The 57671-nt window shown below is 57.0% G+C and carries 49 protein-coding genes (1 of these 49 running past the window's edge); 28 read left to right on the top strand and 21 right to left on the bottom strand.

Translation table 11 applies throughout. The features are described 5' to 3' along the window. From WH299_RS09725 to WH299_RS09705, 5 genes are all read left to right on the top strand, one after another. Nucleotides 1–1483, top strand: partial view of a type I restriction-modification system subunit M gene (locus tag WH299_RS09725; RefSeq protein WP_339550164.1) — the 3' portion only. Its footprint begins 128 nt before the window's first position; the window shows 1483 of its 1611 coding nt (coding positions 129–1611); its start codon lies beyond the left edge, outside the window; it ends in the stop codon at nt 1481–1483. 65 nt (nt 1484–1548) lie between these two features. Continuing rightward, nucleotides 1549–2811, top strand: a complete 1263-nt coding sequence (locus tag WH299_RS09720) for a restriction endonuclease subunit S (protein WP_339550163.1) — start codon at nt 1549–1551, stop codon at nt 2809–2811. A 437-nt stretch (nt 2812–3248) separates the two neighbouring features. Further along, nucleotides 3249–6533, top strand: coding sequence for a type I restriction endonuclease subunit R (locus tag WH299_RS09715; RefSeq protein ID WP_339550162.1), 3285 nt, complete (start codon nt 3249–3251; stop codon nt 6531–6533). 13 nt (nt 6534–6546) lie between these two features. Continuing rightward, nucleotides 6547–7257 carry a YgjP family zinc-dependent metalloprotease gene (locus WH299_RS09710; RefSeq protein WP_339550161.1) on the top strand — a complete coding sequence of 237 codons (711 nt, stop codon included), beginning with the start codon at nt 6547–6549 and terminating at the stop codon, nt 7255–7257. Nucleotides 7258–7317: 60 nt separating this feature from the next. Beyond that, on the top strand, nt 7318–9369 hold the full coding sequence (locus WH299_RS09705; protein ID WP_339550160.1) for a DUF262 domain-containing protein: 2052 nt from the start codon (nt 7318–7320) through the stop codon (nt 9367–9369). Between the two features lie 165 nt (nt 9370–9534). On the opposite strand, the gene WH299_RS09700 is transcribed toward WH299_RS09705, so the two are convergent. Next, complete coding sequence (locus tag WH299_RS09700) at nt 9535–10320, bottom strand: hypothetical protein (protein ID WP_339550158.1); 786 nt, start codon at nt 10318–10320, stop codon at nt 9535–9537. Nucleotides 10321–10513: 193 nt separating this feature from the next. Here WH299_RS09700 and WH299_RS09695 point away from each other — a divergent pair, with 193 nt between their 5' ends. Next, nucleotides 10514–10702 carry a hypothetical protein gene (locus WH299_RS09695; RefSeq protein ID WP_339550157.1) on the top strand — a complete coding sequence of 63 codons (189 nt, stop codon included), beginning with the start codon at nt 10514–10516 and terminating at the stop codon, nt 10700–10702. A 106-nt stretch (nt 10703–10808) separates the two neighbouring features. On the opposite strand, the gene WH299_RS09690 is transcribed toward WH299_RS09695, so the two are convergent. From WH299_RS09690 to WH299_RS09680, 3 genes are all read right to left on the bottom strand, one after another. Further along, complete coding sequence (locus WH299_RS09690) at nt 10809–11723, bottom strand: DUF4868 domain-containing protein (protein ID WP_339550156.1); 915 nt, start codon at nt 11721–11723, stop codon at nt 10809–10811. A 2-nt stretch (nt 11724–11725) separates the two neighbouring features. Further along, complete coding sequence (locus tag WH299_RS09685; protein WP_312405053.1) at nt 11726–12307, bottom strand: hypothetical protein; 582 nt, start codon at nt 12305–12307, stop codon at nt 11726–11728. Between the two features lie 252 nt (nt 12308–12559). Further along, nucleotides 12560–13489 carry a hypothetical protein gene (locus WH299_RS09680; protein ID WP_339550154.1) on the bottom strand — a complete coding sequence of 310 codons (930 nt, stop codon included), beginning with the start codon at nt 13487–13489 and terminating at the stop codon, nt 12560–12562. A gap of 108 nt (nt 13490–13597) precedes the next feature. On the opposite strand from WH299_RS09680, the gene WH299_RS09675 reads away from it, so the two are divergent. From WH299_RS09675 to WH299_RS09645, 7 genes are all read left to right on the top strand, one after another. Then, the gene (locus WH299_RS09675; protein ID WP_339550152.1) at nt 13598–14314 is read left to right on the top strand and encodes a hypothetical protein; all 717 of its coding nucleotides are present in this window, start codon (nt 13598–13600) and stop codon (nt 14312–14314) included. Continuing rightward, nucleotides 14304–16235 (top strand): Mu transposase C-terminal domain-containing protein, encoded by a 1932-nt coding sequence (locus WH299_RS09670; protein WP_339550150.1) that lies wholly within the window; start codon nt 14304–14306, stop codon nt 16233–16235. Before WH299_RS09675 ends, WH299_RS09670 begins: the two co-directional genes overlap by 11 nt. Continuing rightward, nucleotides 16232–17140: a TniB family NTP-binding protein gene (locus WH299_RS09665; protein ID WP_339550149.1), complete on the top strand. Its 909-nt coding sequence runs from the start codon at nt 16232–16234 to the stop codon at nt 17138–17140. The genes WH299_RS09670 and WH299_RS09665 overlap by 4 nt, the downstream gene beginning before the upstream one ends. 12 nt (nt 17141–17152) lie before the next feature. Next, nucleotides 17153–19075, top strand: a complete 1923-nt coding sequence (locus WH299_RS09660; RefSeq protein ID WP_339550147.1) for a TniQ family protein — start codon at nt 17153–17155, stop codon at nt 19073–19075. A gap of 85 nt (nt 19076–19160) precedes the next feature. Continuing rightward, nucleotides 19161–19559, top strand: a complete 399-nt coding sequence (locus WH299_RS09655) for a DUF6957 family protein (RefSeq protein ID WP_339550146.1) — start codon at nt 19161–19163, stop codon at nt 19557–19559. Between the two features lie 46 nt (nt 19560–19605). After that, a complete protein-coding gene (locus tag WH299_RS09650; protein ID WP_198864756.1) occupies nt 19606–19959 on the top strand; it encodes a hypothetical protein in 354 nt (117 codons plus the stop codon). 430 nt (nt 19960–20389) lie between these two features. Continuing rightward, nucleotides 20390–22765, top strand: coding sequence for a TOTE conflict system archaeo-eukaryotic primase domain-containing protein (locus WH299_RS09645; RefSeq protein ID WP_339550187.1), 2376 nt, complete (start codon nt 20390–20392; stop codon nt 22763–22765). 76 nt (nt 22766–22841) lie between these two features. Here the strand turns inward: WH299_RS09645 and WH299_RS09640 are convergent, their stop codons facing one another. The 4 genes from WH299_RS09640 to WH299_RS09625 all read right to left on the bottom strand — a co-directional run bounded on the left by WH299_RS09640 (nt 22842) and on the right by WH299_RS09625 (nt 27591). Next, nucleotides 22842–23816 carry a plasmid partitioning protein RepB C-terminal domain-containing protein gene (locus tag WH299_RS09640; protein WP_198864755.1) on the bottom strand — a complete coding sequence of 325 codons (975 nt, stop codon included), beginning with the start codon at nt 23814–23816 and terminating at the stop codon, nt 22842–22844. Continuing rightward, the gene (locus WH299_RS09635; RefSeq protein ID WP_145317768.1) at nt 23816–24721 is read right to left on the bottom strand and encodes a plasmid partitioning protein RepB C-terminal domain-containing protein; all 906 of its coding nucleotides are present in this window, start codon (nt 24719–24721) and stop codon (nt 23816–23818) included. Before WH299_RS09635 ends, WH299_RS09640 begins: the two co-directional genes overlap by 1 nt. After that, the gene (locus WH299_RS09630; protein WP_269835488.1) at nt 24718–26289 is read right to left on the bottom strand and encodes a recombinase family protein; all 1572 of its coding nucleotides are present in this window, start codon (nt 26287–26289) and stop codon (nt 24718–24720) included. Before WH299_RS09630 ends, WH299_RS09635 begins: the two co-directional genes overlap by 4 nt. A 579-nt stretch (nt 26290–26868) precedes the next feature. Next, nucleotides 26869–27591 carry a response regulator transcription factor gene (locus tag WH299_RS09625; protein WP_028618590.1) on the bottom strand — a complete coding sequence of 241 codons (723 nt, stop codon included), beginning with the start codon at nt 27589–27591 and terminating at the stop codon, nt 26869–26871. Nucleotides 27592–27897: 306 nt separating this feature from the next. On the opposite strand from WH299_RS09625, the gene WH299_RS09620 reads away from it, so the two are divergent. Both WH299_RS09620 and WH299_RS09615 read left to right on the top strand, forming a co-directional pair. Continuing rightward, entirely contained in the window at nt 27898–28755 is an 858-nt protein-coding gene (locus tag WH299_RS09620) for a FecR family protein (RefSeq protein ID WP_240037380.1), read from the top strand. Nucleotides 28756–28758: 3 nt separating this feature from the next. Then, on the top strand, nt 28759–31038 hold the full coding sequence (locus WH299_RS09615) for a CHASE2 domain-containing protein (protein ID WP_122730042.1): 2280 nt from the start codon (nt 28759–28761) through the stop codon (nt 31036–31038). Between the two features lie 182 nt (nt 31039–31220). Here WH299_RS09615 and WH299_RS09610 read toward each other — a convergent pair whose 3' ends face one another. The 4 genes from WH299_RS09610 to glyQ form a co-directional block, all read right to left on the bottom strand. After that, complete coding sequence (locus WH299_RS09610) at nt 31221–31991, bottom strand: lysophospholipid acyltransferase family protein (RefSeq protein ID WP_122730044.1); 771 nt, start codon at nt 31989–31991, stop codon at nt 31221–31223. An 82-nt stretch (nt 31992–32073) separates the two neighbouring features. Continuing rightward, nucleotides 32074–32610: a D-glycero-beta-D-manno-heptose 1,7-bisphosphate 7-phosphatase gene (gene gmhB / locus WH299_RS09605; RefSeq protein ID WP_163002115.1), complete on the bottom strand. Its 537-nt coding sequence runs from the start codon at nt 32608–32610 to the stop codon at nt 32074–32076. Nucleotides 32611–32612: 2 nt separating this feature from the next. Beyond that, nucleotides 32613–34667: a glycine--tRNA ligase subunit beta gene (gene glyS, locus WH299_RS09600; RefSeq protein ID WP_068937314.1), complete on the bottom strand. Its 2055-nt coding sequence runs from the start codon at nt 34665–34667 to the stop codon at nt 32613–32615. Beyond that, complete coding sequence (gene glyQ / locus WH299_RS09595; RefSeq protein ID WP_003187265.1) at nt 34664–35617, bottom strand: glycine--tRNA ligase subunit alpha; 954 nt, start codon at nt 35615–35617, stop codon at nt 34664–34666. Before glyQ ends, glyS begins: the two co-directional genes overlap by 4 nt. Nucleotides 35618–35698: 81 nt before the next feature. Here glyQ and WH299_RS09590 point away from each other — a divergent pair, with 81 nt between their 5' ends. Then, nucleotides 35699–36256: a DNA-3-methyladenine glycosylase I gene (locus tag WH299_RS09590; RefSeq protein ID WP_068937315.1), complete on the top strand. Its 558-nt coding sequence runs from the start codon at nt 35699–35701 to the stop codon at nt 36254–36256. 40 nt (nt 36257–36296) lie between these two features. Next, nucleotides 36297–37184: a lysophospholipid acyltransferase gene (locus tag WH299_RS09585; RefSeq protein WP_028618597.1), complete on the top strand. Its 888-nt coding sequence runs from the start codon at nt 36297–36299 to the stop codon at nt 37182–37184. A 130-nt stretch (nt 37185–37314) separates the two neighbouring features. Here the strand turns inward: WH299_RS09585 and WH299_RS09580 are convergent, their stop codons facing one another. The 5 genes from WH299_RS09580 to def all read right to left on the bottom strand — a co-directional run bounded on the left by WH299_RS09580 (nt 37315) and on the right by def (nt 41897). Then, nucleotides 37315–37626: a tetratricopeptide repeat protein gene (locus tag WH299_RS09580; RefSeq protein WP_122730048.1), complete on the bottom strand. Its 312-nt coding sequence runs from the start codon at nt 37624–37626 to the stop codon at nt 37315–37317. Between the two features lie 42 nt (nt 37627–37668). Then, the gene (gene trkA, locus WH299_RS09575) at nt 37669–39042 is read right to left on the bottom strand and encodes a Trk system potassium transporter TrkA (RefSeq protein ID WP_065875588.1); all 1374 of its coding nucleotides are present in this window, start codon (nt 39040–39042) and stop codon (nt 37669–37671) included. Between the two features lie 22 nt (nt 39043–39064). Then, nucleotides 39065–40375, bottom strand: a complete 1311-nt coding sequence (gene rsmB / locus WH299_RS09570) for a 16S rRNA (cytosine(967)-C(5))-methyltransferase RsmB (protein WP_339498119.1) — start codon at nt 40373–40375, stop codon at nt 39065–39067. Next, nucleotides 40372–41322: a methionyl-tRNA formyltransferase gene (fmt, locus tag WH299_RS09565; RefSeq protein ID WP_122730052.1), complete on the bottom strand. Its 951-nt coding sequence runs from the start codon at nt 41320–41322 to the stop codon at nt 40372–40374. The genes rsmB and fmt overlap by 4 nt, the downstream gene beginning before the upstream one ends. A 68-nt stretch (nt 41323–41390) precedes the next feature. Beyond that, nucleotides 41391–41897 (bottom strand): peptide deformylase, encoded by a 507-nt coding sequence (gene def / locus WH299_RS09560; protein ID WP_053127413.1) that lies wholly within the window; start codon nt 41895–41897, stop codon nt 41391–41393. 135 nt (nt 41898–42032) lie between these two features. On the opposite strand from def, the gene WH299_RS09555 reads away from it, so the two are divergent. From WH299_RS09555 to WH299_RS09545, 3 genes are all read left to right on the top strand, one after another. Beyond that, on the top strand, nt 42033–42809 hold the full coding sequence (locus WH299_RS09555) for a peptidoglycan-binding protein (RefSeq protein WP_123478392.1): 777 nt from the start codon (nt 42033–42035) through the stop codon (nt 42807–42809). A gap of 63 nt (nt 42810–42872) precedes the next feature. Continuing rightward, on the top strand, nt 42873–43967 hold the full coding sequence (dprA, locus tag WH299_RS09550) for a DNA-processing protein DprA (protein ID WP_126569403.1): 1095 nt from the start codon (nt 42873–42875) through the stop codon (nt 43965–43967). A 54-nt stretch (nt 43968–44021) separates the two neighbouring features. Then, the gene (locus WH299_RS09545; protein ID WP_003170728.1) at nt 44022–44579 is read left to right on the top strand and encodes an L-threonylcarbamoyladenylate synthase; all 558 of its coding nucleotides are present in this window, start codon (nt 44022–44024) and stop codon (nt 44577–44579) included. A 130-nt stretch (nt 44580–44709) separates the two neighbouring features. On the opposite strand, the gene WH299_RS09540 is transcribed toward WH299_RS09545, so the two are convergent. Next, nucleotides 44710–45687: a quinone oxidoreductase family protein gene (locus tag WH299_RS09540; protein WP_122686978.1), complete on the bottom strand. Its 978-nt coding sequence runs from the start codon at nt 45685–45687 to the stop codon at nt 44710–44712. 159 nt (nt 45688–45846) lie between these two features. Here WH299_RS09540 and hemF point away from each other — a divergent pair, with 159 nt between their 5' ends. Together hemF and aroE are read left to right on the top strand one after the other, a co-directional pair. After that, on the top strand, nt 45847–46779 hold the full coding sequence (gene hemF / locus WH299_RS09535) for an oxygen-dependent coproporphyrinogen oxidase (RefSeq protein WP_122730054.1): 933 nt from the start codon (nt 45847–45849) through the stop codon (nt 46777–46779). Beyond that, nucleotides 46779–47597, top strand: a complete 819-nt coding sequence (aroE, locus tag WH299_RS09530) for a shikimate dehydrogenase (RefSeq protein ID WP_122730056.1) — start codon at nt 46779–46781, stop codon at nt 47595–47597. The genes hemF and aroE overlap by 1 nt, the downstream gene beginning before the upstream one ends. A 120-nt stretch (nt 47598–47717) precedes the next feature. On the opposite strand, the gene WH299_RS09525 is transcribed toward aroE, so the two are convergent. The 3 genes from WH299_RS09525 to betC all read right to left on the bottom strand — a co-directional run bounded on the left by WH299_RS09525 (nt 47718) and on the right by betC (nt 51903). Continuing rightward, nucleotides 47718–49286: a SulP family inorganic anion transporter gene (locus WH299_RS09525; RefSeq protein ID WP_126569400.1), complete on the bottom strand. Its 1569-nt coding sequence runs from the start codon at nt 49284–49286 to the stop codon at nt 47718–47720. Nucleotides 49287–49458: 172 nt separating this feature from the next. Next, nucleotides 49459–50373, bottom strand: coding sequence for a choline ABC transporter substrate-binding protein (gene choX, locus WH299_RS09520; RefSeq protein ID WP_122730058.1), 915 nt, complete (start codon nt 50371–50373; stop codon nt 49459–49461). A 15-nt stretch (nt 50374–50388) separates the two neighbouring features. Further along, a complete protein-coding gene (gene betC, locus WH299_RS09515) occupies nt 50389–51903 on the bottom strand; it encodes a choline-sulfatase (protein ID WP_123478388.1) in 1515 nt (504 codons plus the stop codon). A gap of 103 nt (nt 51904–52006) precedes the next feature. Between betC and WH299_RS09510 the strand changes: the two genes are divergently transcribed. The 6 genes from WH299_RS09510 to WH299_RS09485 all read left to right on the top strand — a co-directional run. Further along, nucleotides 52007–52957, top strand: a complete 951-nt coding sequence (locus WH299_RS09510; protein ID WP_122730062.1) for a choline sulfate utilization transcriptional regulator — start codon at nt 52007–52009, stop codon at nt 52955–52957. A 31-nt stretch (nt 52958–52988) separates the two neighbouring features. Beyond that, the gene (locus tag WH299_RS09505; protein WP_028618611.1) at nt 52989–53318 is read left to right on the top strand and encodes a DOPA 4,5-dioxygenase family protein; all 330 of its coding nucleotides are present in this window, start codon (nt 52989–52991) and stop codon (nt 53316–53318) included. Nucleotides 53319–53414: 96 nt separating this feature from the next. Further along, nucleotides 53415–54374: a 2-dehydro-3-deoxygalactonokinase gene (locus WH299_RS09500; protein ID WP_339550139.1), complete on the top strand. Its 960-nt coding sequence runs from the start codon at nt 53415–53417 to the stop codon at nt 54372–54374. Nucleotide 54375: 1 nt separating this feature from the next. Then, complete coding sequence (locus tag WH299_RS09495; protein ID WP_339550138.1) at nt 54376–54996, top strand: 2-dehydro-3-deoxy-6-phosphogalactonate aldolase; 621 nt, start codon at nt 54376–54378, stop codon at nt 54994–54996. A gap of 47 nt (nt 54997–55043) precedes the next feature. Beyond that, entirely contained in the window at nt 55044–56192 is a 1149-nt protein-coding gene (gene dgoD, locus WH299_RS09490; protein ID WP_003170741.1) for a galactonate dehydratase, read from the top strand. A gap of 177 nt (nt 56193–56369) precedes the next feature. Further along, nucleotides 56370–57671, top strand: a 1302-nt coding sequence (locus tag WH299_RS09485) for an MFS transporter (protein WP_339550137.1), incomplete at its 3' end; no start/stop codon positions are given.

The following is a 57671-nucleotide window of genomic DNA, read 5'->3' as shown; positions in this document are numbered from 1 at the left end:
CAACGACGTCTTTGACGAACGTATTGCCAAGCTGATGAAGGACGAAGGCCTGAGCTATGGCGATGCTCAGTATGAAATCGAAGATAAGTGGGGGACGCTCCCTATTAGTGCTCGTTGGTTCGATTTAATATCACGCACGGAAAATATTGGTGAAGCCTTGGATAAGGCTTTCGCTACCATTGAGGCGAACAACCCCGAACTGCAACACGTACTCACCGCCACTCAGTACGGCGATAAGCGAGTGCTTTCAGATGCCACCTTGCAGCGCCTTTTGCGCCACTTCAACCAGTACAAGCTAGGCAATGCCGATCTGTATAAAGCAGATATGCTTGGCGATGCCTACGAGTACCTGATCAAGCAGTTCGCCGACGATGCCGGTAAGAAAGGTGGCGAGTTCTATACGCCCAAAGGTGTGGTGCAGTTGGTGGTCGAGCTGATCGATCCACAGCCAGGCCAAACCGTATACGACCCCACCTGTGGTAGCGGCGGCATGCTGGTGGAGAGCGCCCATCATGTGGCCCGTTTGCCCAACGGTACCCTTATGGGAAAACCCAATGTGCTTCTGTACGGGCAGGAAAAAAACCTGGGCACCTGGGCTATCGCTAAGCTCAATCTCTACTTGCACAACATGCATGCAGGCATTGAGCGTGGTGACACCTTGGTAGAACCCAAGCACCTCGATGGCGATTACCTGAAGACTTTTGACCGGGTGATTGCCAATCCACCGTTCTCGGCCAAATCCTGGTGGGCACCCCTGGAGTTAAGTAATGAAAGCGAACAGGAAAATGGCAAAAAATTAAAGGCTCCGAACTATAAACAGGTCAGTGATCCCTATGGTCGGCTGCTCTATGGCATCCCACCGCGAGGTTATGCCGACTTAGCCTTTGCGCAGCATATGCTCGCTAGTCTCAAAGCCGATGGCCGTATGGGGGTCATCTTGCCCCATGGTGTGCTTTTCCGCAGCGGCGAGGAGGGCAAGATTCGTGAAGGGCTACTATTTGGTACCACCGCTGCTAATGGTAATCAGCCTGGTGACCTGTTTGAAGCCATCATCAGTTTGCCGTCGGCCCTTTTCTACAACACAGGTATCCCGGCCTGCGTTCTGATATTTAACAAGCAGAAGCCTACTGCTCTCAAGGGCAAGGTCATCATAATCGATGCCAGCCGTGATTTCCTCGAAGGTAAGGTGCAGAACAGCCTGCGCGCTGATGACATCACTCGTATCGTCAGAACCCATAAGGCAGCTCTGGAGCGGCAGATCGAAGTTGAGAACTACTGCCGGGTGGTAACGCTGGAGGAAATCCTCAGCAACGATAGCAATCTTAATATCGCACGATATATCAACAATGGAGAGGCCGAAGATGCCGTGGATGTCGCCGGCACCTTGGTAAAACTGGCGACTTTGGCGGAGGAAGAAGCACAGATAGATGTGAGATTGAATAGATATCTGTTCGAGTTGGGTCTAGTCGAGGCCGAACAATGAGCCCAGTTGGAAAGGACGGTTACCAAGAAACTTCGTTAGGCTGGATTCCTTCTCAATGGAGGTTCTTGCCCATCAATACAATTGCTCAGGAATCGACCTTGCGCAATGAAAACAACACTTCCCTACCAGTAATTTTGTGCTCTAAACACGTTGGTTTTGTTCGGTCACTTGAATACTTTAAGAAGAAAATATTCAGTGACGACACCAGTAATTACAAAGTTGTAAAGCGAAACTGGATTGCCTATCCATCCAACCACATAGAAGAAGGTTCTATCGGGCTACAGAACATTTGCGACGCAGGTATCGTAAGCCCTATATATACGGTTTTTTCCGTCAATGACGAAGTGGAACCAGATTTTATTCATAGGGTGCTTAAAACCGAGTTATATAGAAAACAGTATGTTTCCGCAATGAATGGCTCGGTGGATAGACGAGGAAGCTTGCGATGGTCGCAGTTTTCTAAAATAAAAGTTCCCGTTCCACCACTCCTTGAACAACAAAAAATCTCCGCCATCCTTACGGTAGTGAATGACAAGCTGGATGTGATTGCGCGCCAGATTGAAGCCACCCAAGGCCTCAAAAAAGGGCTGATGCAAGCGCTGTTTAACCGGGGCGTTGGCACCCAAGATGCCAATGGCCGCTGGGTGCCGCATGTCGAATTCAAGGATAGTCAGCTAGGGGAGATTCCGGCGCTCTGGGATGTTGGTTTGATTGCTGACTACGTATCTGCTCTGCGGTCTGGAGTCAGTGTTAACGCGGAAGATCGGGTACATGGTGATGACGAGGTTGGTGTCCTTAAGGTTAGCTGCGTAGTTCGTGGAGAGTTCCGTCCGCATTGTCATAAGGCTGTTCTTCCTGAAGAGCAAGAGCGTGTCGCTGAACCTGTTTTACAGGGCCGCATTATTGTCAGCCGAGCGAACACCCCAGCCTTGGTAGGCGAGTCAGCCTATGTCGATTCTGCTTGGCCTAACTTGTTCCTCCCAGACAAGCTCTGGCAAATCGAGCCGTCAGAGAGATCTCATTCAGTTAAATGGCTAGCTTTTTATTTGCAATCGCCATTTGTTCGCCAGGAAATCAGCAAGGCAGCTACAGGCACCAGTGGCAGCATGAAGAATATCTCAAAGCCAGCATTTTTGGGCATTCGGATGCCGCTAGTGCCTATTGCTGAGCAAGAACACATTGCAGCGATTCTTTCTGGCGTTACATCAAAGATTGAAACCTTAAACAGTAAGAAAGTTTACTTCAAAACCCTCAAAGACGGCCTGACGCAAAAACTCCTTACCGGTGAATGGCGCGTTAAGTTAGACAATCCTACCAGAGCAGTCTGAGTCGCTTTTTTATGGACGAAATTACCGCCCTGCCCCTGGACTGTACTTGATCTGCAACGCAGCGTGTACACCAAACTCGGGCGCTGCGTGAAGCATTCGCAACTGTGCGAGCGCTGCTCAATACCATAGTGGCCTGAGAAAGCCTCCAGAGGATCCATGATGTGTCTACCAGGAAGACCATGGGTACCTCGGTCTGGTTGCGGCGTTTGGCGGGATGGCACCGTATACTGGCCTGCTTGCGTGAGGCAGAGGCGCAGCTTTGCGCAGGCGGGTTGGATGCCTGAAGCTATTCGCTGGATTGCCACGATCCACCATGAGCAGCCTCCCCCAAATAAACGCTATGGTTGCGGTAGTTGGTGTCATGTTTTGCGATGAGTCCAAGAATTTTGAAATTCGCATGCAGTTCGAGGGAAACCTCCAAGGAACAGGAGTAAGTAATGAGCCAGTCGCCGGAGAAAGTCGGGGTTGAGCTGCCTGCCATCAATTGGCTGATCAAGCTGGGCTACACCCATCTACCTGGCAACCAAGTGCAGGTTGAGCATCGTCACTTGGCACCGGTATTGGACAATGTGTTGCAGTCCCGACTGCTGATCCTCAACCCATGGCTGGCGAACGCGCCCGGCGGCGTCAGTGCCGCGCTGATTGAACTACGTAAACGTGTCAACGATGAGTTGTTGCCCGCCAACAGGGCGTTCTGGGAACAGGTGGTGCACCGTTCGGATATCCAGGTGAAGGACGTCGAGGGCAAGCCGCGCAGCGTGCGTTTCTTCGATGCCAGTGATGCCGCCAACAACGACTTCCATGTGGTTGATCAGTACGTGGGGCGGAATGCTGATGGGGATATTTTCCGTCCGGATATCCTGCTGTTCGTGAATGGCTTGCCGCTGGCCATCATCGAATGTAAAGCCAGCCATCACCGTCTGGATGAAGCCTTGGGGCAGCTGGATGGCTACCAAAGCACCTTTTCAACTCAGTTTGTATTCAACCAGGTATGCGTTGGACTTAATCGGCGTGAAGGGCTGTATGGTGCGATCTTTACCAGGCCTGCGTATTACGCTCGTTATCGGTTACAGACGCAGGAGACAGCCGCCGTTGCAGCCATATTAGGCGATGCTCCAAGTGAGCAGGAAAGAGTGTTGTGGGCATTGTTCGAGCCGAGCCGCTTCCTGCAACTAATCACACATTTTGTGCTGTTCGAAACCCGCGATGGCAAGACGGTAAAGAAGCTACCGCGTTATCAGCAATGGCGGGCCGTTTGCAAAACAGTGGATCGCCTGTGCGCGCCGAAACCCATGGGCGGGGTTGTTTGGCATACCCAGGGTAGTGGCAAGTCACTGACCATGGCCCTGCTCGCGCGCATGTTGCGTGCCGATAGCACGGGTTTGAACAACCCTACTGTCTTGGTACTGACCGACCGCAAAGACCTCGACAAACAGATCTTCGATACCTTCCATGCGGCGGGCATCAATGCCATTCAGGCCGTGTCGGTTAATGGCTTGCTGAAGATGTTGTCCAACGATTACGGCAGCGTCTTCACCAGTACGGTGCAGAAGTTCCAAGAGAACGAGCAGCCCAGCGAGCAGGCTGCTGAGATTCCTGACGAAGAAGATGATGCCCTGCACGCGACGCGGCACAGGCGGATTCGTGAGGAGAAGGACTTCTTCATTGTGCATGAGTGCAATGTCCGCCACCGGCAGTTGGATGAAAATGGCGTGCTGCTGAAGGCTAAGTGGGAAGAAATCAGCCGGGAGAAGGTGCATTTCCGGGTGCTGAGCACCAAGGCCAATTTCTATGTGCTGGTCGATGAAGCTCACCGTAGCCAGTACGACTTCCTCGCGGCATTTATGCGCGCCAGTTTGCCCAACGCCAAGTTCATCGCCTTTACCGGCACACCGTTGTTGCAAGAGGACAAACACACGCTAGGCGAGTTTGGTGGTGGTGAATATATCGATGAATACCGCTTGCATGAAGCGGTGGCGGATGGCGCAACCCTACCGATCAAATACCAGGATGCCTGGGTGGCGTTGTCGGCCAATGCTGGACTGGATGCCGCGTTCACGGAGCAGTTCGCCACCCAGAGCGAAGTTCGCCAGTACGAGTTAAAGCGCGAGCTGCTGCGCCGCTGGCGTCAGGCCGGTGACCGTATGGAGCAGGTCGCTGAACATCTGGTCGAGCACTTCCTCAGTAACGTAAAGGCCAAGGGCTTGAAGGCCATGCTGGTGTGCGATGGCCGCGATATGGCGGTGCGTTACAAGGATCTGCTCGATGCGATCATGGTCGAACGGGCGAACAAAGGGCTGCCAATATTTGACAGCAAGGTGGTTATTTCTCTGTCCAGCATCACCGCTTCCCGTACGGGTGCCTCTGCCATGGAAGAGGCAGCAGAGTACGAGATAGACGCCGACAAGATCCGAAGCATCGAGGAGCGGGTCAAAGCTGAGCTGAAAGCCGGAAAGATCCCGGTGGCCATGCCGTCCGAACAGATCGGCAACTTTGTCAGCAAGCTGTTCCCCCTGCCCTTCGGGGAAGAAAGTAATGGGCTTGATGGTAAGCCGCTGGCGAACAACGTTGGGCTGATCATCGTTTCCGACATGCTGTTGACCGGGTGGGATGCTCCCATTGTCGGCACCATGTACCTCGACAAGCCGCTTAAGGAACACACCCTGTTGCAGGCTATCGCACGGGTGAACCGCACCCTGTCCGGCAAGAATGCCGGTTACATCGTGGATTACCACGGGGTGGTCGAGCACCTAGACCATGCGCTGAAAATTTACGGCGGCGACGTGAAGCCTTCGCAGGTCTGGGAAGGTGTCGAAACCGAACTGCCAAAGCTGCAAGCCACGCTCGACCGCATACTCAAGCTGCTACCGAAAAAGCATGACCCGGTAGCGCAGCGTGAGGCGTATAAGGATGACGCCGAGCGCTTCCTGGATCCTGCCACCCGGCTGGACATGGTCGAGGAGTTCCTGGACTTGGTGAAGCAGTTCAACCGCTCTGTGGACATCATCCTGCCGGATGTGCGCGGCGTACCCTTCAAGCCCTACTTCACCCTGCTAGGTGAAATAAGACTGATGCTACGGGACAAGCTACCGGGTAATACCTACAAGGAGCGCATCACCAAGCTGGAGTCTGTACTGCTTCAGCAGCTGTTGGATGAGTACATTGCCGCCAGTCCAGCTAAGAGCCTGCTAGGCCATGAGGTATCGATTTTGGATGCCAGCGATATGGAGCGCTTAAAGAAGCTGGCGAGCCCCGGTAGTCGCGCCCTAGTGATGAAAAACCAGCTGAAGCAAATCATCGTCACCGGTAAGGACAAAGACCCTGCATTTTTCGACAAGCTGGCTGAGGAGTTGGAAAAGCTGCTGGAAGAGGAAAAGGCGGGTCGCATTACCCAGGCCAAGTTTCTGGAGCAACTGGAGCTGTTCATTCAGCGTATTCAGGACAAGGACAACACCGGTTTTAATAAGCCCGCGCATTCAGCGGTGTACCATTACCTTGCAGCGTTACTGGCTGATAACACGGCAAGAGTGGCAACGACCAAGCTGTTCGAGGATGAAATGCTGAATCGTGCTTTGGCTACTGAAAACTGGAAAAAAATGCCGGATACGCACCCTGACTTTAGAGATCATCTGCGGGGGGTGTTGATGCCTCTGGCGGGTTGGGAGCGCTCAGTAGCGCGTGATCACGCCAAGCGAATTTTCGAAATCTTGCTGAAAAACTAACGCGGCGTTGACCATGCCAGTATTGAATTACGGCCAAACGACTATCGAGTGGTACTTCCAGCTCGATGCCAAGCTTAAGCGGCACTACGTGACAGTGGAACGGGGACGACCTGTTTTGCTGCGCGGGCCGCAGGTGGATGAGCCTGAACAAGAGGCTTTGGTGTTGCGTCGTGCGCGCTGGATTCGCGAAACGCTGGCTCGGGTGAATCAGCCCCTGGCTAGCGAGCCCATCGTGACGGGTAGCCGCCTGCGCTATGCCGGACGCACCTACTTCACCGAAGTCAGGAATGCGCCGGATATTCTCAAGCCCCGACTGACCTTCACCGCATCACGCTTTATTGTGGATAACCCTGATGGTGCGAGCATCCATCCCGATGTCTTGATGCCATTGCTGGAGCGTTTCTACCGGGAACGTGCTCAGGAGAAGCTGATGGTACGTGTCCGTCACTGGCAGCGAGAAACTGGTCTTCAAGCCACTGGTGCTCGTATCCGTCATTTCCAAAGCCGCTGGGCCAGCTGCGATGCGAACAACGCTCTGGAGTTTCATCCCCGCGTGATGGAGCTACCAGCCAGTGTGCAGGACTACGTTATCGTCCATGAGCTGTGCCATACAGTGGAAAAGAACCATACCAAGGCATTCTGGGGGCTGGTGGCTAGTCATATGCCTGATTGGCAGAGGCATCATCAGGTGTTGGAGAGGGCGGTGTTTGGGGATGCGGTTTGATCTTCAGAGCAGCCCAAAGACTACTGAAATGCCGATTTTCAGTACAGACAAGGATTTAGGATGCAACCCAATAAAACCACGGTTACCGGCCTATTTAGTACCCCCCATCAGTACCAGATTCCCATTTTTCAACGGGGTTATGTATGGACTTTGGAGAAGCAGGTTGGCCCGCTGTGGACTGACATCCAAGACCGGGCTGATGCTGTACTGGAGCAACAATCGCTGACATCAACTGGCACCACGGCGGCACTGAGGCCATTACAGAAGCACTTTCTAGGGTCGATTGTGATGACACCGGTGCCGAACAGTTTCGGCAGAGCGCCAGCCTTCGAGGTGATTGATGGTCAGCAGCGTTCCACCACCTTACAACTCCTGTTACTGGCCTTTCGCCAGGCAGCATGTGAACTGATAGAAAGCCCCATTCCACAAATGCTCGATGGCTTGGTACGTAATCCAGGCCCATACCAGAGGACAGAAGATCATTACAAGGTCTGGCCAACCCAAGCTGGACAAGACGAGATGCGCCGTCTGAGTGATACCACCACTTCCATTCAGGACGTCGGAGCGGAATACCCGGTACGTAATGGACGCACTCGAATTGAGCGGCCCTTGATGGTGCAGACCTACTTATACCTCTACCACGCTTGTCTTGCCTACATGCGGGGAATTGACCTCACAGATGTTGTCGACCCTGCTACCGAACCCACGTTCGGCGATACGCTGATCTCGGATATACGTCGCAGTAATGAAGTTTCGCCTTTGCAAGCCCACACGCCGCTAGGGCCGGAGCGCGCTCAGGCACTTTATATGGCATTAGCCGATCATGTGCAGGTCATGACCCTGACGCTGGAAGTGGAGGATGACCCTCAGGTCATCTTCGAAACACTCAATGCGCGTGGTGAACCACTGCTGGCGTCTGACCTGGTACGTAATTTCGTTTTTCTTGAAGCTGCCCGCCAGGGGAAGCCTGTACCGCAACTATATGAACGGTACTGGAGCCCTTTTGATCTTGTTGCGACCACCGGCAAGGGCGTTTCGGCAAATGCCTACTGGCGAGAAAAGGAGCGTCAGGGCCGCTTGACCTATCCGCGCATTGATTTGTTCTTCTACAACTACGCTACCTTGCGTAGCCAGGAAATTACCCTCGCCAGTCATGTATTTCAGTCATACAAAGCATGGTGGCAAAAGCAGCCACGCGATCTTGAAGTAGAGTTGGCGCGACTTGTTGCGTCCAGCCATCACTTTCAGGAGTTGGTATCACCGGAGGGCACTGGGTACTTGGCTGAGTTTGCACGCTTGGTTAAATCACTGGACGTGGGTACGGTCACCCCGGTTTACCTCGCACTGCGTGAGCAACTGGGAACCGACAGCGTTGAGCTGAAACAGGCCCTCGGCGACTTGGCCTCCTATCTGACGCGACGCGCGGTATGTGGATTGACCACCAAGGGCTACAACCGCTTTTTCATGCGTGTGCTGCAAGCGGTGACGGGGGGTGTCGAGGCCCCTCATACAGCCCTGCGCAAAATACTTTTGGCGGCGACGGCCCCGAGCGAGGTCTGGCCGGATGACACCCTGTTTAGCGACAAGTGGTGTCATCGTCCGGTTTATAAGGAACTTCGGCCCGTTAAAACGTGCGGTGTCCTGCGGGCGCTGGAATACGCCGCTCGTGGCACTCAGCAGGGCAGTAATCATGTGCCAGTCCAGTCTGACTTGACTGTCGAACATGTGATGCCGCAGAGCTGGGAAAAGTTACCTACATACCAAATAGCAGAGATGACCGAGCCACAGCGTCAGCTTAGAGAGGCAGTAGTTCATGGTTTTGGGAACCTGACGTTGCTTACCCAGCCGCTGAACAGCTCAATCAGCAATGGCCCCTTTGCCGACACTCATAATGCTTGCTGTGAGCCGGTTCTGGGTAAACGATCTCGACTGGGTCAAAGCGCCCTGCTGCTGAATACCTATTTTCATCAGACAGCGCTCGTAGCTTGGGATGACGATGCCGTTGCCAGGCGTTCTGAGTCCCTACTGAAAGCAGCATTACTTGTGTGGCCGAAACCTGTAGACGGCTGTGCCGCCCCCGTTTCGGTAGCATCGGCGATCTCAGGGAACTGACTATGACTTTCTCGCTGGTACGTGAAACCAGAACCTAGGTTGCTGGTATAGCGCAGGGGACGATGCTGGTAACCGCCATTGGTTAAGTGGTTGCCAGCAGTTGGCCAGGAATGGGCTCTGATTGACCATAATCGCCAATTACGCGCAGCTCAAATCGTAGGGAGGTTAGGAATGTCCCTGACGTTCCTGAGCCTTGCGAAAGGCTAAGGCCATGGTCGTGGTCGCTGCAGCCTGCTCAGTCGGTTTCTTCGGCTCACGCTGGACGTTGGGCCGGCGTGGACTGGATATCTTAATCAACGAGGCAGTTCGCTTATCTGCAGGGATGGGTTTCGCCGACTCAGCCATTGTACTTCGCCCATCTCTCGCTTGAGCAAGCAGGCTGTACACGTCGAGGGTGACTGGCGAGCCCTGCGGGAGCAGAATCGACAGCAGAAAGTGACCGTCGCTTATGGCTTTAATCTGCGCCAGGTTATGCTCGGACAGCACCTGATGATGTTGATGGTGCGCCACGACCCGCCGCAGGTAGAGGGAAAGGTGCTGTCCCTGACGAGTTCCGGTCAGCTTGAGGTAGCTTTTGTCGATGCCTGTGACCGCTTCGATAATGAACGGTTGCCAGCCGGCGCTCTGCCAAGCATAGGTGGTTGGCTCACCTGTGGCAGGAGCTTTACCTGGTCGGCTGCTAGTGTCGGTGCAGGGATGTTTAGGCCAAGGCGGGCCCAACTCGTCGAAGAAAACTCGGCCACCCCTGGCCGATTGATAAAAGAACACCGCCGCCCCGCACACTGGGCAGCTGGCGTTGGGATTGACGTAGCTGTGGTAGGTATTGGTAAATGAAATGAACCAGCCGCTGGGGGCCAATGGCGCGCTAAAGGTATTGATGGATCGCCCCATATGTCCATCACCGCCCCAACCACAACTGCAGTTTTTAGGATGATTCCAGGCATTACACATCAGCACCTCCTTGTGGTCGCGAATGGCGGTATTTTCCTAGTCACGCTCAGCTTTTCAATCGGCTACTATTCAAGGGGCGTAGGCTGCTTGTATAGCACTCGACTGTTCTGGTGGAATCCTAGTAACTGACGACCGGTGTGTCGCCGAGGGCTGGCAATGCTACGTTGAATGAAATCGTACGGAGGGTCTCAGTATGGGCTGGTTCAGAAAACCTCGACAACTCACCTACTGGGAGCGCCGTGAACAAGCGTTCATTGATGCCGCCAAAAAACTTAAAACCTTGCACGTTACGCCGGAAGGCGCGATGTACATCGATCCAGAAGAGCTTCGTGAGCAAATTATTGCTTCTCGAGAAAAACTAAAGCAATTCGTCGTTAAGTAGAAGGAAAAGTAAGCGGCGCGCCAGTCGGTTTCCGCCCTCCGAATTTTAGCGCCGCCAGTGGACAGGCTGGTATTTACTAAGTGGTGCTCCTGGATCTCTCGTAGGGTTAAATTTGTACGGCATCAGGTACGTCGTAAATATTACTCGTGACTTCACTCATCAGACGGTGATCCAATAGGACTTGTAGAATTGTAGGTGCTGTTAAGTTGCAGACAACAATCTTGCCGTTGACTTGATCAAAATTCATTCCCCAGTTCCTAAGCGTATTAACCTGTTTTAAGCTGTTTATAAAGCCAGGATTGGAATAAAGAGATTTTTGCTCAATCGTGGCCATGCGTCGTAATTGCGTGGAGTTAGTTCCTATGTACTCTACAAGGGGGGTGATGTCAGAAAATAAATTTGAGAAATCAGCGTTAGTTTGCAAAACCGTGAAGGCTTGTTTGTAAGCTTCTTTGTACTGCATTAATGATTCGAATGCGCGCTTAGAGGTGATAAGCAAGGTGTCCACTGAACAGTAAAAGTCAAAGTTTTTTTCTATAGTGAAACCATTGTCCTCAGCAGCTGAGAGCTCACCATTACTGAAAATCATATTGATGAATTTATTGGGGTATGACGTTTTCCATGAAGCGGTCGAGCGCTTTACAGCATAGATCGTCTGCCCATTATGAGAAAATTTGACTACGTAACCTTGAGCACCCTTTAGTTCTTCGACCGAGGTTACCGCGCACTCAGGCTCGGGGCGATCCACCTGCAATTTTAGTAGCGAAAAATTGGTTGCGAGAGCCGGGGCAGTTAAACAACTATTTTCATTAGTTTGAGCAAGGTAAGAGTATTGCGCGAACTCGGTCGTACGATTTGCTTCTCGGATAAGCACATTTTTAAGAAGGAGGTTTACTTTGGCATCTGTTTGAACGTAAGCAGTGTTGAATTTTCGATCTGTGGTGCTTTTCTTAAATATCCACAGGTGCACGGTAGAGTCGGTATAGTTAAAGTTTTTGAAACTGTCAAAGTGCGCTTTCATGGCTACTCCTTGCAGATATAGAAATCTTGAATAGTTTGTGCTTTATAATGCCCTGGAGGGAAAGAATCTTTTTTCAAGATCTTCACCACTCGCGTCACACCATTGATTTTGATATTGGCCTCGTAGAGATTCCACCCGAAAATCAGCAGGAGGGGATTCATGATTATTTGTCCAGATTTATAGGTGATGGCAAACATCCACAAAAGAAATATGAAAAATCCTAACAACTTTTCTGGCTCTGAATAGCTAATGCCCATAAACGAAACGACATAAGGAAATGTATAGTTGATAATTTCATTGGGCACTGCTTTAACGGAAACTACTTCAATGCAGTGGGGGAAGCTAATTCGTTTGAATAGCTCACTTGCTAAAGCGGCAGAGCTTATTGTTAATATAATGAATGCTATTGCTAGTATCGGATTTTTAAATGGGTTGATCGCACAGGTCAATGCCACAAGTTCTCTAGGCGCGCAAAAAGAGCGAGACCACCAGTCGAATGGAATATTTTGGATCGCGAGAATTATCGCCAGTGGCGTATAAGAGCCGATAAATATTAGGAATGCAGAGATCAGTCTAAATTGCAAAATAGCACCTCCCAGTTAAGGTGCTTAGTGCTTCTTCAAAATTACTTTGAGCTTTTCCTTGCTCCACCATTCGTGATTTCCCTTTAGCGAATGGCTAAAAGCTATCACGGCCTGCTTCCATACGCCCGCAATTTGTGACAGAAGGCAGGCAGTTGCCCATACCATTTGGTGGAAGTCAGGACGGCTGTAAAAAATATCGTGGCCGTTTCAGTCTGCCTGTGGTGCCCATCGGTAATCGCGCTGGCCGAACAATTAGGCTTTTTTGGAGGTTTCATTGCTGACGGGACGGAATGAGCCACTTGCGCGCCGTTTACTTGGCAGGCTAAAACCCTCCCAGCCTAATGGGTCTGACCATCCGAAAAGCTCCCGCTCAACCGTTTTTCCTAGATTATGGAATGGCTCAATCAGCGATGCTTCTTCGTTGAGGGTGCCCAAGAAAAGCCATTTTCTAAAAGAATTCATACTATGCGCATAAAAAGCGAGTTCGTGAACAAGGGACGAGCCATGAGGAAATACGTACCATACTTTTTCAAAATACGTTCGAGCCAAGCTAGCCAGCTTGAGCAAGTCTGCGGCAGCTCTCTCCTCTTTTCGCGAAGTATCTCCCACCCTTATAAATATGGCTGCCTTGGGGTGCCCATCCACTTGGATCATGAAGAACTGATTGAATAAATCAGAATGAACGGCCTTTATCATTTCTCCTTCGGGATAACCGAAAAAGTCTGGCCCCGATATCTCCAGCAACTCGCCGCACCGACGTTCGTGCTCGGCGACTCGGGAGCGAGCGCGGGCACGACTGGTGGTGGTGGGCGTGCCCACGCTTTTCGCATGACCTTCTGTAATATTGCGAAGGTCGAGCAAAGTCTGTTGGTTAGCGAGCGTGCTTTGCACAAGTGACAAAGCTACTTCACTCTTGAGCTGGTGTAGTCGTTCAAGCTGTTCAATGTGAGCGTAACCGCAGCCCACCTGTTCAGAGGAACATGGCCCTGCAATACGATCCAGGAAATTGCCGGCTTTCAGCATTCGCGAAACGACCTTGGCGTCGTACCCCTGCTCGTCTGCGAGTTTTCGGATCAGCAGGTTGATGCTGTCGTTTCCCTGGTAGGCATCCAATTGCGCCTGCACATTTTTGTATAGCGTGTACCAGTGTTGGCGTGCCTGCCTACCCATTTCAATCCCCAAGCTAACCGTGTAGTCCAGATGTGTCCTTTGAGTACACATCACCAAATCTTGACAGTTTATCGACCTCGGGCTATACCTAACAGCTCAATTATTTGGTGAAGTGTACCAATGAAGTCTGACAGTAAAAGCCATGCTTTCAGCCGAGACGTTGCAAAACGGGTCAGGCGTTCGCGCAGGGCATATGTCATGTGCTCGGCAAAAAATGGCAATGTCGAAATCCGAGTGGAGTCTCGGCTTGAGCAATCCGTTGCTCAGGTGTTCGAGCTGGATCCCCGAGTTCGCTCCTACCGGGCACAACCGTTCACACTCGATTTATCAACGGGTGATCTGTTATCAGAGAAGCACCTGATCAAACCTCAGGGCACGATGTATTACACGCCTGATTTTTCTGTCCTCCTGGACGAGCTACAGGTTGTCGTGGAAGTAAAACCTCGTCTTTTTGTGGAGGAGCAAACTGAGTTCCTGAGGTTGGTGAGAAGTGCCCTGCTGAGTAAAGGCATGCGCTTCATCGTTCTTTCTGAAGATGACTTTAAGGGTCACTACCTCAGAAATGTTCAGCTGTTCATACCCTATTTAACACAAGCATCGGCTGCTCTCTCGCAGTGGGCCGCTCCTTTGCAAGCACTTACTCCCGACCGCCTCAAAGGCCCTGTCCGCCAAATCCTGGATACAGGCTTACCGGCGAACTACCAGCTCGCAGCGGGGGTGCTACTCGGGGTTGTCAAATTTGACCTTGAGATACACCAGTTCGAGCTGATGGATTTTGAAATTGCGCCTGCATTTGGCTCGTTGGAAGCCTTTGAGGTGATTCGTTATGAACTCTAATTTAGAGGCAGGGCAAGCTGTCGTATGGCAGGACACCTGCTACGTTATCAAGGCCATCAAGCCACTGTTGGGGGACATCGTTCTCGAGGCGAAGGGTGGTGTTGAGCGCGCTGTCGATATTCGAGCCTTTTATAATCAGGTCGCCTCTGGTGACATTGCATTGCCTGGTCGGAAAGTCGAGGCTACAAAGCGCTCTTGGTCTAAAACCGAGCAAGAGGAAGCCGACTTTCGTCAGAAACTGATCGAGCTCCTAGTATCACTTGACGCCCAATCTCTGGATGATCAAGCCTGCAATGAGCGTGTGGATGCATTTTGTTTACTCCACCAGCACAAAAGGCCTTCGAACAAAAGCATCCAGAATTACCGGCGCAAATTCAAATGTCATGGGTACGAAGGACTTATCCCAAATTTCAGTCGCCGGGGCGGTTCCGGGTGGGCGAAAAAATCCGGAGCAAAGGAGGTCGCGGAACGTGTCCTGATTCAGACGTTCATGAAAGACGATAAAGTGAATCTGTCGTCCGTGACGACGATGATCAATCAAGAGCTGAAAGACCTCTGCCAAGAGTCAGGGGCTGAAGAGCAGATTGATCGAAAGACGATCAGTCGTCTTCTCCAGAAATTGCCCAGCTCTTTGGTGAAAGAGGGGCGCCTTGATCCTCGCACGTTCAATCTTTGGAATCGTCAGGCTGTCCGGCGTTATGACGTGAAGCAGCCCTTCGAGCGTGTTGAAATCGACGCTAAGACATTGGATGTGTATTGCCGCGACGAATTCGGTAACCGCTATACCGAGCTGACCATGTACGCCATGGTTTGTGCACATGCTTCATACCCTGTCGCCGTGTATGTTAGCGGCGGTAAGCCAAGCGAATACACCTTGTTGAAAGTGTTCGAGTTCTTTCTGGCGCCGAAAGACCAGGCGTTCAAAGACCGTTTCGGCATCGTAACGGACTGGGTGCAGCCTTGCGGCATTTCCACAGTGGTTCTCGACAATGCGTCAGAGAATTTTTCCGACCTATCTTTGGGCATCGTACGGCGCTTGGGGATTCAGATCGAGTACGCCCGGATTGCCCGAGGCGACGACAAGCCGCACGTGGAGTCATTCTTCAAGGCATCCGACGACGGTGTTTTCACCAAAATGCCGGGTGCTAAGCAGAGCCAGGACAAACGAATCAAAAATCGTCATGCCAAGGCCGAGGCTGAGGCCTGTTACTCAATCGAAGAGATCTACCGGCACATCGTGACATTCGTTGCCGACGTCTACATCCACCGTCCAAATCAGAAGCTTGGCTTTCGATATGGCAAGCCCATGACCCCCAAAATGGCGATGGATGAGGCCTTGTCTAATTTCCTGCCAGTGCCGCCACCCTCCCTCGATCAACTGAAGAAGTTGCTTCTTGAGGTGAACAGGGATACTCGCCAGCTTCAACACTACGGCGTCGACTTTGAAGGCTTTCAATTCCATAGCCAAGCTATGGCCGCATTGGCGCGCGAGCGTGCCATCAGCACCATCGACATCTTGTACAACCCCGAAGATTGCACCGCGATCTTTGCTGTGCATCCTGACGATGGCAGCCTGATCCGACTTCACAATAAAACCGTCGGTATTCCAGAGGTGTCATTCGTGGTGGCCAAGATGTTGAAGAAGGCTTATTCGGGTGGCAACGCTGAGATGAATGGACACGACTATCAGCGCGTGTATGCCCGAATGCTCGCCCAGTTCACGGCTGACAGCCAGCGGCGTCCAAAAATCAAGGCTAACAACAAGGCATTGCGTGAGCGCGAAAAAGTCTCGGAGAAGGCCGAAATAGCAGGCCAGCTCGAAAAGTACACCTCCCAACCACTAGATGCTTTCGTATCGCCAAAGGCGGACGACTCCAGTGAGGATGATTTTGAACCCGCGCCGCGCAGGGCACAACCATGAACCAAGTGATGAACCCTTTAGTCTGTCATCACCGTTTTAACGTCGTACAGACTGAAATTGAATGCGCCTTGGCGCGCACGGAGAGCGGTGATCCACAGATCCTGCCCATCGTCGGGCCCACCCGCGTCGGCAAGTCGAAGTTGTTGGCAAGTATCATCGCTAGCCATACAACCAGTGAACCTTTGGGACACCGCAAAATTATCTATGTGGTAAGTCCCAAACATCTCACCGGGCGGGCTTTGCCGGATGCCTGTTTGGTCAGCATCGGCATGAGTACCGCGCTGTTCAGGAACCATGTGTTGGCGACCGATGCCTTCATCAAAGCGGTCAACAAGCAGTCGACGCGGCTGCTCATTTTCGACGAGACGCAACACATGCTGGAGCGCAGTGGACGCACGACAGTGCGTGCGGCTGCTGACTTCATCAAGCTGATTTTTGATCAGACGCGAGCCAGCATCGTGCTGGCGGGACTACCGACCCTGCTCGGGCTGTTCAAGGAAAATGAACAATTGGCTGATCGAGCCCTGAGCCCCATCGAATACTACCCATATCAATGGCAGGGCACGGATTACAAGCATTTCCGCAGCGCGCTGGGCAGCGCACTGGAGCACCTGTCTGAGAATGGCTGGGACACGTTTGCGTTTAATGATGCGGAGTTTGCTCGCCGCATGTACTTGGCCTCTGCAGGTCGGTATGGGCTGATCCACAAGCTTTTCGGCGAGGTGCAACTGGTTGGGCAAGCCGACAAGGTAGCAGGCTATGAAGCGTTTACTTTGGCCTATCAACGCGCCGTGATGGGTCGGCTGATCGACTTCAATCCCTTCGACATTCAGCAACCTGTCTTGGTTGAACACATGGCCTTGGTTTATGCGAAGGTCATGCAAGAAGCCGGCGTGCGCATCTAAGGGGAAAAAACAATGCTGGCGTTCATACCAAACGATGACATATCTGACGAAAGCCTCAACGGCTATCTGTTGAGACTGACGGAGGAGAACTTTCTTGGGTCTACCCATGCCCTTTTGCGACCGCCCGGTGTACGGCTAAAAAGCCGTTACACCGATGGGGAGCGGTCTGCCATAGCGCAGTACCATGGGCTAGATGCGCAACGGCTTGATCGTTTGGCAGCGTTTCCTGCTGTAGAAGGATCGATGGCTGCTGGGTTATTCCTGAGAAAGCTTGTCCCCGTCTGTCCGGAGTGCCTGCAGCTATCAGGTCATATCCGCCAGGCGTGGCATCATCAGCTATTTACGGCCTGTCCGCTGCATCAGGTACTGCTCATCGCCGAGTGCCCGGCATGTGAATCGTCGTTGGAATTAAATCGGGGTGCCGTGTCTCAATGCGGTTGCGGATGCGATCTGTCACTAGCGACCGCGCTGCCAGCCGATGCCGCCAACCTCCTGATTTCATCGATCCTCCTGCGCACCGGTGAGAATCAGCAGGTGCTTTCAGGTTTGAACCATGCGCCGGGTGTCCCGCAGGACATCGACAGATTCCTGCTGTTTCTCGCCAATCTGACCTTGAAGGTGCCACACAGGAAAAATGTGGCCATTGATTTTAAACGTGCTGTTGAGATCAATCAGGCTTGTTATGTGATGGCTCAGGATTTATTGACTGGATTTCGGACATTTGTGCTAGCAAAGGTACAGGCTGCGAACCAGGCAGACTCCAGGCAATTCATTCGTCATTTGGGGGCTTGGTACAGAGAGCTGAACGCCTCGTTCAACTCCGCAGCTTACGCACCCTTACGGGCCATCGTTACCGATATCATCCTCGGCCATGCCCATACTCCGATCAACCGAAAAATGAAGTATATCGGCGCAGAGCTATTGGGCTTAAAGGCTACGTTTACCGCTAATGAAGCTGCCCGTTTGCTTGGTTCTTCGCCCGACCGAATCATGTCGTACGTGAAGACTGGCCAGTTGCCTGGGAAGGTCATACAGGGGGCGTTGGTCGACTTCTGCCTAATCGACCGCTCAGCAGTTGAGGCGCTCCAGCAGGCTGCAGAAGGTCTCGTCACCAGCAAGGATTTGCTCCGTATCCTCAACATCACTCGTCGGGTGCGCGCGCGCCTACTGGAATCGGGAACCTTAAATCGAGTGCCGGAAAGCGACAGACCCCTGTTCGCTAAAGGGGAATTTCTAAAGAAGGATGTCCAACGCCTGATCGACGTGCTCGCCGAAGCGCCGGTGCCTGTGGTTTGCCACACAACCCTCGGGATTGAAGACATCAGCGCTAAGCGCTTCTCCTACCACCAAGCCTGTGAAGTCTATCGGCTGATTTTCACTGGTCAGATCAAGCCAGTATCAAGAACTCTTGAAGTACAGGGGTTAGCAGCCTTTGGATTCGATCAGGAAGAAATCCTGGGGCATCTGCGACAAGACTCTGCCTTGTTTGAGCTGACCATTACGGATCTCACCAAGATGACTCGCTGGAAGCACGAGAACATCAAAGCCTGGGTGGAACAAGGTCATTTGGGGGCCCGCGTTGAGTCCTTGGGCAGAAGCCGCAGGGTGTTCATTTCGGTAGTGGATCTGCTGATGTTTCTCTCCACGCACATTGTGGTCGCAGAAGTTGCCGAGCGCTTGGGCAGTAAGTCAGTACACCTAACCAACTCTTTGGCAAGTAAAGGCGCCATGGTAAGGGGCGGCCACGTGACGTCTGAAGGTACTCAGCGCGGTGCCTTGATATCGACAGATGCCCTGATCAAATTAGCGTTGGGGCGTCCTGCCGGCGACAGTCCTCGAAAAGCTAACGGCGCGAGTATGGGGACGAAAACTCGTTGTTTGACTATGGCGGATCTCGCGGACGGGTTGTTCGGGGCGGAGAATCGGCCCGGCTAAGGTAGTCGTGCCACCAGATCGAATGCTTAACGTATGCGCCTGGCAGGGCGTCGACGATGCACATGCTCAGCGGAGGTTACCGGTCATGAAAAACTTGGATGCGATCACAGAGCTGTTGTATGGCGAGGGCATTTCGATGCTCGGCCACAATGTTTCCGATGAAGAAGCCATAGCACTCGCCCAGCTGCGTTTCGGTCATGCGCCGTATTGTTTAGTCAGGCAATGGATCTGGATTGATCTGTTGATGCCGCCATCACTATTGGAAGCGCTGGAGCGTGATGCTCGTCTCCCCGTCATGATCTATGCGCACGAGGTGGTCATGGACAGCCAAGGACGGCTGAAGCCGGGAGACTGGGTGCGTACTACTCCAATGGTGTCGTTCTCGGATGGTTTCTGCTTTCAGACCCGCAACACCGCGTATTTTCTGCTGGGCCCTGGCACTCGTAAATCAGCAGAGTTGGCGACAGTGGTAAAGGTGTTCTAGACCGGGCCTTGCCTGGCCTACCCACCTCATTGGCAGGGAATCTGACATGACAACCTCAACAGGTTTCGGTGAGCTCCGGCTCGCGGCGGCAGAGCGGCATTTCAGCGGTATGGCAGTGACCGCCTTCCTGACAGAAGTCGAGATTGTGGCGTGTTCTGCGGTCGGTGTGGTGCATAAGCATACTCGTGCAGGTGCAGGACGGTTTGAAGACGGGCATCGCATTCGCACCTCTGATATCCACCTGATGGCGCACAGGAGCCCTTACTGGATACTCCTTACCGCCAGCGGCAGTTGCTATGTAATCGTCACGTTCAAAGGTAACAATGGTCGGCAGTCACTTAACGACTTTTTGAAGGTACTGACCGGTGGCTTTTACCCCACCCCCAGGCACTTACAATAGGAACCGCGCTGGCGAAAACAGGCGATCATTAGCACTCACCACCTTGCACCAGCCTGTGCAGACAAGAGTGGAGTAATCTTTCTCGCCCGAAGCGGGAGCATTTGGCCCAAGTTCGTTTGTCGACAGCGGACTCGAACAGCATTGTGCAGTGCGTATACCAGAGGTTAAATCCTGCTTTATTCAGCGTAACCCTGTGAGTCGTCCCCAAATTTTCGTCGACGCGTGCCCTGCGTTATGGATGCTGCGCACGTGGTAGATTACTTTTCTAGGGGCGCTATTTAGCGGAGCGATTTGGCTGGCAGAGATAGCTCGTTGCGACTGGCTTGTCATACCCTGTCGAGAATGGGCCGAGGGCTACTGAAGCTTTTGATACACGTTGTAGTCCTGACACTGAGACATTGTGGTTTGTACAGGTATGAAAATCGACTCCATGACTGACTCTGATCTCCTGGTAGAGCTCCAGGCAGAAAATGCTCGATTGATTGCATTGCTGGAGGCCAACGCTATTGAATGGCGACTGCCAGCAGCGGTGCCTGCCACACCTGTTTCTGTAGTCGAGCTACCCACACAGAGTCTTGGAACCAAGGCGAAACTGAAGCTGTTTCAGCGCTTGTTTCTAGGACGTACTGATGTATTCCCCCAGCGCTGGAAGAGTAAAGCCGGAAAGGCAGGGTATTCGCCAGCTTGTGCGAATGAATGGCGTCCGGGTGTTTGTCAGAAGCCCAAAATCAAGTGTGGAGAGTGCAGCCACCGTCAATTAGTGCCGTTGGATGAACAGGTGCTGTATCGGCACCTGGCGGGCGAGATAGTCGCAGGCGTTTACCCCTTACTCACCGACGACACATGTAACTTCCTTGCTGTTGATTTCGACGAGGCCGACTGGCGCGATGACTTGCTAGGTTTCGCCCAGTCCTGTCGAGAGCTGGATGTACCCGTGGCTTTGGAAATCTCGCGCTCCGGTAATGGAGCTCATGCTTGGGTATTCTTTGCGAGGGCTGTCACAGCTCAGGACGCCCGGCGACTGGGCACGGCGATCATTAGTCATACCTGCGCTCGAACTCGACAGCTGAAGCTGAGTTCGTATGACCGACTTTTCCCGAACCAGGACAGGATGCCGAAAGGTGGTTTTGGCAACTTGATTGCGCTGCCTTTGCAGAAGAAAGCTCGCGAGTACGGATGCAGTGTCTTTGTTGACGACGAACTTAAACCGTATGTTGATCAATGGGCATTCCTGGCCAGCATCCAGCCTATGGCCGTGGAGGATATTGATCCGGCCATCGTATGTGCGACGGGCCACGCTCATCCTTTGGATGTAACGTTCGTTGCTGAGGAGGACGAGCAAGAGCCTTGGAAGAACCCAAGTGAACAAAGACTATCTTGCCCAATGCCAGCATCTTTAACGGTTACATTGGCAAACCTGATTTACTTTGAAAAAGAAGGATTGCCCCAGGCGTTGGCTAATCGGTTGGTCAGGCTGGCTGCGTTTCAGAATCCAGAATTCTACAAGGCACAGGCGATGCGTCTGTCGGTTTGGAACAAGCCCCGCATCATCGGTTGTGCAGATAACTTCCCCAAGCACATCGCCCTACCCCGTGGCTGCCTAGATGTCGTGTTAGAGCTTTTGAAGGAAAACGGCATTGCTCCGATCATTGAGGATGAGCGTTTTGGTGGCGAGCCCATCAACCTGAACTTCGTCGGTGCATTGCGGGAGGATCAGGAGGCTGCTGTAACGGCGATGCTACAACATGATGCTGGTATCCTTTGTGCCCCGACAGCTTTCGGTAAAACCGTGGCCGCTGCTGCATTGATCGCGCGTCGCGGTGTGAATACGCTCGTGCTTGTGCATCGAACGGATCTGCTTCGCCAGTGGCAAGAGCGACTGCAGGCGTTCCTTAGTCTCGGTAAAGGTGTAGTCGGCACCATCGGCGGCGGAAAAGCCAAGCCTACGGGGATTATTGATATAGCCGTAATGCAGTCCCTATCGAGGCAGGGTCAAGTTAGCGAACAGGTGAAAAACTACGGGCAGGTCATAGTTGATGAATGCCATCATTTATCGGCATTTTCGTTTGAAGCAATCCTGAAAAATGTTCGGGCAAAGTATGTACTTGGGCTAACAGCTACACCGGTACGCCGTGATGGTCAGCACCCCATCATATTTATGCAGTGTGGGCCGATTCGACATACGGCGAGCAGGCCAACCAGTGCTCCTGATGATTTGATGGTGGAAACTCTGCTGTTAGCAGCTCCGATCAACCTACCCGAGGGAGCTGGTATTCAAGATGTATTCCGGCACCTTGCTGAGAATATTGAACGCACAGAGCGGGTCACGCTTGAAGTCGAAAAGGCGTTCAATCAAGGACGTAAAGTGCTGGTGCTGACAGAGCGCACTGATCACCTGAGCGTCATCGAGGCGGCACTCGTTGGTCGTGTGCAGAATCTATTTACCTTGCATGGACGTATGTCGAAAAAGCAGCGCATAGCCCTGACAGATGAGTTGGCCGCCCTACCACCGGATGTTCCTCGAGTGCTATTGGCCACTGGCAAGCTCATAGGTGAGGGATTTGACCATCCGCCATTGGATACTTTGGTGCTTGCAATGCCCATTTCTTGGAAAGGCACACTGCAGCAGTACGCAGGGCGTTTGCATCGAGAGCATGCGAGTAAATCCAATGTGCGCATAATCGAGTTTATCGATGCCGGGCATCCAGCGTTGATGCGGATGTGGGAAAAGCGCCAAAGCGGGTATCGAGCGATGGGTTATCGTCTTGAAGACCGTTCGAGTTCAATGGATCTGTTTCAAGCTTGAGTGGTCAGGTTTGTCGCGCCAGATCAGCGGTTCAACCTCGACATATAAATTCCCACCGTCGCTTGATCACGTGAAATTATTCTTGTGCCTCGACAGCCGGCTCCAGTTGGGCAGCATCTGATTCGTGAATTCCCCAAGGTAGCTCGGTCAACTCGGCGATGGATTGGAACTCTTTCAGGAACTCAGGTTGGTGCCTAGCCAGCCACCGAACGACAGCAGCGTTGGCAAGAAGCTTGGCCAGGTAGCCTTTAATGACAGTGAGATGTAGGACATCAGGCCCGTAGTCTTCTTCCACTGTTTTGATCTGCATCTGCAGTGCGGCAAGCTCGCGCTCAAGGCGAGCGATTGATTCGGCAGAGATCTGTTGATCAGGTTGGTTTTTTCTCGGTACTGCCAACTGGTCTGAAGGTGTGGCAGCCAAAAGTGCTTTAGCGAGCAGTACAGAAAGATTTCTATTCCCAATCATCAATTCAGCCGCTTCAATTTGCCTCAGTGGTTTCATCTGCCGCAGGAGGTTGAAAACATTCGCTGGGCAGTCCGTATCACCCAGAAGCGAAATCGCCTCAGCGCAAATGCCATTCAGCAGCCGAAATTTTTGCTTGATGGTCTGCGGTGATAATCCAAGCGCTTTGCCAAGCCGCTCCGCAGAGACTCCACGCTCCATTGCCCGCACTATCATTTTGTTGCTTTGAACGGCAGATATTCTGTTGGTACGTTTGTTATAAGAGTAGGTGTCGTCGTCGGTTGCCACGAGGCAGTCGACTTCCAACTCTCCTAGGTCTTTCAGCGCCTCAATGCGTAGATGGCCATCTAGCAGAAAGTAATGTCCACCACGTCCAGGTACTGGTGTTACAGCGGGTGGTTCGACCAGGCCGACGTCCTGGATTGATGCTAAAATTTGCTGGTATTTGAGGCTTTCTTTTACCGCAGGCCTTGAGATTTTCAGGGGCAGAATATTGGCCACTTCGACTCGAACGCACTCATCCAAAAAGGCATTTTTCGGAAGGTGGGTCGGCTGAGCGTGAGTAGGCTCAAGTCTTTGGTCAGACATCACAACTGCCCTCCATTCTGAAGCCGAGTCTGTATCAGCTTTGGCATCAAATTCAGATGCTCTGCAGAGAGTAGCTTTTCGAAGTCACTGACGGATAAGAGCTCTTTAATCGCTTGAATGGCGAAAACAACCCGGTCGTGGGTAAAGGCTGCCTTTTTTACCATTAAGCGCTGTCGTTCGGCCTCCCGTTCGAATAGTCGTCTCAAGTCTGCGGGCGTCAGTCTTTTCTTTTTATTCTGGCTGACACCTAATGAGCTCCCCCGCACAAATTTGTCTTTCTTGGCTCGGAGCTCTAAAAGGTGTCGCAGCTTTGTTATTTTCTTTCCTCTTATTCCACGCTCGTAGGCATCAGTGAGCAAATTTTGGATGTCGCTTTCACTGCTTCGGGCGATGTCGGTTGCCATGCTTAAAGGGATTAAACCGGTTTCGACAGCTGACAGGAGTTTTTCTTCACCGCGCTCCAGCAGCCCAACAATCATACTGACCCATGATGCGGTGCTGCCAATTACTATTGCGATCTCTGCGTCTGTCTTGCCCCTTTCCTTCAAGCGTCCAACCTCGTTCATGAGATCTATCGGGCGATGCTGCCTTCGAGCTACGTTCTCTACTAAACTCATTACAAGGCAATCTTCTTCGACAGCATCAATCACAAACGCTGGAATCTCTGTGGCCTCCAGTGCTAGGAACGCCTCTAGACGGCCTTGTCCGCACACAAGGTCATAGTTGAGCGCGCCTTGCGGCGAGGCTTTTCGACTTAATGTGATGGGGCGTTTGAGGCCCACCGTTTTGATATTTTCGATGAGCTCGCGGTGAACCTTCTTATTCCTCGTTCGAGGGTTCAGGATATGAATTTGTGCTATAGGAATTAGTGCGACACGTTCGCGTGAAGTTGATGGGACGGTCATCGGCAAGCCTCCTTCAGGGAGCAACGGGCAGCAAGCCCATCAAGAACATCCAGCGTTGTGAAGCGGTAGCTGTCGATTAAAGGGCTATTTTCCTCGGCCATTTTTTGTGGCCATGCCCCCATATCTATACTGGGAACCAGGTAATAGTCCCGCACCTGAAGATTTGCGTGCTCCATGCGGACAGCAATCGTGATGTCAGGCGCCAGGCTGTTGTCGAATCTGAGCTTCCAGCGAAGAGTCCCTGTAGGTGTCGCCTGGCAGCGCGCTATGACCACGGACGCCGTCCACTCACCGTTAACGGTCAGTAGGTCATTGTCAGCATTGGGCTCGACTTGGGCTCCGACTTGCTTCAGGTGTTTGACAACATCTTCAAGAACCTTCGGATGCAGCTGTCTTATGGAGCGATTGATCTCCAAATATCGATAGTCTCTGTCGGGTGTATAACCGATGAGTGTGTAGGCACGTAAAAGCCCGCCGAATCTGCTTACATAGGTAGTGCTAGACGGCATGTTGTCCTGCTCATCGATGAGCATTCCGGACAGTAAACCCGCCCGGTTCAATAGAGTACGAAGCAGTTCCAACATTTGCGCATCGTCCAGGCGATGTGAGCGCTGCAAGATTATTTCGCGAACGACCGCAAACACCTCTAGCGAGACAATTCCCTGGAATGCTCCATCACAGCGAACCCACCTGTCGGGTGGGTTGCGACTGATGCGTTTACGTAGCTTGGAGGACGTTTTGTTGTAGACATTGTTACCGATGTATTTTTCGTTGGTCAGCACTTGGTGGACGCTACCCCGGCTCCAAGGACGGTTAAAGTCGGTGATCAGTCCTTCAGCGTTCAGTGCGTTGGCGATCTCACGTTCGTTCATTTTGTCGTGGACGAATTGATGGTAGATGCGCTGAACCACCTCAATTTCCGCCTCGGGCCCAGGAATCAAAATGACCCTGTCGGTCTGGATGCTCTTCTGCTGGCCCCTTGATAGTTCTGCCTTGAATTCGTTTTTCTCGTCGATCAATGCACGACGTAATCCATATCCTGCTGGCCCACCTTGGTGAAAACCCTTTTCGACCAGGCGGCACTGACCAGCGAAAACTTTTTGGGATAGCTCTCGGCTGTACTCCCCTGCCATAGATCGTTTGATGCCTTTGTAAATTGTTGCCAAAGGCGAACCGTCGTTTTCGAATGGCTCTGCGCAATACACAACCTTGATGCCTGAGCTAGTGCAAAGATACTCATAGTGGGCGCTTTCGTCCGTGTTCTGAAAGCGTCCCCAGCGACTGACGTCATAGACAAGAATGACCTGGAATTGGGTATGTCCGGTCTGGACGTCGTCTAGCAGCCTGCGCAGAGCATCACGACCGCCGATGTCCAGGCCGCTTTTCCCTTCGTCTCGGTAAGTTGTAATGATTTCCATGCCATGGCTCATTGCGTATGCATGGATGGCTGCTGATTGGTTTTCGGTGGAGTACCGTTGGTGATCAGTGGACATGCGAACGTACTCTGCAGCTGGTATCAAGCTATCAGAGCGGTCTGTTGAGTTTGTCCGTATGGATGGAGAGGGCAATAGGCCTCCTCTAGACCAGAGAAGGCTGGCCCATTCGATTCAGCCTAGCGATGCTTTATTACGTGATGGTGACGGAGCAGGAGTATCTACCCAGACTGAGCAGCGGCTCCTCTTCTATGCTTTCGGCGAGCTTAGAGGATCATGGATCAGTTGACATGGCTGTATTTATGTACAGTCATAGGTTGGAGGTGGGTGTCAGGGCTGGCAGTTAAAAGTTGCCAAAATAGACTGGTATTAACTTACTAAGACGTACTTGAATAAGTGAGTTATATAGTTTAATTTATATTCTCTTTTGACAAATTGTCAATTAACCGAATTTTAAAATCGTTGTTCATTTCCATGGCGTCTAACTTTGGCCGAAAATAGGTTTCCGCACTTTAACTTCTTCCAATAGGAAGATTAACTTTGCCCAAACGTGCCGTATACCTCTGATATTTCAATCTGTCAAAGTCGGTTAACTTTGCCCACCTACATCCCGGTAAGCCCGTCAGATTAAAAAGGCCAACGTTTAGACGTTGGCCTTTTTTATTGGGTAAAAATCACTGGTTTTGAAAATGCTCCACGTGGAACATCAACGGATCAGGCTTGGGACGCCGCTGCGACACTTTCCAAGCGGTAGCCATATCCATAGATGGTCAGCAACTGCCAACCCCGATCCGCGGTCAGCCCGAGCTTGTTTCTTAGCCGGTAGATATGCGTATCCAGCGGCCGCGAGGACACCATTTCTTCATGGGTCCAGAACCGCTCGTAGAGGTACTCGCGAGAAAGGGGGCGTGCCAGGTTGGCAAACAGGCAGCTAGCCAAACGGTACTCACGCTCCGTGAGGTTGATCGGTTTGCCCGCGCGGGTCACGGTCAATTCAGCATCATCAAAGGTCAAGTCATTAAAACTCTGCACTTCGTGGGTGGCAGACTTTTGCAGTCCATGCCGACGCAGAACCGCCGTGACCCGTGCTTTCAATTCATTAGGACGGAAAGGTTTGCTGACGTAATCATCGGCGCCACTGTTGAGCGCGGTGACGATGTCGCTCTCGGCATCACGGCTGGTGAGCATGATGACGGCGGGCGGCGACTCCATGTGTTCGCGGGTCCAGCGCAGCAACGCGATCCCGGTGATATCCGGCAATTGCCAGTCGAGTATCAGCAGGTCGAAGGTTTCCCGGCGCAGTTGGCGGAGCAGGTCTTCGCCACGTTCAAAGCAATGCAGGGACCAAGGCTGTTCTGCGGTACTGGGGATTTGTCGCAGTGTCTGTTCCACCCGGCGCAGTTCGGCGGGTTCGTCATCCAGTATTGCGACACGCATGGGTGGGTCCTTTCATTTGAAGAGTGCGGCAGCCGTCGGCCGGTTTTTGAATCTGAAGAATTGTGCGCAGATTCATCGACCCCTCGGATCTCTCTATACGCTGGGATCAATGAGCGGTTGACCCATTGAAAGTCCTCGATACCAATGTGGGAAAGATACCGGCTCCTGACCCTAAGGAAAAGGATCAGCCGACGCATGTGCTGCCGTAAACTCCTGTGCGCTGATGCCCTCTGGAAACCTGACTTTATGAGCGCCATGTTTGTTCCTTCCAATTGCTTACGCCGTGCCCTTCCCTCTTTGTTGATCATGGTGATTGGCTCGGCGGGTGCTGCTACAAAGGTTCGTGCAACTTATATCGACGACGACTTCCTGTGCCGAGCCCAGCCTCTGCCTGCCGTGGTCCAGCATCTCACCGGTGAGGCCTGGAAACTCGACAACCAGGGCAAGGTAACTCCCTTGCTGGAAGGCATGACCATTGATGAACGGGAAGGTGTGAAGACCTCGGCTTCGGCGTTCGTCAGCCTGTTGCTCGGTGATGGATCCCGCGTAGTGTTGCCCTCTGACTCCCAGGTGCGGTTGCGCGTGGAGAAGAAACTGTCGATTCCCCAGGTGGTGCTCGAACAAGGCCAGGCCGAGGCGTATGTGATCAAGCGCGCCAGCGATCATGATCGCTTCCAGATCGTGACGCCGGTCGGTGTGCTGGGCGTACGGGGCACGCACTTTCGAGTGCGCAATGACGCTGAGCGATCGCTGTTGGAAGTGTTGGACGGTCAGGTAGCCGCAAACCGAGAACGGACAGGCGAGATCAAAGTTGACGCCCGCCAAGGTCTGCTCTTCAAGAAACAGGGCGACCTCAATCCCGTGGCGCTGCTTCCCGCACCTAAGCTCATGGGCCAAGACGGCCAAAAAGGCGACGCGCCGGTCTGGAGCTTGTACCTTCGGCCATTGCCCGGCGCCCAGCGCTACCGTGCCCAGGTCGCCACCGACAAAGCCTTTATGAACATCAAGCAGGAAAACTTTTCCAGCGCGCCGAAAATGAGCTTCACTGGGCTCAAAGCCTCGTTCTATCACGTGCGCTTGTCGGCTTACGACGAAAACGGCCTGGAGGGAGAAACCGGGGTCTATGACATCTTCTACTACCCGCCGACTGCCCAGGTACGTTGACCAATGATGCTCTGGGGCAAGGCCGAAAAACGACAACCCACCCATGCCCAGCGCCTGTTCCACGGTCTGGTGCGCGAGTGGTTGTGGATAGGTTTGCTGCTGCTGCCTATCACCGCCTACCTGTCGCTGAGCCCAGGCCTGGCCTTGAACAATCCGTTATACGACAGCCTGCGTCGCCTCGCACCACTACCCGTCGATCCACGTATCCTGCTGGTGACGATCGATGATTCCAGCCTTAAAAAGCTCGGACGATGGCCTTGGCCACGCAGCCTGCACGCCGACCTGATCGACCGTCTGAGCGCCGCGCAACCGGCAGGCATTCTGTTCGATGTGATCTTCAGTGAGCCCGGTGACCCCACTCATGACAAACGCCTGGCCGAGTCGGTCTGCAACGCTGGCAATGTCTTGCTACCCCTGGTGCGTGAAGGTGCTGCGAACTACAGCCAACCGGACACGCAGATGATGCCCCTGCTTAAATGCGCCAAAGGCGTGGGCCACATCAATGTTGAAGCAGACACCGACGGTGTGGTCCGCAGCCTCTACCTGCGTGAAGGCCCGCCTGATGCCACGGCACCGCAGTTGGCCTGGTTGGCCTATGAGATGAGTGGCGAGTTGTCTGAAATGCCAGGCGAGCCTCTGCAATCGATTACTCCGCACTGGCATCGGGAACACGCTATCCGCATCCCGTTTATTGCACCTCATACCCATTTTCCCAGTGTGTCTTACGCCAGCGTACTGCGCGGTGAAGTCGCTCCCGAGCAACTACGTGGTCGTTTGATCTTGGTGGGGTCGACAGCCTCCGGGTTGGGCGATCGTTTCGTCACACCTCTGTCTTCGACGGTGGGCACTACGGCAGGCGTAGAGATCCAGGCCAACGTGCTGAATGGCTTGCTTCAAGGCCGCAGCATCGTTGATCTGCCAGGCTGGCTCGCGGCCTTAATGGCGACCTCGTTGGTCGCATTGCTATTGGGCCTGCTGCTCTATCGCCCGCGCTATGCGCTGTGGATGACGCTGGGTTGCATGGCCGTCGCATTAGTCAGCTCCCTAGCCCTATTACGCCTGGGCCACTGGTGGTCGCCTGCGGCCTGTCTGATCGGCTTGTTGCTCAGTTACCTGATCTGGAACTGGCGCCGCCTCAGTGTGATCCTCGCCTATTTCGGCTGGGAACTGGCGCGGCTGGACAACGAACCCAAAGTCCTGCCTGAACGCCGCCGTGCGCCCGCCAGCAAAGGCGATGTGTTGCAGGCGCGTATCTTTGCCCTGGAACAAGCCGTGAGCCGCACACGCGACACACGGCGCTTCATGGCCGATGGCCTGGAGTGCCTGCCGGTGGCAACCCTGATTACCGACCCCAAGGGCAATATCCTGCTGGCCAACCGCATTGCCCGGGACGTGTTCGGCAACGATCTGGTCAACGAAAACCTGTTGGAGCAACTGGCCGACCTGGGCTACCCGCCGCTGCACAATGGCGTGCGCCCTGCCCTGTCGGTACTGGAACTTGTGGAGTTTCGGGACATCCACCAACGCAGCCTGCGCATGGAGCTTGCGCCCTTGCTGCCGGCTGAAGGCGATGTCGCCCTTGGTTGGCTGCTGAGCCTGACGGATTTGAGTAAGGAGCGCGAAGCCCAGCAACACCGCGAGACCATGTTGCGGTTCCTCTCTCACGACCTGCGCGCGCCCCATTCAGCGATCCTTGCGCTGCTGGATGTGCATAACGGCGAGTCCCCGGTGTTCGCCCAGATCGAACAGCAGGTTCGCCGTGCCTTGGGCCTCACCGAATCCTTCGTGCAACTGGCGAAAGCCGAGGCTGACGGGTACCAATTCCAACCGACGCTGTTCGCTATGTTGGTCATGGATGCTTTTGATCAGGTGGCACTGATTGCCCAGCTTAAAGGGATTCATTTGGTCCATGACTTGGATGAAGCGGATGAAGGTATGGTCTCTGCCGACCAGTCACTGCTCACACGGGCTTTGTTCAACGTGCTGGAGAACGCGATCAAGTATTCGCCTTCCGGGACGACCGTGAGGTTGGGGCACAGTAGCGAGCAAGGCTGGTTGGAATGCCGTATCAGCGACCAGGGCCCGGGGATTGCCGCGGCGGACTTGCCGGAGCTGTTCAGCCAATACCGTCGCTTCGATTCAGCCCAGGGCAGTGAAGGCCTGGGGCTGGGACTGACCATGGTCAAGGCCGTGGTGGAGCGTCACGGCGGGCGCATCAGTTGCGAAAGCGTGGTGGGCAAAGGCACCACATTCAGCCTTCAACTGCCGCTGTTGGAAGACTGAAAAACGTACTTTTCTGCTGTGCATAAAAAACCGGTCGCAAGGACCGGTTTTTTTAGGCGGAAAAAAACTTATGCACCTTTTCCGTGATTTTATGAGCTTGGGAAATATTTAAGTAAATCAGCATCTTAAAAGACAAAAAAGACGATTCGCCAACAAACCGTGCACAGGTTATCCACAGATGATCAGATGACCGGCGTGTCGACTACAACCGGCACCGGCGGTAGCGATCCCATGGCCCGTTGCTGGGCTTCATTCCACGCCTGGGCGCGGTCATTCAGCGCGGCGATGGCGCGGGGTCCTTCACCTTCGGCGTACATCGGTTCACCGATCACCACGGTGATGGTGCCTTCGCGTTTAGCCCAGCCGGTCTTTGGCCAGAACTTGCCGGCGTTATGCGCAATCGGCAGTACCGGCAGATGGGCGTTGACCGCCAAAGCCGTACCTCCGCGTGAGAACTTGCCTACCGTGCCGTAGGGCACACGTGTGCCTTCGGGGAAGATCAGCACCCAAACACCATCCTTGAGCAGCTCGTCGCCCTTCTTGGCCACGTGCTTGAGCGCGGCCTTGGGGTTATCACGGTCGATGGCGATCGGACGCAGCATGGCCATGGCCCAGCCGAAGAACGGCACATACAGCAACTCACGCTTGAGCACCTGGCTCAACGGCGAGAAGTACGCCGACAGGAAGAAGGTCTCCCAGGTGCTCTGGTGGTTCGACAGAATCACGCAGGGCTGGTCCGGGACGTTTTCCGCGCCCTTGACCTCGAAACGGATGTTCAGGAACACCTTGGTCAGCCACAAAGCGCAGCGGCACCAGTAGACGTTGATAAAGCGATAGCGCGCCTTGAACGGCAGGAAGGGCGCAATAAAAAAGCTCAGGGTGCACCAGAGAAACGAACTGGTGCCCAGCAGCAGGTAAAAGAAAAAGGTTCTGATGGCCTGCAAAATCGACATGGCGGCATTTACCGTTGCGGGACACGGCCCGCCTGCTAAAAGCGCACTCCCGAGCAATCCTTGTTCAGGAAGTCGAGGGCGGCTAGTTGTTGATAAGTTCTGCGGCAACGGCCGCCAGATCGTCAAAAATCAAGGTGCCTACCGGCAGGTTTTTCGCCTGGGTCTTTTCGCCTTTTCCGGTCTTAACCAAAACTGGCTGAGAGTCGACGGCTTTGGCCGCCTCCAGGTCACCGAGGCTGTCCCCGACGAACCATATCCCAGCTAACGGCACCTTGTAATGTTCTGCAATGGTTTTCAACATGCCCGGCTTGGGTTTGCGGCAATCGCAGCCCTCATCCGGCCCGTGGGGGCAATACACCACCAACCCCACCTCACCGCCCTGCTCGGCCACCAACGCGCGCAGGCGTGCGTGCATGGCGTCCAGGGTGGCGATGTCGTAGTAACCACGGGCGATGCCAGACTGGTTGGTGGCGATGGCCACCGTCCAGCCGGCTTTGCTCAACTGCGCGATGGCCTCGATCGAGCCGGGCAGTGGAATCCACTCCGCCACCGACTTGATGTAAGCGTCGGAGTCATAATTGATCACCCCGTCCCGATCGAGAATCAGCAGTTTCAACATGGTCAGCTCAGCGTCGAAATGTCAGCGATATTGACGAACAAGCCGCGCAGGCGCGCCAGCATGGCGTAGCGGTTTTTCCGCACGCCGGCATCGTCGGCATTGATCATCACCGCTTCGAAGAACGCATCCACCGGCTCACGCAAGGTGGCCAGGCGCGCCAGGGCTTCGGCGTAGTTGCGCTCTGCGATCAACGGTTTCACCGCGTTCTCCGCCTTGGCGATGGCCGAGTTCAGCGAGAACTCCTTGGCATCGGCAAACAGGCCAGGGTCGACTTCTGCGTTGCCCAGGCCTTCGGCCTTGCTCAGCAGGTTCGACACACGCTTGTTCACGGCGGCCAGGGCATCGGCTTCCGGCAGTTTGCGGAAGGCCTGCACGGCTTGTACGCGCTGGTCGAAGTCCAGCGCCGAACCCGGCTGCAGGGCACGTACCGACAGGTACACCGACACGTCCACGCCTTCGTCTTCGTAGCGCGCACGCAGGCGGTCGAACACGAACTCCAGCACTTGCTCGGCCAGGCCGGCTTGCTTGACCTTGGCGCCGAACTGGCCGACGGCGAACACCACGGCCTGGGTCAGGTCGAGGTCGAGCTTCTTGTCGATCAGGATGCGCAGCACGCCCAGGGCCGCACGGCGCAGGGCATACGGGTCTTTGCTGCCGGTTGGCAACATGCCGATACCGAAGATACCCACAAGGGTGTCCAGCTTGTCGGCGATCGCCACGGCTGCACCGGTCAGGGTGGTCGGCAGTTCAGCGCCGGCACCGCGTGGCATGTACTGCTCGTTCAGGGCCAGGGCGACATCTTGCGGCTCGCCGTCGTTGAGTGCGTAGTAGTAGCCGGCAACACCTTGCATCTCCGGGAACTCGCCGACCATCTCGGTGGCCAGGTCGCACTTGGACAGCAAGCCTGCACGCGCAGCCCAGGCGGAATCGCCGCCAATGCGTGGCGCAATGTAAGCGGCCAGCTTGGAGACTCGTACGGCCTTGTCGTAGACGCTGCCGAGTTTTTCCTGGAACACCACGTTTTGCAGGCGCAGGTTGAAGTCTTCCAGCTTTTGCTTCTTGTCTTGCTTGAAGAAGAACTCGGCGTCAGTCAGGCGCGGGCGAACGACTTTCTCGTTACCGGCGATGATCTGCTGCGGGTCCTTGCTTTCGATGTTGGCCACGGTGATAAAGCGCGGCAGCAACTTGCCATCCACATCCAGCAGGCAGAAATACTTCTGGTTGTCCTGCATCGTGGTGATCAGCGCTTCTTGCGGCACGTCGAGGAAACGTTCTTCGAACGAGCACACCAGCGGCACCGGCCATTCGACCAGCGCGGTTACTTCGTCGAGCAGGCTTGGCGGCACGATGGCGGTGCCTTCTTGCAGACGAGCCAGCTCTTCGGTGCGCTTGCTGATCAGCTCGCGACGCTCGTTGGCGTCGGCCAGCACGTAGGCGGCACGCAGGTCGGCGGCGTAGTTGGCCGGCGAGGTGATGCGTACAGCTTGCGGGTGATGGAAGCGGTGACCACGGGAATCACGACCGGACTTCTGGGCGAGAAGGGTGCAATCGATGACCTGGTCACCGAGCAGCATCACCAGCCATTGGGTCGGACGTACGAACTCTTCTTTACGTGCACCCCAGCGCATGCGCTTGGGGATCGGCAAATCATTCAACGAGTCTTCAACGATGGTCGGCAACAGGCTGGCAGTCGGCTTGCCGGTGATGACCTGGCTGAAACGCAGTTTCGGACCACTCTGGTCGATTTCGCTCAGCTCGACGCCACACTTCTTGGCAAAACCCAGTGCAGCTTGAGTCGGGTTGCCTTCAGCATCGAAAGCCGCCTGGCGTGGCGGGCCGTCGAGGTTGATGCTGCGGTCCGGCTGCTGGGTTTCCAGCGCGGTCAGCAACACGGCCAGGCGACGCGGCGCGGCGTAGACTTTTTTCGCGGCGAATTTCAGGCCAGCGGTCTGCAGGCCTTTTTCGATACCGGCCAGGAACGCGTCGGCCAGGGTGTTCAGTGCCTTGGGTGGCAGCTCTTCTGTGCCCAGTTCAACCAGGAAATCTTGAGCACTCATTGTGCAGCCTCCAGCTTAGCCAACACTTCATCACGCAGGTCCGGGGTTGCCATCGGGAAGCCCAGCTTGGCGCGAGCCAGCAGGTAGGCTTGGGCGACGGAACGCGCCAGGGTGCGTACACGCAGGATGTATTGCTGGCGCGCGGTGACCGAGATGGCACGGCGGGCATCCAGCAGGTTGAAGGTATGGGAGGCCTTCAACACCATTTCATAGCTTGGCAACGGCAGCGGCTGGTCGAGTTCGATCAGGCGCTTGGCTTCGCTTTCATAGAAGTCGAACAGTTCGAACAGTTTGTCGACGTTGGCGTGTTCGAAGTTGTAGGTGGACTGCTCCACCTCGTTCTGGTGGAACACGTCGCCGTAGGTCACTTTGCCGAACGGGCCATCAGCCCACACCAGGTCGTAGACCGAGTCCACGCCTTGCAGGTACATGGCCAGGCGCTCGAGACCGTAGGTGATTTCGCCGGTCACCGGGTAGCACTCGATGCCGCCCGCTTGCTGGAAGTAAGTGAACTGTGTCACTTCCATGCCATTGAGCCAGACTTCCCAGCCCAGGCCCCAGGCGCCCAGGGTAGGCGATTCCCAGTTGTCTTCGACAAAACGGATGTCGTGGACCAGTGGGTCCAGGCCGACATGTTTCAGCGAGCCCAGGTACAGTTCCTGGAAGTTATCCGGGTTCGGCTTCAGTACCACCTGGAACTGGTAGTAGTGCTGCAGACGGTTCGGGTTTTCGCCGTAGCGGCCGTCAGTCGGGCGACGACTGGGCTGCACATAAGCGGCGTTCCAGGTTTCCGGGCCAATGGCCCGCAGGAATGTAGCGGTGTGGAAAGTGCCGGCGCCTACTTCCATATCGTAGGGCTGAAGTACCACACAACCTTGCTCGGCCCAGTATTGCTGGAGGGCGAGGATCAAGTCTTGGAAGGTACGCACGGCTGGCGTAGGCTGGCTCACGAAATTCACCTGTTACTTGGGCTGCGATTTAAAGAGCGGGAGTATACCCGATTCGGCCGCGCCACCATCCCCTGGAGCCTTATGCCACGCTGCTTTTGGTGTTCTGAAGATCCGCTGTACATGGCTTATCACGATCAGGAGTGGGGAACGCCGCTGCGCGATGCGCAGGGTTTGTTCGAGTTGCTTTTGCTCGAAGGGTTCCAGGCGGGCCTTTCCTGGATCACCGTTTTACGCAAACGCGAGCATTATCGAAAGGTCTTGTTTGGTTTTGACGCGCAGCGATTGGCGCGGTTGACCGATGATGAGATCGAAGCGCTGATGCAGGATCCGGGCATTGTGCGCAATCGCCTGAAGCTCAACGCCACCCGGCGCAATGCCGCTGCCTGGCTGGCGTTGGAGGACCCGGTGGGGTTGCTCTGGTCCTTTGTTGGCGGCACACCCAGGGTCAATCATTTCAAGGATCGCAGCGAAGTGCCGGCGATTACACCGCAGGCTGAAGCCATGAGCAAAGCCTTGAAGAAAGCCGGCTTCACTTTCGTCGGGCCAACCATTTGCTACGCGTTCATGCAGGCCTCGGGCATGGTCATGGACCACACTCAAGACTGCGACCGTTACGCGGACTTGGCCAACGCCGGTTAGAATGCCGGCTTTGCGCACCACACACGATCAGGAGTGACCTGTGGAAAAGTTTAAAGGCGCCTTGCTGGTAGGCGCTCTCCGGCTGTTTGCCCTACTGCCCTGGCGCGCTGTCCAGGCCGTCGGCACGGCGATTGGCTGGATCATGTGGAAAACCCCCAACCGCTCCCGCGACACGGTGCGGATCAACCTGTCCAAATGCTTCCCGGACATGAACCCAGCCGAGCGCGAAGCGCTGGTCGGCCGCAGCCTGATGGACATCGGCAAGTCCCTGACCGAAAGCGCCTGCGCCTGGATCTGGCCGGCCCAGCGCTCCATTGACCTGGTGCGTGAAGTCGAAGGCCTGGAAGTGCTGCACGAAGCCCTCGCCTCGGGCAAAGGCGTGGTCGGCATCACCAGCCACCTGGGCAACTGGGAAGTGCTGAACCACTTCTATTGCAGCCAATGCAAACCGATCATTTTCTACCGCCCGCCCAAGCTCAAGGCGGTGGACGAATTGCTGCGCAAGCAGCGCGTGCAATTGGGCAACCGTGTGGCGGCGTCGACCAAGGAAGGCATCCTCAGCGTGATCAAGGAAGTGCGCAAGGGCGGCCAGGTAGGTATCCCCGCCGACCCGGAGCCGGCCGAGTCCGCCGGGATCTTCGTGCCATTCTTCGCCACTCAGGCGCTGACCAGCAAATTCGTGCCGAACATGCTGGCGGGCCACAAGGCCGTCGGCGTGTTCCTGCATGCGCTGCGGCTGCCGGACGGTTCGGGTTACAAAGTGATCCTGGAAGCGGCGCCGGAAGACATGTACAGCACCGACACCGCCACGTCCTGCGCGGCGATGAGCAAGGTGGTGGAACGTTATGTCGGCGCTTATCCGAGCCAGTACATGTGGAGCATGAAGCGCTTCAAGAAACGCCCGCCGGGTGAGGCGCGGTGGTATTGAGCCACCCCTGACTCAAGACCCATGAAGATCTAATGTGGGAGCTGGCTTGCCTGCGATGCAGGCAATTCAGTCTTTCAGTTAAACCGAGTTGATGCCATCGCAGGCAAGCCAGCTCCCACAAGGGATCGGCTCAAGGTTGGCGGTCGAGTTTCTTCAGGAACACCGCCATCTCTTTTTCGGCCTGTTTGTCGCCATGGGCCTGGGCCGCTTCGATGCCCTTCTCCCACGCCAGCCGCGCCGCCGCACGATCTTCCAAGCCCAACTGCGCCTTACCCAACAACTTCCACGCCGCCGAATACTTGGGGTCGAACTCCACGCATTTCTGCAGATGCTCCGCCGCCTTGGCGTTGTCCTTCAGGTCCAAATAACCCTTGCCCAAACCAAAGCGCAGCAGGGAATTATCCACACCCTTGGCCAGCATTTTTTCCAGTGACTCAAGCATACAAAGGATCCTGTAGGAGCCGGCTTGCCGGCGATAGCGTCATCAGAAAAAACTCAACCCCACGTGGAACAGCTTCTCCACATCGCGGATATGTTTTTTATCCACCAGAAACAGAATCACATGGTCCCCGGTTTCGATCACCGTATCGTCGTGGGCAATGATCACCTCTTCATCACGAATAATCGCGCCAATGGTGGTGCCCGGCGGCAAGCCGATGTCTCGGATGGCCTTGCCGATCACTTTGCTCGACTTCGAGTCGCCGTGGGCAATCGCCTCGATGGCTTCCGCCGCACCCCGGCGCAGGGAGTGCACGCTGACGATATCGCCACGGCGTACGTGGGCCAGCAAGGTGCCGATGGTCGCCAACTGCGGGCTGATGGCGATGTCGATATCGCCGCCCTGGATCAGGTCCACGTAGGCGGGGTTGTTGATGATGGTCATCACTTTTTTCGCGCCCAGCCGCTTGGCCAGCAACGACGACATGATGTTGGCTTCGTCATCGTTGGTCAGGGCCAGGAAGATATCTGCGTCGGCGATGTTCTCTTCCATCAGCAGGTCGCGGTCCGAGGCACTGCCTTGCAGTACGACGGTGCTGTCGAGGGTGTCGGACAAATGCCGGCAACGTGCCGGGCTCATCTCGATGATCTTCACCTGATAGCGGCTTTCGATGGCTTCGGCCAAACGCTCGCCGATCTGCCCACCGCCCGCGATGACGATGCGCTTATAGGTTTCATCGAGGCGGCGCATTTCGCTCATGACTGCACGAATATTCGCTTTGGCGGCGATGAAAAACACTTCGTCGTCGGCCTCGATCACGGTATCGCCCTGGGGCAGTATCGGGCGGTCGCGCCGGAAAATCGCCGCGACGCGGGTTTCCACATTGGGCATGTGCTCACGCAACTGACGCAGTTGTTGGCCCACCAGCGGGCCGCCGTAATAGGCCTTTACCGCGACCAGTTGCGCCTTGCCGCCGGCAAAGTCGATCACCTGCAAGGCGCCCGGAATTTCGATCAGGCGCTTGATGTAATGGGTGACCACTTGTTCCGGGCTGATCAGCACGTCGACGGGAATCGCGTCGTTGTCGAACAGACCGGCGCGGGTCAGGTAGGCCGCTTCGCGTACACGGGCGATCTTGGTCGGGGTATGGAACAGGGTGTGGGCGACCTGGCAGGCGACCATGTTGGTTTCGTCGCTGTTGGTCACGGCGACGAGCATGTCGGCATCGTCGGCGCCGGCCTGGCGCAGCACGGTTGGAAACGACGCGCGGCCCTGCACCGTGCGGATGTCCAGGCGGTCGCCGAGGTTGCGCAGGCGCTCGGCATCAGTGTCGACCACGGTGATGTCGTTGGCTTCACTGGCCAAATGTTCGGCCAGCGTACCGCCGACCTGCCCTGCCCCAAGGATGATGATTTTCATCCGGTCACTCCCTTAAAACCATTCAGCCGCGCGCGGCGGCGATCTTGATCAGTTTGGCGTAGTAGAAGCCATCGTGTCCGCCCTCTTGCGCGAGCAACTGGCGGCCATGGGGCTGCTTGATGCCGGCCGTGGTGGCAAGGTCCAGCTCTCGGGCGCCGCTGGTGCGGGCGAGGAAGGCTTCGATCACCTCGGTGTTTTCCGTCGGCAAGGTGGAACAGGTGGCGTAGAGCAGGATGCCGCCGACTTCCAGGGTTGGCCACAGCGCGTCGAGCAGCTCGCCTTGCAGCACGGCCAGGGCGGCGATGTCGTCGGGTTGGCGGGTGAGCTTGATGTCCGGGTGGCGGCGGATCACGCCGGTGGCGGAACACGGTGCATCGAGCAGGATGCGCTGGAACGGCTTGCCGTCCCACCAGGTGGCGGTGTCACGGCCGTCGGCAGCGATCAGCTCGGCGCTGAGGCCCAGGCGCGCCAGGTTCTCGCGCACGCGCACCAGACGCTTAGCCTCCAGGTCGACAGCGACGACACCGGCCAGGCCTTTTTCGACTTCCAGGATGTGACACGTCTTACCGCCTGGCGCGCAGCAGGCGTCGAGCACGCGCTGGCCCGGCGCCAGGTCGAGCAGGTCGGCGGCCAGTTGCGCGGCTTCGTCCTGCACGCTGATCCAGCCCTCGGCAAAGCCCGGCAGGCTGCGCACGTCAGTGGCGGCTTCGAGCACGATGCCGTCGACGCTGTACACGCATGGCGTGGCGTTGATGCCGGCCTCGTTGAGCAATTGCAGGTAGGCGTCACGGCTGCGATGACGACGATTGACCCGCAGGATCATCGGCGGGTGCGCATTGTTCGCCGCGCAAATGGCTTCCCACTGCTCAGGCCAGAACGCCTTCAGGGACTTTTGCAACCAGCGCGGATGGGCGGTGCGCACCACCGGGTCATGTTCCAGCTCGGCCAGCAGCGCCTCGCTCTCGCGCTGGGCGCGGCGCAGCACGGCGTTGAGCAGGGCCTTGGCCCAGGGTTTTTTTAGCTTGTCGGCGCAACCGACCGTTTCGCCGATAGCGGCGTGGGCGGGCACGCGGGTGTAGAGCAGTTGATAGAGGCCCACCAGCAGCAGCGCCTCGACATCCGCATCGGCCGCCTTGAACGGCTTTTGCAGTAATTTGGTTGCCAGCGCCGACAAGCGTGGCTGCCAGCGTGCTGTGCCAAAGGCCAGGTCCTGGGTGAAACCGCGATCGCGGTCTTCGACCTTGTCCAACTGGGTCGGCAATGAACTGTTCAGCGAAGCCTTGCCTTGGAGGACGGCGGCGAGAGCCTTGGCGGCGGCCAGACGTGGGTTCATTGGACAGCCCCGAGGAGGGTGCCCACGGCAAATTTCTCACGACGGCTGTTGAACAAATCGCTGAAATTAAGCGCCTTGCCACCGGGCAGTTGCAGACGAGTCAGGCACAGCGCCTGTTCACCGCAGGCGACCAACAGGCCGTCCTTGCTGGCGCCGATGATCTCACCGGGAGCGCCTTTGCCCTCGGCCAGGGTGGCGGCCAGCACTTTCAAGGCTTCGCCGTTGAGGGTGCTGTGGCAGATCGGCCATGGGTTGAAGGCGCGCACCAAGCGCTCCAGCTCCACGGCCGGGCGGCTCCAGTCGATGCGCGCTTCGTCTTTGTTGAGTTTGTGGGCGTAGGTGGCGAGCTTGTCGTCCTGCACTTCGCCTTCCAGGGTGCCGGCGGCCAGGCCGGCGATGGCCTGGATCACAGCAGGTGGGCCCAGCTCGGCAAGGCGGTCGTGCAGGCTGCCTCCGGTGTCTTCGCCGGTGATCGGGGTGGTGACCTTGAGCAGCATGGGGCCGGTGTCCAGGCCGGCTTCCATGCGCATCACGGTCACACCGCTTTCGCTGTCACCGGCTTCTACGGCGCGCTGGATTGGCGCCGCACCGCGCCAGCGTGGCAGCAGCGAGGCATGGCTGTTGATGCAGCCCAAGCGTGGGATATCCAGCACCACTTGCGGCAGGATCAAGCCGTAGGCCACCACCACCAGCAAGTCCGGCTTCAGCGCGGCCAGTTCGGCCTGGGCCTCGGCGTTGCGCAGGGTCGGCGGTTGCAGCACGGGAATGTTGTGCGCCAGCGCCAGTTGCTTGACCGGGCTCGGCATCAGTTTTTGCCCACGACCGGCCGGGCGATCCGGCTGGGTGTACACCGCGACGATGTCATAAGGGCTGGCAAGCAGGGCCTTGAGGTGTTCGGCGGCAAATTCAGGCGTGCCGGCAAAAACAATGCGCAGTGGCTCGGTCATGGGAGGTCTCGGTTAAAAGCAGTCACAAAAGAAAAAGGCTTGCCGCAGCAAGCCTTTGGAAGGGGGCATCAAGCTTGCTGGCGATGCTTTTTTTCCAGCTTCTTCTTGATCCGGTCGCGCTTGAGCGTGGACAGGTAATCGACAAACAGCTTGCCGTTGAGGTGGTCGCATTCGTGCTGGATGCACACCGCCAGCAGGCCTTCGGCAATCAGCTCGAATGGCTTGCCGTCGCGGTCCAGGGCCTTGATCTTCACGCGCAGCGGGCGTTCGACGTTCTCGTAGAACTCCGGCACGGAGAGGCAGCCTTCCTGGTATTCGCCCATCTCGTCGGTCAGCGGTTCGAACTCGGGGTTGATGTACACCCTCGGTTCGCTGCGATCTTCCGACAGGTCCATGACCACGACGCGCTGATGCACGTTGACCTGGGTCGCGGCGAGGCCGATACCCGGGGCTTCATACATTGTTTCAAACATGTCATCGACCAACTGACGAACCTTGTCGTCCACTACGGCCACCGGTTTGGCGATCGTGCGCAGGCGCGAGTCGGGGAATTCGAGGATGTTCAAAATAGCCATAAGCGTAATTGCTGCACATGTGAGGTAGAGGCAAATCGGCGTTGGGATGGACCCACACGACCGGTGTGAAACCCTTAAAAGCCGCGAAGGCCAAGGCATTTCACGCGAACGCACATAATAAAGGAGATTCACCCCATGAGGAAATCGCTACTCGTCTTGCTGCTGTGGTCCCCGTTTTCCATGGCCCTGCTGCCCCAGCCCATCCAGCGCCTGGAACAACCGACGCAACAGGCTATCCAGCGATTCCTGCTGCATAACCGCATCCTTGATACACCCCAGGACCTGGACAACGCGCCGTACATCGTCGCTGCCGAGGCTGGCCGCGTGCTCGGCGCCAATGGCGAGCGGGTGCATGCCAGGGGCAACCTGGACCCTTCCCAACCCCATTACGGCATATTCCGACGCGGCAAGGTCTACACCGACCCGCAGACCCGAGAACTGCTGGGGATCAACGCCGACGACATTGGCACCGCCCGTTTTGTAACGGCTGGCGACCTCACCACCCTGGCCGTGCAACGTATTACCCAGGAGGTGCGACCCGGTGACCGTCTGTTGCGTGCACAACCTCCGGCCGATCCGACAGCCTTTGCGGTCTCGCCAACCACGCCCTTTATCGAAGGGCAGATCATCGATATCCCCAAGGGCGTGACCCAGATCGGCGTGCTGGATGCCGTGACCCTGAACAAGGGTCGTCGTGACGGCCTGGCCGAAGGCCAACTGCTCAGCGTGATCAAGACCGGCGCCAAGGTTCGCGACAGCCTGACCGGCGCACCGACCAAACTGCCCGATGAACGCGCCGGCACCCTGCTGGTGTTTCGCACCTACGAAAAACTCAGTTACGGCCTGGTTCTCAATGCCTCACGACCCCTGGCAGTGATGGACCGTTTCGAGACTGCTCATCAAACGCAATGAATAGCCTGCTAAATAAGTTACCAACAGAGTTATCCACAGCTTGTTACGGTCAAGGATGATCAGATGTATCCGACAAACAACCACGAAATATCCCCGTCAGAACTGGAAGCTCGACTACGCTTGCACAGGCTGCCGGAACTGGGTCAGAAACGTTTTCGCTTATTGATCGAGGCCTTCGGCTCTGCCTCAAAAGCCATCAGCGCACCTGCCAGTGCCTGGCGTTCGCTGGGGTTGCCGGCCATCAGCGCCGATGCCCGGCGCAGTCATGAAATCCGCGACGGCGCCAGCGCGGCATTGGCCTGGCTGGCCCGTCCGGCCCAGCATTTACTGATGTGGGACCAGCCTGACTACCCCGCACTGCTTGCCCAGATCGATGACGCGCCGCCGTTGCTATTCGTCGCCGGTGACCCTGCGATCCTGGAAAAACCGCAACTCGCGATGGTGGGTAGTCGTCGTGCATCGCGTCCCGGCATGGACACGGCGGCAGCGTTTTCGCGCAGTCTGGCGAGCGCCGGTTTTGTCATCACCAGTGGCCTTGCGTTAGGCATTGACGGTGCAGCCCATCAGGCGGCATTGGATGTGGGTGGCCAGACAATCGGTGTGCTCGGCACCGGGCTGGAAAACTTTTATCCACAGCGCCACCGACGGCTGGCGGCGGCGATGATTGACCAAGGCAGCGCCGTGATTTCCGAGTTTCCTCTGGACGCACCGCCCCAGGCGGGCAATTTTCCCCGCCGCAACCGGATCATCAGTGGCCTGTCCCTGGGTGTGTTGGTGGTGGAAGCCAGCATGGCCAGCGGTTCGCTGATCACGGCGAAGCTGGCGGCGGAGCAAGGGCGCGAGGTGTATGCGATCCCGGGTTCCATCCACCATCCCGGCGCCAAGGGCTGTCATCAGTTGATCCGCGATGGCGCGGTGTTGGTGGAGACTATCGAACACATCCTGGAAGGTTTGCGTGGTTGGCAGGCGTTGTCACGCCCTGCCCCGATGCCTGTTGTCCATCCGTTGGTGGCACTGCTGCACGCGGCACCCCACACCAGTGAAGCCTTGGCGATTGCCAGTGGGCGATCGTTGTCCCAGGTGCTGGCAACCCTTACGGAGCTTGAGCTCGAAGGTCAGGTCATCTGCGAAAGCGGGCGCTGGCTTGCGCGTTGCTAGGTTTTGTAAAGAAGATCGGTAAACTGCGCAGAGCTTTAGTCTGGAGAGTGAACAATGGTCAACCGGTGGCGTGTGCTGGAAACCGCACGAGAAATTCGCGCAGGCGCGGTGATTGCCTATCCAACCGAAGCGGTTTGGGGCTTGGGCTGCGACCCGTGGAACGAAGAAGCAGTGGACCGTTTGCTCGCCATCAAGAACCGTTCGGTGGACAAGGGCCTGATCCTGGTGGCGGACAACATCCGTCAGTTCGACTTTCTGTTCGAAGACTTCCCGCAGGACTGGATCGACCGCATGGCCAGCACCTGGCCAGGGCCGAACACCTGGCTGGTGCCCCATCAGGACTTGTTGCCGGAGTGGGTGACGGGTGTGCACGACACCGTAGCGCTGCGGGTGACTGACCATCCGCTGGTGAGGGATTTGTGCTCGCTGGTAGGGCCGTTGATTTCTACTTCGGCCAACCCACAGGGTCGCCCGGCGGCGCGCACGCGGATTCGCGTGGAGCAATACTTCCGTGGCCAAGTGGACCTGGTATTGGGTGGCGCCCTGGGTGGGCGCAAGAACCCGAGCCTGATTCGCGACCTGGTGACGGGTGAGGTGGTGCGGCCTTCCTGAGACCGAGGTGCGGCCATCGCGGGCAAGCCCGGCTCCCACACTTGATCAGTGTTCTGCATGAAAACGCGGTCAAATGTGGGAGCCGGGCTTGCCCGCGATGAGGCCTTACAGGCTCCTGATATTCATTGTCTTACGGCAACAGAATGGTCGACCCCGTCGTGCGTCGCCCCGACAACTCCGTCTGCGCTTTCGCCGCCTCCGCCAGCGCATACCGCTGGTTGATATCAATGCGCACCTTGCCGCTCTTGATCATCGAGAACAGGTCATCCGCCATCGCCTGCAGGTTTTGCGGGTTGTTGGCGTAGGTCGCCAGGGTCGGCCGGGTGACGTACAACGAGCCCTTGGCCGACAGGATCCCCAGGTTCACCCCGTCCACCGCGCCTGATGCATTGCCGAAACTCACCACCAGCCCACGCGGCGCTACGCTGTCCAGCGAGGTCAGCCAGGTGTCCTTGCCGACGCCGTCGTACACCACTGGCACTTTTTTGCCGTCGGTCAATTCCAGCACGCGCTGTGCGACGTTTTCCTTGCTGTAGTCAATGGTTTCCCAGGCGCCGAGGGATTTGGCCAGGGCGGCTTTTTCCGGCGAGCTGACCGTGCCGATCAACTTAACGCCCAGCGCCTTGGCCCATTGGCAGGCCAGGGAGCCTACGCCGCCGGCCGCAGCGTGGAACAGGATGGTCTCACCGCCTTTCAATTCATAGGTCTGGCGCAGCAGGTACTGCACGGTCAGGCCCTTGAGCATGGCGCCGGCGGCTTGTTCGAAGCTGATGTCGTCCGGCAGATGTACCAGGTTGGCGGCGGGCAACACATGCAGTTGGCTGTAGGCGCCCAGCGGGCCGCTGCCGTAGGCCACGCGGTCACCGACTTTGAATTGAGTGACCTCACTGCCGACCGCGTCGACCACCCCGGCGCCTTCTGCGCCCAACCCCGATGGCAATGCGGGCGGCGCATACAGGCCGCTGCGGAAATAGGTGTCGATGAAGTTGAGGCCAATCGCCTCGTTACGCACGCGAACCTGCTGCGGGCCCGGCTCGGCCGGCGTGTAGTCCACATACTCAAGCACTTCGGGGCCGCCATGGGCGCTGAACTGGATACGTTTTGCCATCTGCCTTCTCCTTGGGTCGAATTCGCATAGCCCCCTATCCCACTCCTAAGCTTGATCTTCGTCAACTGCGGCGCAACCGGGTGCAGTGGTATCCTGTGCGCCCATTTGCCGCCGACGCCCAATGGCCTCGCGTAGCTTTGCCCGATTCAAGGTGATGCCATGACTACCCGCACCGAGGCTGTAAAGGCCTACCTGCTTGACCTGCAAGACCGCATTTGCAGCGCCCTGGAAACCTTTGAGACGGACACTCGCTTTATCGAAGACGCGTGGACCCGGCCTGCGGGCGGCGGAGGTCGCACCCGCGTGATCGAAAACGGTTCGGTGATCGAAAAAGGCGGCGTCAACTTTTCCCACGTGTTTGGCAGCGGTCTGCCACCGTCCGCCAGCGCGCATCGGCCTGAGCTGGCCGGCCGTGGCTTTGAGGCCTTGGGGGTGTCGCTGGTGATCCACCCGCACAACCCACACGTACCGACTTCCCACGCCAACGTGCGCTTTTTCATCGCTGAAAAAGAAGGCGAAGAGCCGGTGTGGTGGTTCGGCGGTGGTTTCGACCTCACGCCTTACTATGGCAACGACGAAGACTGCATCCACTGGCACCGCGTGGCCGAGCAGGCCTGTGCACCGTTCGGTCCAGACGTGTATTCGCGCTACAAAGCCTGGTGCGACACCTACTTCCACATCAAGCACCGCAACGAACCGCGCGGCATCGGTGGCCTGTTCTTCGATGATCTGAACGAATGGGACTTTGACACCTGCTTCGCCTTCATCCGCGCCATCGGTGACGCCTACATCGACGCCTACTTGCCGATCGTGCAGCGCCGCAAGGCCACCGCCTACACCGAGCAGCAGCGCGAATTCCAGGAATTCCGTCGCGGCCGCTACGTTGAATTCAACCTGGTCTACGACCGTGGCACCCTGTTCGGCCTGCAATCGGGCGGGCGCACCGAGTCGATCCTGATGTCGTTGCCGCCGCAAGTGCGCTGGAGCTACGACTGGAAAGCCGAGGCCGGCAGCGAAGAAGCGCGTCTCACCGACTACTTCCTGCAAGACCGTGATTGGCTGGGCCTGACCGCGCCCAAGGCGGCTGTCTGATGGACCGCTATGTCGTGTTCGGTAACCCCATCGGCCACAGCAAGTCGCCGCTGATCCATCGCATGTTCGCCGAGCAGACCGGCGAGCAACTGGACTACAGCACCTTGCTGGCGCCCTTGGAAGATTTCACCGGCTGTGCCCGTGAGTTTTTTCAACAAGGCCGTGGTGCGAACGTCACCGTGCCGTTCAAGGAAGAGGCATACCGTTTGGCCAACACCTTGACCGAACGCGCCCAACGCGCGGGCGCGGTGAACACCCTGAGCAAGCTGGCCGACGGCAGCCTATTGGGTGACAACACCGATGGCGCTGGCCTGGTGCGCGACCTCACGGTCAACGCCGGGTTGAGCCTGCAAGGCAAACGCATCCTGTTGTTGGGCGCCGGAGGCGCGGTGCGCGGCGCATTGGAACCGTTGTTGGCCGAACAGCCCGCTTCGCTGATCATCGCCAACCGAACCGTGGAAAAGGCCGAACTACTCGCCGAGTTGTTCGATGATCTTGGCCCGGTGTCCGCCAGTGGTTTCGACTGGCTGCGTGAGCCGGTGGACGTGATCATCAACGCCACTTCCGCCAGCCTGTCAGGCGATGTACCGCCGATTGCCGGCAGCCTGATCGAGCCAGGCAAGACGTTTTGCTACGACATGATGTACGCCAAGAAGCCGACCGCGTTCTGCCGCTGGGCCAACGAACAAGGCGCAGCCGTGGCAATGGATGGCCTGGGCATGCTGGTTGAGCAAGCGGCGGAAGCGTTCTTCCTGTGGCGCGGCGTGCGCCCGGAGTCAGCGCCGGTGTTGGCTGAACTGCGCCGCCAGTTGGCCTGACATCGATCTGACGTGGGCACGGTCATTGTAGGAGCCGGCTTGCCGGCGATTGGCCCTCAAGACGTGTGCTGACCTCGCGGGCGCTATCGCCGGCAAACCGGTCTCCTACAGGGGGTGGGTTCAGTCTTCGAAATGGAGGGGGCACTTGTCGGCCCCCTCCAGCTTCTTCAGTTCTTCAACGACCTGTGGCCGCGCCCGACGCAACGTCAAGCTGCGCCCCAACCCCCGCAAGCGCCGCGCCTCCTGGTGCAGCATCTCCACCCCGGAATAGTCGATAAAGTTGATCTGCTGCGCCTCGATCACCACCCGTTCGCCCTGTAGGCTTTGCAGGCGCACTTGCAGGTAGTGGCTGGCGCCGAAAAAGATCGAACCGCCCACTCGCAGCACATCCTCATCACCATCACGCCATTGCTGAACCCGTGGCTGCGACGTGCGCTTGAGGTAGAAAAACAGCGACGCCAGCACCCCGGCGTAAATCGCTGTTTGCAGCTCCAGCAGCAAGGTGGCGACGCAGGTCAGGCTCATCACCACGAATTCGGCGCGACTGACGCGGAATAAAGCGCGAATACCGCGACGGTCCACCAGCCCCCAACTGATCAGCAAGATGCTCGCTGCCATGCTTGGGATCGGAATATGGGCGATCAATGCCGCGCCAAACAGCGCAAACAGTGCCACCCACAATGCGGAAAACACGCCCGCCAACGGCGAACAGGCGCCCGCCTCGTAGCTGAGACCAGAGCGTGTGAACGAACCGGCTGACAAATACCCGGAGAAAAATCCGCCAACGATGTTGGATAAGCCCTGCGCACGCACTTCCTGATTGGCGTCGAGCAATTGCTGCGAACGTGCCGACAGCGAGCGGGCAATCGACAGGCTGGTCACCAACCCCAGCATGCCCACCGCCACGGCGCTCGGCAGCAGGCGCAGGATCACGTCCAGGTCCATGGGCAACGGGCTGAACGGCGGCAGTTTACCGATAAACGAACTGACCAGCGCCACATGCCCGAACATCGCCGGCCACAGCCACGCCACCAGGCTGCCCAGCGCCAGGGCGATCAACAGGGTCGGCCAGCGCGGTACGAGGTATTTGAGCAGTGCGCCAACCAGCAAGGTGCCGAGTCCGAGGATGAGTGAGGCATGATCCCATTCGCCGCTATGGTGGATCAGTGCCAGCAGGCTGTTGATCGCCGTGGCTTGGCTCGGCAAATCCAGCCCCAGCAGATTGGGCAGTTGCCCGAGCGCAATCACCACGGCGGCACCCAGGGTGAAACCGAGCACCACCGAATGGGAGACAAAATTCACCAGCGCGCCAAAACGCAGCATGCCCAGTAGCCACTGGAACACCCCGGCGAGGAAGGTGAGCAACAGGATCAGGGTGATGTAGTCCTGTGAGCCCGGCACGGCCAGCGGGCTGACGCTGGCGTAGAGCACAATGGAAATCGCCGCCGTGGGGCCGCAGATCAGGTGCCAGGACGAACCCCAGAGGCAGGCGATCAGCACTGGGATGATCGCGGCGTATAGGCCGTATTCGGGTGGGAGACCGGCGATCAGCGCGTAGGCAATTGACTGTGGCAAGGCGAGAACCGCGCCACTGAGGCCCACCATCGCATCCCGGCCAACACTGGCGCGGGTCTGGCGCGGGAGCCAGGCGAGGAAGGGGAAAAGTGTATGGCGGTTGGGCCGGGGCATGAAAGGCTCGGATTGAAAGGTTTGCATCAGGGTATCAGCACACACCGGCCCCTGTGGGAGCTGGCTTGCCTGCGATAGAATCACCTCGGTCTAACTGACCGACCGAGTCGTCTGCATCGCAGGCAAGCCAGCTCCCACACAAGCCAGTTTCCACAGGGCTTGGCGGTGAGGCTTAGAGTTTGGCTTTTACGGCCGCCAGTGCATCCTTGCCATCTACGGTCTTCACGCCATCCAGCCACTTATCCAATACCGCCGGGTTGGCCTTGATCCACGCCTTCGCCGCATCGGCATTGCTGACCTTGTTGTTGGCCACCTCGGCCATGATGCTGTTCTCCATCTCCTGGGTAAAACTCAGGTTGGTCAGCAGTTTTCCTACGTTTGGGCAGGCCTGTGCGTAGCCCTTGCGGGTCAAGGTATACACGCTGCCGGTGTCACCAAAATATTTCTCGCCGCCTTTGAGGTAGTGCATTTTCAACTGCACGTTCATCGGGTGCGGGGTCCAGCCGAGGAAGGTCACGAACTTCTGCTTTTTAACGGCGCGCGACACTTCGGCGAGCATCGCTTGTTCGCTGGACTCCACCAACTTCCACTGGCCGAGCGCGAAGTCGTTCTTCTTGATGATCTCCTGCAACGAAATATTCGCCGGCGCGCCGGAGCCGATGCCGTAGATCTTCTTGTCGAACTTGTCGGCAAATTTGTTCAGGTCGGCAAAGTCATGCACCCCGGCGTCCCACACATAGTCCGGCACGGCGAGGGTGAACTCGGTGCCGTCGAGGTTCTTCGCCAATTGCACCACGTCGCCATTGGCCACGAACTTGTCATAGAAGCCCTGCTGCGCCGGCATCCAGTTGCCCAGGAACACATCCACCTGGCCGTCCTTGAGCCCGCCAAACGTAATCGGCACCGCCAGGGTGTCGACCTTGGGTTTATAGCCCATGCCCGTCAGGAGGAAACCGGTGATGGCATTGGTGGCCGCAATATCGCTCCAGCCCGGATCGGCCATCTTTACCGTTTCACAACTGGCGTCTGCGTAAACATTGGCGCTTCCCAGCGCCAGGAGCCCCAGCATCACAGTTAATTTTTGCATGGCCTTCCCTCAGTGTTATTGGTTTTGGCAGGGTTGTGGATAACGTGCCTTGCGCTCCAGGTCGTCGAGGTCGATATGGTTGCGCATGTATTGCTGACTGGCGTCCACCAGTGGCTGGTGATCCCAGCTCTTCAGCTTGCCCTGGGTCAGTGCTTCAAACACCAGACGGCGGCGGCGTTGGCTGGCGAGCACCTGTTGGTGGATCGCCGGGATGTCCCATTTGGCCCGCGCCTCGTCCAGGAAGGCTGCAAACAGCGCCTGATGCTGCGGCGACTGGCTGAGTTCTTCCTGCTCCCGAGGGTCGTTGTGTACATCGAACAGTAGACAAGGGTCGTCTTCGCTGTAGATGAATTTGTAGGCGCCACGGCGAATCATCATCAGCGGGCCGATGGTGCCTTCGGCCATGTATTCGCCGAACACTTCGTCGTGCCCGCCCTGCCCTCGCAAGTGTGGGACCAGCGAGCGGCCGTCCAGCGGCAGGCGCGGGTCCAGCTCGCCGCCGGCCAGTTCCACCAGGGTCGGCAACAGGTCGGCGGTGGACACGGCTTTGCTGACGCGGCCCGCCGCGAATTGCCCTGGCGCACTGATCAGCAGCGGTACGCGGGCGGCCATTTCAAACCAGTGCATTTTGTACCAGAGGCCACGTTCGCCGAGCATGTCGCCGTGGTCGCCGGAGAAGATGATGAGGGTGTCATCGGCCAGGCCGGTGTCTTCCAGGGTCTGCAGCAGCTTGCCGACGTTGCTGTCGATGTAGCTGCACGCGCCGAAGTAGGCACGGCGTGCATCGCGGATCTTATCCACCGGCAGCGGCTTGTCCCACAGGTCGTAGACCTTGAGCAGGCGCTGGGAATGTGGGTCGAGATCGCTTTGCGCGGGTGTTGTAGGCAAAGGGATATCAGCGTCGTCGTACAGGTCCCAGAACGGCTTGGGAATGGTGTACGGGTCATGGGGGTGAGTCATCGACACCGTCAGGCAGAACGGCTGGTCGCCGTCTTCGCGGATATGGTCGAACAGGTATTGCTGGGCCTTGAACACCACCTCTTCGTCGAAATCCAGCTGGTTGGTGCGCACGCACGGCCCGGCTTGCAGCACCGACGACATGTTGTGGTACCAAGTGGGGCGCACGTCCGGCTCATCCCAGTTCACCGCCCAGCCATAGTCGGCGGGGTAGATGTCGCTGGTCAGGCGTTCTTCGTAGCCATGCAACTGGTCGGGACCGCAGAAGTGCATCTTGCCCGACAGCGCGGTGCGGTAGCCGAGGCGGCGCAGGTAGTGGGCGTAGGTCGGCACGTCGGCGGGGAAATCGGCGGCGTTGTCGTAGGCGCCGATCTTGCTCGGCAACTGGCCACTCACCAGGGTGAAACGCGACGGCGCGCACAACGGGCTGTTGCAATAGGCGGCATCGAACACCACGCCTTGTGCGGCGAGGCGGCTCAAATTCGGTAGTTTGATAGGCGAAGAACCGTAGAACGGAAGCAACGGCGCGGCCATTTGATCGGCCATGATGAAAAGAATGTTCTTGCGCTTCATGATCTATCGGCATTCCATAGGCGGTGTTTATGCGAAAGAGCATGCAGCCCATGAAAAGTGGGGTAAAGCCCATGAAAAGCAATGTCTAGGATAAGCACAGCTTATGTATGAAGCCCTTGGTGACCTGTCCCTCGATTTGCTGCGTGCTTTCGAAGCCGCCGCACGTCATCGCAGCTTTACCGCCGCAGCGATGGAACTGGGCACCACCCAGCCGGCCATCAGCCAACAGATCAAGCGCCTGGAAGAACAGTTGGCGATCCGCCTGTTTGATCGCATCTACCGGGGGATCGAACTGACCGACGCCGGCGCCCTGCTGTTCGAGCATGTGCAGGGCGGTTTGCAGGGCATCAACCAGGGCCTGAGCCTCATCACCCAACAGGACCAGCATGAAGTGTTGCAAGTCGCCACCGACTTCGCCTTCGCCGCTTATTGGCTGATGCCGCGCCTGCATCGATTTCACCAGGCCAACCCGCAGGTCGATGTCAGCTTGGTGACCAGCGAGCGCAACCACGCCACCTTGCGCAGCGATATCGACGTGGCAGTGTTGTTTGGTGACGGCCGTTTCAAGCAGGGCGACAGCCTATGGTTGTTCAACGAGGAAGTGTTCCCGGTGTGCAGCCCAATGTGGCTCAAGGAACAGGCCACGCCGCTGACTGTGCAAAATTTGCACGATTTTCCGCTGCTGCACCTGCGCCAGGAAAACAACAGCCAATGGTTCGACTGGAGCGGTGTGTTTCGCGAACTGGGCATCGCCAGCGTACCAACGCCGGGCCAACTGCGTTTCGACAACTACACCCTACTCATTCAGGCGGCGATTGCCGGCCAGGGCGTGGCCATCGGCTGGCGGCACCTTGTGGATAACCTGCTGGAACAGGGCTGGTTGTGCCGGCCGGTCAGCGACACGGTGATCTCGCGCTTTGGCTATTACGTGGTGCAACCCCAGCGCAAACGTCGGGGGCAATTGGTCGAGCGTTTCGTTGACTGGCTGGTGGCGGAGCAAGCCAGCAGCGCGCAGTCGCTGACCGGGCTGGCCCTGCCGTCCATTGCGGTCTAGCATCTGGCGCATATTGGATCCGGAGTCCGCCATGCAACGTATCAAGGGCTACCACGCCCATATCTACTTCGACGCGAGCACCATCGAACAGGCGCGCACCTTGTGCGAAGACGCCGCCAAACTCTTCCCACTGCGCATGGGCCGTGTGCACGAACGACCGGTGGGCCCGCACCCGGATTGGAGCTGCCAGCTGGCGTTCGATCCTGAGTACATCGGTGTCGTGTTGCCGTGGTTGGTGATTCATCGCAATGGCCTGGTGGTTTTTTTGCACCCCGAAACCGGTGATGACCTGAAGGACCACACTGACTATGCCGTCTGGATGGGGGCGATGCGGGAGCTGAACCTGTCAGCCTTTTCTTAAATGGAATCCCTAAATATGGGATTGATATTTATATATTGAGACTTGCGTTCGCGTAGGTTTATATTCGCTGCATCCGCTCAGAACTCAGGTGAAGCGATGCAGGCGCAATTGATCGCGCTCGATTGGGGAACCAGCTCCCTTCGTGCTTATAAACTCGGCCCCGCCGGCGTGGTGCTGGAACAACGCTCGCTGGGGTGGGGCATCATGCATTTGCCCAGCGAACCCCGGGACATTGCCGGCGTGCGTTGCAGCAACGGCTTCGAGTTGGCGTTCGATGCGGCGTGCGGGGATTGGCTCGACGCCCAGCCGGGGTTACCGGTAATTGCCTGTGGCATGGTCGGCAGCGCCCAGGGCTGGAGCGAAGCGGCCTATCGCAATACCCCGGTCGATGTCGCCAGCCTCGGCCAGGCGCTGCATCAGGTGCACAGCCTGCGCGGCGTGGATGTGCACATCGTGCCGGGCGTGATCGAGCAGGTCGGCTTGCCCAACGTGATGCGTGGCGAAGAAACCCAAGTGCTGGGCGTGCTGCAAGGGCTGGGCGCCGATGTGTTGATCGGCCTGCCGGGCAGCCATTCCAAGTGGGTCGAGGTGGTCGAGGGCTGCATCACGCATTTCGATACCTTTATGACCGGCGAGCTGTTTGCGGTGTTGAGCAAACACAGCATCCTTGGGCGTACTCAGCTGCCGTCCGAACAATTCCAGGTCGAAGCCTTCGACCGAGGCGTGCACGTGGCGCTTTCCGAAGACGGCCAGCGCGGCGTGCTGTCCACCTTGTTCAGTGCCCGCACCCTGGGGCTCACCGGCGAACTCGCCGCTGACCAACAGCCCGATTACCTGTCCGGCTTGCTTATCGGCCATGAACTCGCCGGTCTTCCCGACAGCGCCAAACACAAGCCGATCATCCTGGTCGGCGCCACGCCCCTTTGCGCCCGCTATCAACGCGCCCTCGCCCTCTGCGGCTTTGCCCACGTCAGCCTGGCGCAGGAAGCCACCGAGCGCGGCCTGTGGCAACTGGCCTTTGCGGCCGGGCTCACTCAACCTGTACTGGAGGCCTGACATGCTCAAGCAAGCACTCGCGCAAAACGGTTTGATCGCCATCCTGCGCGGCATTCGCCCTGACGAAGCCCAGGCAGTCGGCCAGGTGCTGTACCAGGCGGGGTTTCGGGTGATCGAAGTCCCGCTGAATTCGCCTGATCCCTACACCAGTATCCGCACCCTGCGCGACAGCTTGCCCGCCGATTGCCTGATCGGTGCCGGCACGGTGCTGACGCCAGAGCAGGTCGAGCAAGTGAAGGCTGCCGGTGGCCAGGTGATCGTCATGCCCCACAGCGATGCCAAGGTGTTGCGTGCCGCCAAAGCCGCGGGCCTGTTTCTGTCCCCGGGTGTGGCCACGCCCACCGAAGCTTTTGCGGCACTGGCCGAAGGTGCTGACGTGTTGAAGCTGTTCCCCGCCGAGCAAATGGGCCCTTCGGTAATCAAGGCGTGGCTGGCGGTCTTGCCGGCCGGCACCTTGCTGCTGCCGGTGGGAGGCATCACCCCGGACAACATGCAGGTGTTCACCGACGCCGGCGCGAAAGGCTTCGGGTTGGGTTCCGGGTTGTTCAAACCGGGTATGACCGTGGATCAGGTAGCGAGCCGCGCCCAGGCTTATGTCGCCGCCTGGAACGCCCTGAACTGAATCAAGTTTCGCGCCCACAGGCGCCGCATCTATAAGAGAGATAACAGATGAAAATCACCAAACTGACGACCTTTATCGTCCCGCCGCGCTGGTGCTTCCTCAAGGTCGAGACCGACCAGGGCGTGACCGGCTGGGGTGAGCCCGTAGTCGAAGGCCGCGCTCACACCGTGGCAGCGGCCGTTGAAGAATTGTCCGACTACCTGATCGGCAAAGACCCACGCAATATCGAAGACATCTGGACCGTGCTCTATCGCGGCGGCTTCTACCGAGGCGGCGCCGTGCACATGAGTGCCCTCGCCGGCATCGACCAGGCGCTGTGGGACATCAAGGGCAAGGCCCTCGGTGTTTCCGTCAGCGACTTGCTCGGTGGCCAGGTGCGCGACAAGATCCGCGTGTACTCATGGATCGGCGGCGACCGCCCCGCAGACACCGCCCGCGCCGCCAAAGAGGCCGTGGCCCGTGGCTTCACGGCGGTAAAAATGAACGGCACCGAAGAACTGCAGTTCGTCGACAGCTTTGAAAAAGTCGACCTGGCTCTGGCCAACGTCGCCGCCGTACGTGATGCGGTCGGCCCCAACGTCGGCATCGGCGTCGACTTCCATGGCCGGGTGCACAAGCCTATGGCCAAGGTGCTGATGAAGGAACTCGACCCGTACAAACTGATGTTCATCGAAGAGCCGGTGCTCAGCGAGAACTACGAAGCGCTGAAAGAGCTGGCACCGCTGACTAGCACGCCGATTGCCCTGGGCGAGCGCCTGTTCTCGCGTTGGGATTTCAAGCGTGTGCTCAGCGAAGGCTACGTCGACATCATCCAGCCGGATGCGTCCCATGCCGGTGGCATCACCGAAACCCGCAAGATCGCCAACATGGCCGAAGCCTACGACGTGGCCCTGGCCCTGCACTGCCCGCTGGGCCCGATTGCCCTGGCGGCGTGCCTGCAACTGGACGCGGTCTGCTACAACGCGTTTATCCAGGAACAAAGCCTGGGCATCCACTACAACGAGAGCAATGACCTGCTCGATTACGTGCGCGATCCGGGGGTGTTCGACTATGACCAAGGCTTTGTGAAGATCCCCAACGGACCGGGCCTGGGCATCGAGATCAACGAGGAATACGTGATCGAACGCGCGGCCATCGGCCACCGCTGGCGCAACCCGATCTGGCGGCATGCCGACGGCAGCTTCGCCGAGTGGTAATAGTCCTCTGAAGGAACGCGGTAAAGAATGTGGGAGCTGGCTTGCCTGCGAAGGCGGTGGGTCAGCTTGCATCGCTGGCACTTATACACCGTCTTCGCAGGCAAGCCAGCTCCCACATTTAGATCCGGTTCCTTCAGTAAGACTTGTCCTCAACAAACATAAGAAGAGGCACCCCCCATGCACCCTGAATCCTTCAACGGGCAGGCTTCTTTAGTCACGCCTACCAGAAAGCGTTTCTTCATCATGGTGCTGCTGTTTATCACCGTGGTGATCAACTACCTCGACCGCAGCAACCTGTCCATCGCCGCCCCGGCCCTGACCAGTGAACTGGGGATCGACCCGGTGCACGTCGGGCTGATTTTCTCTGCGTTCGGCTGGACCTACGCCGCCATGCAGATTCCCGGCGGTTGGCTGGTGGACCGCGTGCCGCCGCGTATTCTCTACACGGCGGCGCTGCTGTTGTGGTCCATCGCCACCGTCATGCTCGGCTTCGCGGCCAGCTTTATCGCGCTGTTTGTGTTGCGCATGGCAGTAGGGGCTTTAGAGGCCCCGGCCTATCCGATCAACAGCCGCGTAGTCACCACCTGGTTCCCTGAGCGCGAGCGCGCCACGGCGATTGGCGTCTATACCTCCGGGCAGTTTGTCGGGTTGGCATTCCTGACGCCGGTACTGGCCTGGCTGCAGCATGCATTTGGCTGGCACATGGTGTTTGTCGCGACCGGTGGCGCGGGGATCCTGTGGGCAGTTATCTGGTACGCGGTGTACCGTGAGCCGAAAGACTTCAAAGGCGCGAACGCCGCTGAAATCGACCTGATCCGTGAAGGTGGCGGCTTGGTTGATATGCAGGAAAAAGCTGCCAAGGCGCCGTTCAGTTGGGTCGACCTGGGCATCGTGTTGAGCAAGCGCAAGCTGTGGGGCATCTACCTGGGGCAGTTCTGCCTCAACTCCACGCTGTGGTTCTTCCTGACATGGTTCCCGACCTACTTGGTGAAATACCGCGGCATGGACTTCATCAAGTCCGGCTTGCTGGCGTCGTTGCCATTCCTCGCGGCGTTTGTCGGCGTGCTGTGTTCCGGGATCTTTTCCGACTGGCTGATTCGTCGTGGTGCGTCGGTGGGCTTTGCCCGCAAGTTGCCGATCATCGGCGGGCTGCTGATTTCCACGGCGATCATCGGTGCCAACTACGTGGATTCGACGGCGTGGGTAATTGCGTTCCTGGCGGTGGCGTTCTTTGGTAATGGATTGGCGTCGATTACCTGGTCGCTGGTGTCGACCCTGGCACCGGCCCGCCTGTTGGGGCTGACCGGTGGGGTGTTCAACTTCATCGGCAACCTGTCGGCGATTGCCACGCCGATCGTGATTGGCTTTCTGGCCAGTGGCGATTCGTTTGCACCGGCGATTACCTATATCGCGGTGCTGGCGTTGCTCGGGGCGCTTTCCTACGTGTTGCTCGTAGGCAAAGTCGAACGCATCGAACTC

Origin of the sequence: Pseudomonas sp. MYb541 (assembly GCF_037479595.1) — a bacterium.
In the GTDB taxonomy this organism is placed as follows: domain Bacteria; phylum Pseudomonadota; class Gammaproteobacteria; order Pseudomonadales; family Pseudomonadaceae; genus Aquipseudomonas; species Aquipseudomonas canadensis.
The sequence above is the reverse complement of the archived record's forward strand: the minus strand, read 5'-3'. Positions and strand labels throughout refer to the sequence as shown.

Excerpts from the sequence above, each read along its gene's own strand:
- WH299_RS09715 (WP_339550162.1), top strand. The coding sequence starts at position 3,249 with ATGAGCCAGTCGCCGGAGAAAGTCGGGGTTGAGCTGCCTGCCATCAAT.
- WH299_RS09710 (WP_339550161.1), top strand. The coding sequence starts at position 6,547 with ATGCCAGTATTGAATTACGGCCAAACGACTATCGAGTGGTACTTCCAG.
- WH299_RS09705 (WP_339550160.1), top strand. The coding sequence starts at position 7,318 with ATGCAACCCAATAAAACCACGGTTACCGGCCTATTTAGTACCCCCCAT.
- WH299_RS09700 (WP_339550158.1), bottom strand. The coding sequence starts at position 10,320 with ATGTGTAATGCCTGGAATCATCCTAAAAACTGCAGTTGTGGTTGGGGC.
- WH299_RS09695 (WP_339550157.1), top strand. The coding sequence starts at position 10,514 with ATGGGCTGGTTCAGAAAACCTCGACAACTCACCTACTGGGAGCGCCGT.
- WH299_RS09690 (WP_339550156.1), bottom strand. The coding sequence starts at position 11,723 with ATGAAAGCGCACTTTGACAGTTTCAAAAACTTTAACTATACCGACTCT.
- WH299_RS09675 (WP_339550152.1), top strand. The coding sequence starts at position 13,598 with ATGAAGTCTGACAGTAAAAGCCATGCTTTCAGCCGAGACGTTGCAAAA.
- WH299_RS09670 (WP_339550150.1), top strand. The coding sequence starts at position 14,304 with ATGAACTCTAATTTAGAGGCAGGGCAAGCTGTCGTATGGCAGGACACC.
- WH299_RS09665 (WP_339550149.1), top strand. The coding sequence starts at position 16,232 with ATGAACCAAGTGATGAACCCTTTAGTCTGTCATCACCGTTTTAACGTC.
- WH299_RS09660 (WP_339550147.1), top strand. The coding sequence starts at position 17,153 with ATGCTGGCGTTCATACCAAACGATGACATATCTGACGAAAGCCTCAAC.
- WH299_RS09655 (WP_339550146.1), top strand. The coding sequence starts at position 19,161 with ATGAAAAACTTGGATGCGATCACAGAGCTGTTGTATGGCGAGGGCATT.
- WH299_RS09650 (WP_198864756.1), top strand. The coding sequence starts at position 19,606 with ATGACAACCTCAACAGGTTTCGGTGAGCTCCGGCTCGCGGCGGCAGAG.
- WH299_RS09645 (WP_339550187.1), top strand. The coding sequence starts at position 20,390 with ATGACTGACTCTGATCTCCTGGTAGAGCTCCAGGCAGAAAATGCTCGA.
- WH299_RS09640 (WP_198864755.1), bottom strand. The coding sequence starts at position 23,816 with ATGTCTGACCAAAGACTTGAGCCTACTCACGCTCAGCCGACCCACCTT.
- WH299_RS09635 (WP_145317768.1), bottom strand. The coding sequence starts at position 24,721 with ATGACCGTCCCATCAACTTCACGCGAACGTGTCGCACTAATTCCTATA.
- WH299_RS09625 (WP_028618590.1), bottom strand. The coding sequence starts at position 27,591 with ATGCGTGTCGCAATACTGGATGACGAACCCGCCGAACTGCGCCGGGTG.
- WH299_RS09620 (WP_240037380.1), top strand. The coding sequence starts at position 27,898 with ATGGTGATTGGCTCGGCGGGTGCTGCTACAAAGGTTCGTGCAACTTAT.
- WH299_RS09615 (WP_122730042.1), top strand. The coding sequence starts at position 28,759 with ATGATGCTCTGGGGCAAGGCCGAAAAACGACAACCCACCCATGCCCAG.
- WH299_RS09610 (WP_122730044.1), bottom strand. The coding sequence starts at position 31,991 with ATGTCGATTTTGCAGGCCATCAGAACCTTTTTCTTTTACCTGCTGCTG.
- gmhB (WP_163002115.1), bottom strand. The coding sequence starts at position 32,610 with ATGTTGAAACTGCTGATTCTCGATCGGGACGGGGTGATCAATTATGAC.
- glyS (WP_068937314.1), bottom strand. The coding sequence starts at position 34,667 with ATGAGTGCTCAAGATTTCCTGGTTGAACTGGGCACAGAAGAGCTGCCA.
- WH299_RS09590 (WP_068937315.1), top strand. The coding sequence starts at position 35,699 with ATGCCACGCTGCTTTTGGTGTTCTGAAGATCCGCTGTACATGGCTTAT.
- WH299_RS09580 (WP_122730048.1), bottom strand. The coding sequence starts at position 37,626 with ATGCTTGAGTCACTGGAAAAAATGCTGGCCAAGGGTGTGGATAATTCC.
- trkA (WP_065875588.1), bottom strand. The coding sequence starts at position 39,042 with ATGAAAATCATCATCCTTGGGGCAGGGCAGGTCGGCGGTACGCTGGCC.
- rsmB (WP_339498119.1), bottom strand. The coding sequence starts at position 40,375 with ATGAACCCACGTCTGGCCGCCGCCAAGGCTCTCGCCGCCGTCCTCCAA.
- fmt (WP_122730052.1), bottom strand. The coding sequence starts at position 41,322 with ATGACCGAGCCACTGCGCATTGTTTTTGCCGGCACGCCTGAATTTGCC.
- def (WP_053127413.1), bottom strand. The coding sequence starts at position 41,897 with ATGGCTATTTTGAACATCCTCGAATTCCCCGACTCGCGCCTGCGCACG.
- WH299_RS09555 (WP_123478392.1), top strand. The coding sequence starts at position 42,033 with ATGAGGAAATCGCTACTCGTCTTGCTGCTGTGGTCCCCGTTTTCCATG.
- dprA (WP_126569403.1), top strand. The coding sequence starts at position 42,873 with ATGTATCCGACAAACAACCACGAAATATCCCCGTCAGAACTGGAAGCT.
- WH299_RS09545 (WP_003170728.1), top strand. The coding sequence starts at position 44,022 with ATGGTCAACCGGTGGCGTGTGCTGGAAACCGCACGAGAAATTCGCGCA.
- WH299_RS09540 (WP_122686978.1), bottom strand. The coding sequence starts at position 45,687 with ATGGCAAAACGTATCCAGTTCAGCGCCCATGGCGGCCCCGAAGTGCTT.
- hemF (WP_122730054.1), top strand. The coding sequence starts at position 45,847 with ATGACTACCCGCACCGAGGCTGTAAAGGCCTACCTGCTTGACCTGCAA.
- aroE (WP_122730056.1), top strand. The coding sequence starts at position 46,779 with ATGGACCGCTATGTCGTGTTCGGTAACCCCATCGGCCACAGCAAGTCG.
- WH299_RS09525 (WP_126569400.1), bottom strand. The coding sequence starts at position 49,286 with ATGCCCCGGCCCAACCGCCATACACTTTTCCCCTTCCTCGCCTGGCTC.
- choX (WP_122730058.1), bottom strand. The coding sequence starts at position 50,373 with ATGCAAAAATTAACTGTGATGCTGGGGCTCCTGGCGCTGGGAAGCGCC.
- betC (WP_123478388.1), bottom strand. The coding sequence starts at position 51,903 with ATGAAGCGCAAGAACATTCTTTTCATCATGGCCGATCAAATGGCCGCG.
- WH299_RS09510 (WP_122730062.1), top strand. The coding sequence starts at position 52,007 with ATGTATGAAGCCCTTGGTGACCTGTCCCTCGATTTGCTGCGTGCTTTC.
- WH299_RS09505 (WP_028618611.1), top strand. The coding sequence starts at position 52,989 with ATGCAACGTATCAAGGGCTACCACGCCCATATCTACTTCGACGCGAGC.
- WH299_RS09500 (WP_339550139.1), top strand. The coding sequence starts at position 53,415 with ATGCAGGCGCAATTGATCGCGCTCGATTGGGGAACCAGCTCCCTTCGT.
- WH299_RS09495 (WP_339550138.1), top strand. The coding sequence starts at position 54,376 with ATGCTCAAGCAAGCACTCGCGCAAAACGGTTTGATCGCCATCCTGCGC.
- dgoD (WP_003170741.1), top strand. The coding sequence starts at position 55,044 with ATGAAAATCACCAAACTGACGACCTTTATCGTCCCGCCGCGCTGGTGC.